At 32.5% G+C, this 49,313-nt stretch carries 48 protein-coding genes (1 of these 48 running past the window's edge); 19 read left to right on the forward strand and 29 right to left on the reverse strand.

Translation table 11 applies throughout. The features are described 5' to 3' along the window. The 4 genes from CHB67_RS04855 to CHB67_RS04870 all read left to right on the forward strand — a co-directional run. Positions 1 to 184, forward strand: partial view of an AMP-dependent synthetase/ligase gene (locus tag CHB67_RS04855; protein ID WP_089380611.1) — the final stretch only. The gene continues 1,616 nt to the left of window position 1, outside the view; the window shows 184 of its 1,800 coding nt (coding positions 1,617–1,800); its start codon lies beyond the left edge, outside the window; the stop codon is at positions 182 to 184. A 29-nt stretch (positions 185 to 213) separates the two neighbouring features. Beyond that, entirely contained in the window at positions 214 to 888 is a 675-nt protein-coding gene (gene rsmI, locus CHB67_RS04860; protein ID WP_262494272.1) for a 16S rRNA (cytidine(1402)-2'-O)-methyltransferase, read from the forward strand. Positions 889 to 1,048: 160 nt separating this feature from the next. Next, the gene (locus CHB67_RS04865) at positions 1,049 to 2,992 is read left to right on the forward strand and encodes a choice-of-anchor tandem repeat GloVer-containing protein (protein ID WP_089380612.1); all 1,944 of its coding nucleotides are present in this window, start codon (positions 1,049 to 1,051) and stop codon (positions 2,990 to 2,992) included. Between the two features lie 23 nt (positions 2,993 to 3,015). Next, the gene (locus tag CHB67_RS04870) at positions 3,016 to 3,675 is read left to right on the forward strand and encodes a choice-of-anchor tandem repeat GloVer-containing protein (protein ID WP_394335352.1); all 660 of its coding nucleotides are present in this window, start codon (positions 3,016 to 3,018) and stop codon (positions 3,673 to 3,675) included. Between the two features lie 57 nt (positions 3,676 to 3,732). Here the strand turns inward: CHB67_RS04870 and CHB67_RS04875 are convergent, their stop codons facing one another. After that, positions 3,733 to 4,062 carry a winged helix-turn-helix transcriptional regulator gene (locus CHB67_RS04875; RefSeq protein ID WP_089380614.1) on the reverse strand — a complete coding sequence of 110 codons (330 nt, stop codon included), beginning with the start codon at positions 4,060 to 4,062 and terminating at the stop codon, positions 3,733 to 3,735. A gap of 134 nt (positions 4,063 to 4,196) precedes the next feature. Here CHB67_RS04875 and CHB67_RS04880 point away from each other — a divergent pair, with 134 nt between their 5' ends. Continuing rightward, positions 4,197 to 5,195 (forward strand): YhdH/YhfP family quinone oxidoreductase, encoded by a 999-nt coding sequence (locus tag CHB67_RS04880; protein ID WP_089380615.1) that lies wholly within the window; start codon positions 4,197 to 4,199, stop codon positions 5,193 to 5,195. A gap of 76 nt (positions 5,196 to 5,271) precedes the next feature. On the opposite strand, the gene CHB67_RS04885 is transcribed toward CHB67_RS04880, so the two are convergent. The 5 genes from CHB67_RS04885 to CHB67_RS04905 are packed head-to-tail and all read right to left on the reverse strand — an operon-like array spanning position 5,272 to position 9,158. Further along, complete coding sequence (locus tag CHB67_RS04885; RefSeq protein ID WP_089380616.1) at positions 5,272 to 6,075, reverse strand: type 1 glutamine amidotransferase domain-containing protein; 804 nt, start codon at positions 6,073 to 6,075, stop codon at positions 5,272 to 5,274. A 6-nt stretch (positions 6,076 to 6,081) separates the two neighbouring features. Then, positions 6,082 to 7,242, reverse strand: coding sequence for an iron-containing alcohol dehydrogenase (locus tag CHB67_RS04890; protein ID WP_089380617.1), 1,161 nt, complete (start codon positions 7,240 to 7,242; stop codon positions 6,082 to 6,084). 20 nt (positions 7,243 to 7,262) lie between these two features. Then, positions 7,263 to 7,895, reverse strand: coding sequence for a nitroreductase family protein (locus CHB67_RS04895; RefSeq protein ID WP_089380618.1), 633 nt, complete (start codon positions 7,893 to 7,895; stop codon positions 7,263 to 7,265). Between the two features lie 21 nt (positions 7,896 to 7,916). After that, complete coding sequence (locus CHB67_RS04900) at positions 7,917 to 8,576, reverse strand: NAD(P)H-binding protein (RefSeq protein ID WP_089380619.1); 660 nt, start codon at positions 8,574 to 8,576, stop codon at positions 7,917 to 7,919. Between the two features lie 3 nt (positions 8,577 to 8,579). After that, positions 8,580 to 9,158, reverse strand: coding sequence for a TetR/AcrR family transcriptional regulator (locus CHB67_RS04905; protein WP_089380620.1), 579 nt, complete (start codon positions 9,156 to 9,158; stop codon positions 8,580 to 8,582). Between the two features lie 126 nt (positions 9,159 to 9,284). On the opposite strand from CHB67_RS04905, the gene rlmF reads away from it, so the two are divergent. After that, positions 9,285 to 10,202: a 23S rRNA (adenine(1618)-N(6))-methyltransferase RlmF gene (rlmF, locus tag CHB67_RS04910; RefSeq protein WP_089380621.1), complete on the forward strand. Its 918-nt coding sequence runs from the start codon at positions 9,285 to 9,287 to the stop codon at positions 10,200 to 10,202. Between the two features lie 3 nt (positions 10,203 to 10,205). Here the strand turns inward: rlmF and CHB67_RS04915 are convergent, their stop codons facing one another. The 9 genes from CHB67_RS04915 to CHB67_RS04955 form a co-directional block, all read right to left on the reverse strand. After that, positions 10,206 to 10,694, reverse strand: coding sequence for a GNAT family N-acetyltransferase (locus tag CHB67_RS04915; protein ID WP_089380622.1), 489 nt, complete (start codon positions 10,692 to 10,694; stop codon positions 10,206 to 10,208). A gap of 9 nt (positions 10,695 to 10,703) precedes the next feature. Continuing rightward, entirely contained in the window at positions 10,704 to 11,942 is a 1,239-nt protein-coding gene (locus tag CHB67_RS04920) for a DEAD/DEAH box helicase (protein WP_089380623.1), read from the reverse strand. A 54-nt stretch (positions 11,943 to 11,996) separates the two neighbouring features. Beyond that, on the reverse strand, positions 11,997 to 14,192 hold the full coding sequence (locus CHB67_RS04925; RefSeq protein WP_089380624.1) for a B12-binding domain-containing radical SAM protein: 2,196 nt from the start codon (positions 14,190 to 14,192) through the stop codon (positions 11,997 to 11,999). Between the two features lie 28 nt (positions 14,193 to 14,220). Continuing rightward, positions 14,221 to 14,460, reverse strand: coding sequence for a VF530 family protein (locus CHB67_RS04930; protein ID WP_089380625.1), 240 nt, complete (start codon positions 14,458 to 14,460; stop codon positions 14,221 to 14,223). Between the two features lie 10 nt (positions 14,461 to 14,470). Next, positions 14,471 to 14,989 carry a TlpA family protein disulfide reductase gene (locus CHB67_RS04935; protein ID WP_089380626.1) on the reverse strand — a complete coding sequence of 173 codons (519 nt, stop codon included), beginning with the start codon at positions 14,987 to 14,989 and terminating at the stop codon, positions 14,471 to 14,473. Between the two features lie 58 nt (positions 14,990 to 15,047). After that, positions 15,048 to 15,422: a VOC family protein gene (locus tag CHB67_RS04940; protein WP_089380627.1), complete on the reverse strand. Its 375-nt coding sequence runs from the start codon at positions 15,420 to 15,422 to the stop codon at positions 15,048 to 15,050. Positions 15,423 to 15,489: 67 nt separating this feature from the next. After that, positions 15,490 to 15,936 (reverse strand): GNAT family N-acetyltransferase, encoded by a 447-nt coding sequence (locus tag CHB67_RS04945; RefSeq protein WP_317045691.1) that lies wholly within the window; start codon positions 15,934 to 15,936, stop codon positions 15,490 to 15,492. A gap of 22 nt (positions 15,937 to 15,958) precedes the next feature. After that, the gene (locus CHB67_RS04950; RefSeq protein ID WP_089380629.1) at positions 15,959 to 16,630 is read right to left on the reverse strand and encodes a hypothetical protein; all 672 of its coding nucleotides are present in this window, start codon (positions 16,628 to 16,630) and stop codon (positions 15,959 to 15,961) included. Further along, on the reverse strand, positions 16,627 to 17,802 hold the full coding sequence (locus tag CHB67_RS04955; protein WP_089380630.1) for an ATP-grasp domain-containing protein: 1,176 nt from the start codon (positions 17,800 to 17,802) through the stop codon (positions 16,627 to 16,629). Before CHB67_RS04955 ends, CHB67_RS04950 begins: the two co-directional genes overlap by 4 nt. A gap of 134 nt (positions 17,803 to 17,936) precedes the next feature. Here CHB67_RS04955 and CHB67_RS04960 point away from each other — a divergent pair, with 134 nt between their 5' ends. Genes CHB67_RS04960 through CHB67_RS04980 form a run of 5 tightly spaced genes read left to right on the forward strand, consistent with a single transcriptional unit; the run spans position 17,937 to position 22,894 of the window. Beyond that, complete coding sequence (locus tag CHB67_RS04960; RefSeq protein WP_089380631.1) at positions 17,937 to 18,674, forward strand: NYN domain-containing protein; 738 nt, start codon at positions 17,937 to 17,939, stop codon at positions 18,672 to 18,674. A gap of 13 nt (positions 18,675 to 18,687) precedes the next feature. Next, positions 18,688 to 20,388, forward strand: coding sequence for a hypothetical protein (locus CHB67_RS04965; RefSeq protein ID WP_089380632.1), 1,701 nt, complete (start codon positions 18,688 to 18,690; stop codon positions 20,386 to 20,388). 11 nt (positions 20,389 to 20,399) lie between these two features. Next, the gene (locus tag CHB67_RS04970; RefSeq protein ID WP_089380633.1) at positions 20,400 to 21,353 is read left to right on the forward strand and encodes a DUF2157 domain-containing protein; all 954 of its coding nucleotides are present in this window, start codon (positions 20,400 to 20,402) and stop codon (positions 21,351 to 21,353) included. Further along, complete coding sequence (locus tag CHB67_RS04975) at positions 21,346 to 22,422, forward strand: DUF4401 domain-containing protein (protein WP_089380634.1); 1,077 nt, start codon at positions 21,346 to 21,348, stop codon at positions 22,420 to 22,422. The genes CHB67_RS04970 and CHB67_RS04975 overlap by 8 nt, the downstream gene beginning before the upstream one ends. Then, the gene (locus tag CHB67_RS04980; protein ID WP_089380635.1) at positions 22,409 to 22,894 is read left to right on the forward strand and encodes a GDYXXLXY domain-containing protein; all 486 of its coding nucleotides are present in this window, start codon (positions 22,409 to 22,411) and stop codon (positions 22,892 to 22,894) included. The genes CHB67_RS04975 and CHB67_RS04980 overlap by 14 nt, the downstream gene beginning before the upstream one ends. A 12-nt stretch (positions 22,895 to 22,906) precedes the next feature. On the opposite strand, the gene CHB67_RS04985 is transcribed toward CHB67_RS04980, so the two are convergent. Beyond that, positions 22,907 to 24,184: a DEAD/DEAH box helicase gene (locus CHB67_RS04985; RefSeq protein WP_089380636.1), complete on the reverse strand. Its 1,278-nt coding sequence runs from the start codon at positions 24,182 to 24,184 to the stop codon at positions 22,907 to 22,909. A gap of 170 nt (positions 24,185 to 24,354) precedes the next feature. Between CHB67_RS04985 and CHB67_RS04990 the strand changes: the two genes are divergently transcribed. Beyond that, positions 24,355 to 25,161, forward strand: coding sequence for a Cof-type HAD-IIB family hydrolase (locus CHB67_RS04990; RefSeq protein WP_089380637.1), 807 nt, complete (start codon positions 24,355 to 24,357; stop codon positions 25,159 to 25,161). A gap of 14 nt (positions 25,162 to 25,175) precedes the next feature. On the opposite strand, the gene CHB67_RS04995 is transcribed toward CHB67_RS04990, so the two are convergent. The 4 genes from CHB67_RS04995 to CHB67_RS05010 form a co-directional block, all read right to left on the reverse strand. Further along, a complete protein-coding gene (locus tag CHB67_RS04995; RefSeq protein WP_089380638.1) occupies positions 25,176 to 26,744 on the reverse strand; it encodes an NAD(P)/FAD-dependent oxidoreductase in 1,569 nt (522 codons plus the stop codon). Positions 26,745 to 26,809: 65 nt separating this feature from the next. Further along, positions 26,810 to 27,709 carry a phospholipase A gene (locus tag CHB67_RS05000; protein ID WP_089380639.1) on the reverse strand — a complete coding sequence of 300 codons (900 nt, stop codon included), beginning with the start codon at positions 27,707 to 27,709 and terminating at the stop codon, positions 26,810 to 26,812. A 4-nt stretch (positions 27,710 to 27,713) separates the two neighbouring features. After that, a complete protein-coding gene (locus tag CHB67_RS05005) occupies positions 27,714 to 31,031 on the reverse strand; it encodes an Ig-like domain-containing protein (RefSeq protein ID WP_089380640.1) in 3,318 nt (1,105 codons plus the stop codon). 158 nt (positions 31,032 to 31,189) lie between these two features. Continuing rightward, positions 31,190 to 31,525: a single-stranded DNA-binding protein gene (locus CHB67_RS05010; RefSeq protein WP_089380641.1), complete on the reverse strand. Its 336-nt coding sequence runs from the start codon at positions 31,523 to 31,525 to the stop codon at positions 31,190 to 31,192. Between the two features lie 180 nt (positions 31,526 to 31,705). On the opposite strand from CHB67_RS05010, the gene CHB67_RS05015 reads away from it, so the two are divergent. From CHB67_RS05015 to CHB67_RS05025, 3 genes are read left to right on the forward strand one after another with little or no spacing between them, the layout of a single operon-like run. Further along, positions 31,706 to 32,257 (forward strand): HNH endonuclease, encoded by a 552-nt coding sequence (locus CHB67_RS05015; protein WP_089380642.1) that lies wholly within the window; start codon positions 31,706 to 31,708, stop codon positions 32,255 to 32,257. 23 nt (positions 32,258 to 32,280) lie between these two features. Continuing rightward, the gene (locus CHB67_RS05020; protein ID WP_089380643.1) at positions 32,281 to 32,628 is read left to right on the forward strand and encodes a hypothetical protein; all 348 of its coding nucleotides are present in this window, start codon (positions 32,281 to 32,283) and stop codon (positions 32,626 to 32,628) included. 10 nt (positions 32,629 to 32,638) lie between these two features. Then, on the forward strand, positions 32,639 to 33,745 hold the full coding sequence (locus CHB67_RS05025; protein ID WP_089380644.1) for a DUF2891 domain-containing protein: 1,107 nt from the start codon (positions 32,639 to 32,641) through the stop codon (positions 33,743 to 33,745). Here CHB67_RS05025 and pyk read toward each other — a convergent pair. The 5 genes from pyk to CHB67_RS05050 all read right to left on the reverse strand — a co-directional run bounded on the left by pyk (position 33,742) and on the right by CHB67_RS05050 (position 37,994). After that, positions 33,742 to 35,178, reverse strand: coding sequence for a pyruvate kinase (pyk, locus tag CHB67_RS05030; protein ID WP_089380687.1), 1,437 nt, complete (start codon positions 35,176 to 35,178; stop codon positions 33,742 to 33,744). The two genes, CHB67_RS05025 and pyk, sit on opposite strands and share 4 nt — an antisense overlap. A gap of 8 nt (positions 35,179 to 35,186) precedes the next feature. Continuing rightward, positions 35,187 to 35,648, reverse strand: coding sequence for an IPExxxVDY family protein (locus CHB67_RS05035; RefSeq protein ID WP_089380645.1), 462 nt, complete (start codon positions 35,646 to 35,648; stop codon positions 35,187 to 35,189). A 97-nt stretch (positions 35,649 to 35,745) separates the two neighbouring features. Continuing rightward, a complete protein-coding gene (gene rnc / locus CHB67_RS05040; RefSeq protein ID WP_089380646.1) occupies positions 35,746 to 36,486 on the reverse strand; it encodes a ribonuclease III in 741 nt (246 codons plus the stop codon). Positions 36,487 to 36,499: 13 nt separating this feature from the next. Further along, positions 36,500 to 37,750: a beta-ketoacyl-ACP synthase II gene (fabF, locus tag CHB67_RS05045; protein WP_089380647.1), complete on the reverse strand. Its 1,251-nt coding sequence runs from the start codon at positions 37,748 to 37,750 to the stop codon at positions 36,500 to 36,502. Positions 37,751 to 37,757: 7 nt separating this feature from the next. Beyond that, positions 37,758 to 37,994, reverse strand: a complete 237-nt coding sequence (locus CHB67_RS05050; protein ID WP_089380648.1) for an acyl carrier protein — start codon at positions 37,992 to 37,994, stop codon at positions 37,758 to 37,760. A gap of 173 nt (positions 37,995 to 38,167) precedes the next feature. Here CHB67_RS05050 and purN point away from each other — a divergent pair, with 173 nt between their 5' ends. Together purN and CHB67_RS05060 are read left to right on the forward strand one after the other, a co-directional pair. After that, a complete protein-coding gene (gene purN, locus CHB67_RS05055) occupies positions 38,168 to 38,737 on the forward strand; it encodes a phosphoribosylglycinamide formyltransferase (protein ID WP_089380649.1) in 570 nt (189 codons plus the stop codon). Next, positions 38,730 to 39,362, forward strand: coding sequence for a ribonuclease H1 domain-containing protein (locus CHB67_RS05060; RefSeq protein WP_089380650.1), 633 nt, complete (start codon positions 38,730 to 38,732; stop codon positions 39,360 to 39,362). Before purN ends, CHB67_RS05060 begins: the two co-directional genes overlap by 8 nt. Positions 39,363 to 39,377: 15 nt before the next feature. Here CHB67_RS05060 and CHB67_RS05065 read toward each other — a convergent pair whose 3' ends face one another. From CHB67_RS05065 to CHB67_RS17010, 4 genes are all read right to left on the reverse strand, one after another. Continuing rightward, positions 39,378 to 39,788 carry a hypothetical protein gene (locus tag CHB67_RS05065; RefSeq protein WP_089380651.1) on the reverse strand — a complete coding sequence of 137 codons (411 nt, stop codon included), beginning with the start codon at positions 39,786 to 39,788 and terminating at the stop codon, positions 39,378 to 39,380. A 67-nt stretch (positions 39,789 to 39,855) separates the two neighbouring features. Continuing rightward, a complete protein-coding gene (locus CHB67_RS05070) occupies positions 39,856 to 40,929 on the reverse strand; it encodes a zinc metalloprotease (protein WP_089380652.1) in 1,074 nt (357 codons plus the stop codon). A 169-nt stretch (positions 40,930 to 41,098) separates the two neighbouring features. Beyond that, complete coding sequence (locus tag CHB67_RS05075) at positions 41,099 to 42,313, reverse strand: aminotransferase class V-fold PLP-dependent enzyme (RefSeq protein WP_089380653.1); 1,215 nt, start codon at positions 42,311 to 42,313, stop codon at positions 41,099 to 41,101. 51 nt (positions 42,314 to 42,364) lie between these two features. Then, positions 42,365 to 42,508 carry a hypothetical protein gene (locus tag CHB67_RS17010; RefSeq protein ID WP_176461215.1) on the reverse strand — a complete coding sequence of 48 codons (144 nt, stop codon included), beginning with the start codon at positions 42,506 to 42,508 and terminating at the stop codon, positions 42,365 to 42,367. Positions 42,509 to 42,687: 179 nt separating this feature from the next. Between CHB67_RS17010 and CHB67_RS05080 the strand changes: the two genes are divergently transcribed. Next, positions 42,688 to 44,100 carry a serine hydrolase domain-containing protein gene (locus CHB67_RS05080; protein ID WP_089380654.1) on the forward strand — a complete coding sequence of 471 codons (1,413 nt, stop codon included), beginning with the start codon at positions 42,688 to 42,690 and terminating at the stop codon, positions 44,098 to 44,100. Positions 44,101 to 44,934: 834 nt separating this feature from the next. Continuing rightward, a partial coding sequence (locus CHB67_RS17165; RefSeq protein ID WP_176461216.1) for a hypothetical protein occupies positions 44,935 to 49,313 on the forward strand: 4,379 nt, incomplete at its 3' end.

The following is a 49,313-nucleotide window of genomic DNA, read 5'->3' on the forward strand; positions in this document are numbered from 1 at the left end:
GTTTGAAAAACGATTTGAAGAATTACAACAAGAATTCTCCATGTTTGAAAAGATTAAAAAATTCACCTTATTACCCAAAGAATTTAGTATTGAAGCGGGTGAAATTACCGCTACATTAAAATTAAAACGAAAGGTAATTCAGAAAAAATACAAAGAGTTGATAGATAAAATGTATGCTGAATAAATTGTATTTTTAGCAAAAAATTGAACACATTGGAATCAAAATTATATTTAGTACCAACACCTATTGGAAATTTAGATGATATGACTTTTAGAGCCGTAAAGGTTTTAAAAGAAGTAGATTTAATTTTAGCTGAAGACACACGTACAAGCGGAAAATTATTAAAACATTTCGAAATTTCTACACATATGCACAGTCACCATATGCATAACGAGCATAAAACAGTGGCAAATATTGTGCAAAGAATCAAAAACGGAGAATCGGTTGCATTAATTTCTGATGCGGGTACACCCGCCATTTCTGATCCAGGTTTTTTATTAAGTAGGGCTTGTTTAGAAAATGGTGTTGAAATTGAATGTTTACCCGGTGCTACAGCTTTTGTACCTGCGCTGGTAAATAGTGGCTTGCCTAATGATAAATTTGTGTTTGAAGGTTTTTTACCTGTTAAAAAAGGGCGCCAAACTAGACTCACATTTTTAGCTGAAGAAACCAGAACTATGATTTTTTACGAATCGCCACATAAACTACTAAAAACTTTAGGTCATTTTGCTGAATATTTTGGCGAAGACCGATCCATTTCCGTTTCGCGCGAGTTAACCAAACTATACGAAGAAACTGTTAGAGGATCCATTGCTGAAGTAATTCAGCATTTTACAACAAAGCCACCAAAAGGAGAGTTTGTTGTGGTTGTAGCAGGAAAAAAGTAGGTTTTTTCAGAATATCATCATAAAAATTTAGACCTAACAGGTTTTCAAAACCTGTTAGGTCTTTGATTTAAAAGTTGTTTCTTCAAAGTGTGTTTTTTGTAAATATTTGTAAATCAGTCTTTTTTTCGATTTTATATTTAAGTAATAAAAATAATGATATATGAAAAACTTTACTTTTACCTTATTAGCAGTTCTTTTACTTTCTGCAACTACTCACAGTCAAAAAATGTTTTGGACTTCTTATTTTGGAGGTGAAAATTCTAATGGAGCAATCATACAATATGATCTCGTTACAGATCAATTGTCTACCAAATTTAGTTTAGAAGGCTCACCTATTAATGGTGCCGATGTCTTTTTAAATACAGATTCTTGGGAACATCCAGGGGCATTAATGAAAGCTCAAGATGGTTTCTATTATGGAGTTACAACCCTTGCTAGTATTGGAACTACTAATTTAGATTTTGCATCTAGTAATTTAGCAGAAAATAATGCAAATGGAGTATTATTTAAGATAGATCCTAGCAATTACAATATTAAGATTCTACATGTTTTTGAAGGTAGGAATGAGTTTATTAGCGGAAATCGAGTAAAAGTAGCCACAGATGCTTATGAAAATAATTTATCCATGCCAGTTTATGCTCCAATAGAAGTTTCTCCAGGAGTGTTTTATGGGTTAACTGAAGAAGGTGGAACATCTGATAGAGGTGGTATTTATAAATTTGAAGTGGCCACAGGAACCTATTCACACATTGCAAGTTTTGATAAAGCTGTTCATGGAGAAGGAGTACACTCTCCATTAGTTGCAGGAGATGGAGATAACTTATATGGTGTGTTGAAAACGTTAAACGGAAATAATAATGGGTATTTATACAAAATAAATAAAGCTACCAATCAACTAAATTTTGTAAAAGATTTAAGTGATGCAACACAAGGTATACTTTGGGTTATTAATAATCCAAGAGGTTCTCTAGTGTATAACTCAAGTCTTAATTTATTAGTAGGCGTTAAAGATCGCTTTGATGAAAATTCTAATTGGGGAGGAGGTTGTTATGCATATAACATAACCACAGATAAAGTAGAAAATAGATTTACCATTACCTTTGGAGATTTAAGTGTTTTAGGTAGTAATGCTGTAGGTATTGTTAGAGGAGCTAATGCAAAATATTATATTATTACAATGTCTAGTGGCGCATTAGATAATGGTACCATTATTGAATATGATTTTACAGCGAACGTACCATTAAAAGTTCATGATTTTCCTGCTCAAGGGGCTAATAATAATAGACCGTCAGGTGAAGGTTTACAGGTAATTGGTTCAAAAATTTATGGCTTTTATCAAACCTCTGGTGATAATGGGAAAAATGCCATGTGGAGTTTTGATTATGTAAACCAGGCCTTTAATTCATTTTTACCATCAAATGAAAATACTTTTGGAACTGGAATTATAACTTCATTTTTGTTTGATAACGGAAGTATTATTGGAAGTTCAATGTTTGGTGGTCTAGGAGATGTAGGAAGTATCTTTGAATACAACACAATTTCTCAAGCAGTTACCATAAAAAAAAGTAATCAAGCTCCAAAAGGTAGAAATTTAGTAGGCGGTGTTTACATTCAAGATAATTCTTTATGGGCAATCACGAATAAAGGTGGTGAAAATGCAACTGAATTTTATGAGACAGGGGGATATGTAAAACTAGATTTAGTTAGTGACCAAAGTGAATTTTTGGGCCAAAAATTTACAGGAAGTTTTAGAAATTTTCAACAAGCATTTCAGTTTTCGGGTGTAGATGTTGCTAACAATAAATTGTATCAAATAGTAGATGTACATCAATCACTTGCTCGTTCTAAAACATTTGTACAACAAGATCTAATTACGAATCAAAAAATAACATTAAAAACAATCGATGACGCATTTAATACTTCGCCTATTTATCTTGCAGGTAAAGTGTATTACGGTTCTGGTACTAATATTGAAGTTTTTAACACAAGTACTGGTCAGTTTGAAACGCCAAGTACTATAGCTGCTGAAACGGCAAATGGTTGGGTGAAAGGAGGTTTAATTAAAGCCTCTAATAATAAATTTTATGGCTATCCTCTAATTTAGCAGAGCCAACTGCAAAATCATCAATTTTCTCATACGACCCAAGTGACGGAACAACCGCAGTTTTAGCAGAATTTGATGCAGCAAACAGAAGTTTAAATGACGCTCCAACTGAGTATAACAATAAGTTATATGGATTTTCTAACTATGGAGGAGCCAATTCAAATGGGTATATTTTCTCAATGGATATGACATCTAACCAAGTAGATATCCTTCATAATATTAATGGCACAACAGATGGTAGAATTTTTGAAGGTTCGTTTACCGTATATAATAATAAACTGTATGCAGTTTCATTCTCAGGAGGTCAAAATAATAATGGTACCTTAGTTAGTTTTGATCCTTCAAATAATACACTAACTACATTAAAACATCTTACAATTGAGAATGGAAAAGCCTTTAAATCTTCACCTGCTTTTTGGGACGATTCAACACTTTCTGTTGATAACTTTACAAATCAAGGGATTAACTTTAAAATTTATCCCAACCCAACAAACGCTTCATTTATTGTAAACTTTGAAGATTATGATAAGGTGATGCTGTATGATTATACAGGGAGAAAAATTAAAACATATTCTAAATCAACTTCATACAATACACAAAATTTAAAAGTTGGTTTATACTATGTGAGTTTACTTAAACAAGGTAAAATAATAGGTCGTCAAAAAATTATAATTAGTAAATAAGAGCAATCTAATTTTAGGTTAAAAAATGCTTTACATTAATTTGTAGAGCATTTTTTTTTAACGCTTTTCTTCAGCATCAATCATTTTTTCAAAAATAATTCCACCTTTAAACATTCCTTTTAAAAAAGGATGAATTTCTTTACCTAAATCGGTTAAACTATATTCAACTCTCGGCGGAACTTCAGGAAAAATTTCTCTATTTATTAAGTTATCAGCTTCCAATTCTTTTAATTGTTTGCTCATCATACGTTCACTAATATCAGGAATCAATCGCACCAATTCACTATATCTTTTATTACCTTGTGAAAGATGTAAAATAATGGTGCTTTTTCGCTTTCCTTTAACCACATTTATAAAGGTATCTATTGGACAGTAACTTTTTTTCATTTTTTTTTAGCTTTAGAGCCTTGTATCTATACAAAACTGCACAAAATGTTCGTATGTGTATAGTTTGTAAGGTCTTGTGTATGACGAATTAATGTTCGAAATTTGTGTAAATTTAACAAAAAACAGTAACAATTATGGTTAATTCTAAATCTACTTATAAAGCCTTCAGAGTTGAAGAAGAAAATGAAAAATTTGTTTCAGCAATAAAAGAAATGCCTTTTGAAACAGTTGAAGAAGGAGAAGTGCTTATTAAAGTTCACTATAGTTCTTTAAATTATAAAGATGCCTTGTCTTCAATAGGAAACAAAGGTGTTACCCGTAATTACCCGCATACACCTGGTATTGATGCAGTTGGAACTATTGTAACATCAACTTCTGAAAAATTTAAAGTTGACGATGAGGTAATTGTAACTAGTTACGATTTAGGAATGAATACCAATGGCGGTTTTGCTGAATATGTAAAAGTTCCTGAAAATTGGGTGGTAAAATTACCCGAAAAGCTTTCTATGAAAGAAGCTATGATTTTTGGCACAGCAGGGTTAACAGCTGGTATGTCGGTTTTAAGATTGGTTGAAACGGTAAAACCTGAAGATGGAACCATTGTAGTTTCTGGAGCTACTGGTGGAGTAGGATCGGTAAGTGTAATGATTTTAAGTAAATTAGGTTATAAAGTTGCTGCTATTACCGGAAAAGATGCTGAAAAACAATATTTAACGGACTTGGGCGCTACTGAAGTTATTCTACGTAAAGATTTTGAAGAACTTCAAAACAGACCTTTGTTAAAACCTGTTTTTGCAGGTGCTATTGATACCGTTGGAGGTGTAATTTTAGAAAATATGATTAAATCTGTCAATCCATTAGGGGTGGTTACTGCTTGTGGAAATGCAGCTTCAATAAAATTAGAGTTAACGGTGTTTCCATTTATTTTAAGAGGCGTTTCATTAATAGGAATAGATTCTCAAAACTACCCAATGAGTTACAGAGAACAAGTTTGGAATAAATTAGCGGATGAGTGGAAATTAGACAATTTAGAAAATAATGCTACAACAATTTCTTTAGATGAATTAAGTGAAAAATTAAGTTTAATGTTAGCGGGAAAATTAAAAGGAAGAACTATTTTAAAAGTAGTTTAATATCTTTAGAAAATAAGCATAAAAAAGCCGAAGAATTTAATTCTTCGGCTTTTTTTATATTAGAGCAATAACGTTCTTATTTCTCTAATTTTTTCAACAATAATTCTGCTACTAATTCTGATGAAGCAGGATTTTGACCTGTAATTAATAAGCCATCTTCTAAAGCATAAGGCGCCCAATCAGTTCCTTTTGAATACGTCCCTCCGTTTTCTTGTAACATATCTTCTAGTAAAAACGGTACAACTTCTGTTAGTTGTACGGCTGCTTCTTCAGAGTTGCTAAAGCCAGTTACTTTTTTCCCTTTTACTAAAGGAGAACCGTCTGCTTTTTTAGGATGTTTTAAGGCTGCTGGTGCGTGACAAACAAAAGCTACAGGTTTGTTGGCATTGTAAAAGCTTTCTATCAATGCAATTGATGTTTTGTCTTCAGCTAAATCCCATAACGGTCCGTGACCACCAGGATAAAAAACTGCATCATAATCTGCTGGGTTTACAGTTGCTAATTTTACCGTGTTTTTAATAAGCGCTTTTGTTGCAGCATCTTTATTATATCTTTCAGTTGCTGGTGTTGAAAAGTCGGCCAATTCACTTTTTGGGTCAATTGGAGGTTGTCCTCCTTTTGGAGATGCAATCGTAATTTTTACGCCTTTATCAGCTAAAAAATAATAAGGACTTGCAAATTCTTCAACCCAAAAACCAGTTTTTTCACCGCTATTTCCTAAATCTTCGTGACTTGTTAATACAAATAATACATTCATAATTTTTTCTTTTTTAGTAGTTTCAGCTGTTTTAATTGCTGATGTTGGTGTTTGTTTTACATTTTTACAACTTGCCGCTGTAATTATGGTAAAAACCACCATTAAATATTTTAATTTCTTCATTAATTTTTAATAACTCATTGCTACTATTTTTTCAACTATAGTAGGTGTAACTTTTCCTTTTTCGCCAATACCTTTCCAACCTCTTTCTTCAAAACGTTTTGAAATAATTTCAGCAGTTCCTTTGTAATCTTTTGTATAATCAGAAAGTTTTGTGTCTATTCCTAATGAATGGAAAAATTGTGTTGTTTTTTCAATTCCAGCCAAGGCTTTTTCGTGTAAAGTTCCTTCAGTAACGTTCCAAACACGTTCAGCATATTGGGCTAATTTTTCTTTCTTATCTTCTAAGTTTACCGTGTAATGACTTTCAGTAATAATTGCCAATGTACGTGCGTGATCTATACCGTATAAAGCAGTTAATTCGTGCCCAATCATATGAATTGCCCAATCGCTAGGTACTCCTTTTTGAATTAAACCATTTAAGGCCATTGTGCAACTCCACATAAAATTTGAAGATGCATTGTAATCAAACTCATCTTTTAACATTGTTGGTGCAATTTCAACCAAAGTTTGCATAATGCTTTCAGCAAAACGATCTTGTAATTTTGCATCAACAGAGTAGGTCATATATTGTTCCATTACGTGTGTAAAAGCATCGGCCAATCCGTTTGAAATTTGACGTTTTGGAATAGATTTCACTACTTGCGGATCTAAAATTGAAAACTTCGGAAATAATCCTGGACCACCCATTGCAAATTTCTCTTTGGTTTCAGCTCTTGTAATTACAGCTCCTGAATTCATTTCTGAACCAGTAGCAGGTAACGTAAGTACGGTTCCAAAAGGCATCCCTTTAAAAGTACGTTCGTTATTTACAAGAATGTTCCAAGGATCCAATCCACTATACAAAGCTGCAGAGGATAAAAATTTAGTTCCATCAATTACAGAACCACCACCAACAGCCAGTAAAAAAGTAATATTTTCTTCTTTAATCACTTTTAGCGCTTCCATTAAAACAGCATACTCTGGATTTGCTGGAATTCCACCAAATTCAAGTACTTCAAAATTAGAAAGTGCCGTTGTTACTTGCTCGTAAATTCCGTTCTTTTTAATACTTCCGCCGCCATAAAGTAGCAATACTTTTGCATTTGCAGGAATTTCTTTAGAAAGCTTCGAAATTTCGTCTTTTCCAAAGATAATTTTTGTCGGATTTTGAAAATCAAAATTATTCATAAGTTGTTGTTTTGAATTAATTACTCAATAACTGTTACTAAATCTTCGGTAGATTTTCTCACTTTTTTAAGGTTTACCAACCAATCTTTATCTGCGTCTCTATAACCAATAGGTAAAAGCACACAACTTCTTAATCCTTTTTCGCGTAAGCCTAAAATTTTATCAACTTCAACAGGATCAAAACCTTCAATTGGCGTACAATCTACACCTTCGTAAGCTGCAGCAATAATGGCTGCTGAAAATGCAATATAAGCTTGTTTTGCAGCGTGGTTAAAGTTTTCTTCAGCATCTTTTTGAGGATATGAACCTAATAACATTTGACGGTAGTTTTCCCAACCTTCATTTTTAAATCCGCGTACTTCATTTGTTAAGTCGAACATTTTATTAATTCTGTCTTCAGTGTACGTATCCCAAGCGGCAAACACCAATAAATGCGAACAATCTGTAATCATAGATTGGTTCCAAGCTACGGGTCTAATAGCTTCTTTTATTGCTTGATTTTTAACCACTAATATTTCAAAAGGTTGTAAACCGCTTGAAGTTGGAGCCAAACGAGCAGCCTCAATAATATTGTCAATTTTTTCTTGAGATACTTTTTCCCCATTCATTGCTTTTGCTGCGTATCTCCAATTTAATTTGTCTAATAATTCCATATTTTTTCTTTTTAGTTTTATTTAGTTTATTGCTATTTCTTTAATTTTTTCTGAAGTTATAATTTGTGTTGTTGAGGTTGAATTTGCCAAGTTGATCATAGCTTGTGCAATATGGTCAGCCTCTGTTAATCTATATTTTTTTAATTTCCCGAAGAATAAAGGTTGAAGTAGTTTAAAAATAACCAAGCCAATTTTTTCTCCAATTCTAGTTTCTTTTCTGTCGCCTCCAATTATTGAAGGTTGTAAAATGTGTGTTTTTTCAATTTTTTCGGCAAGCACCGCTTGTTCCATTTCACCTTTTGTTTTATTGTAAAAAATGCTACTATTTGCATTTGCTCCCAATGCCGAAACCACTAAAAAAGTATTGATACCATTCTTTTTGGAAAGCTTAGCTGCAGCAACAGGAATACCAAAATCAATGGCTTTGTACATTGTTTTATCGGGTGTTTTCTTCGCAGTAGTACCAATACAACAATACACTTCATCACCTGTAAAATCAGCCTTGAAATTCTCTAATTCTAATAAATTTCCTGTAAACTGAATTACTTTTGAAGGCAATCCGTCAATTTTTTTCCGAGAAAATAATTTAATGGATTTATAGCGCTCATCTTTCAATAACTTGTTTAAAAGTATGGAGCCAGTTAAACCAGAAGCTCCTAATATAATTGCTGTTTTTCCCATAACTTATGATTTTATGCCATCCCAAGCAGCTTTAAAAGCCGTGTTGATTATTTCATCGGTTAATTCACAACTGTTTTTATGTTGTTTGTTTGTTAAAAAATTTAACGGGTAAATTGTGAAAGCATACATTAAATAAGGAGAAATTGGTTTTAAAATACCTTCTTGTATGCCTCTTTCCCATAAATCAAGTAATGGTTGTAAATGTTTTAAGCCTTCACGTTTAATTTCTTCATCAATAATTGGTGTGTTATCACATTGTGATAAAAAATTAGAGGCTTCTTCTTGATTTAATTTAAAATGAGCAATATTGTACCAAACTTGCTTAAAACTCTCTTTAACACATTGTTCTTCACTATAGTTTTTAAAAGCAAAAGCGCTAAAGGTTATCTTCATTTCTAAATACAACTGATTGATTAAATCTTGTTTGTTTTCGAAATAAATATAAATTGTTGCAGGAGACATTTCAGCCATTTTTGCAATTTTAGACATGGGTGCAGCATGAAAGCCTTGGTTATTTACCAAGTGAAGCGTTGCATTTAATAAAGCAACACGTTTTTTATCGCATTTTTGTCTTATGGCCATTGTTTTTTATTTTATTTACCGTGGCAAATATATGTAAAATTATTTACAAAATGAATATTCATTCTCTTTGTAAATATAAAGTTATGTTAAAACTTAAAATGTAGTACTTTTACAATCTAGAAAATTATGAAAGCTAAAAATAAAAAATCAGGAAATCTTCACCCAAAAAATATACACCAAAACGGATATAATTTTGAAGAGTTAGTTGCAGTTTACCCTGCATTAGAAGAATTTGTATTTGTAAATCAATATGGAACCAATACCATAGATTTTGCGAACCCTAAAGCAGTGAAGGCTATCAACACAGCGTTGTTGTTTAAGTATTATGACATTGAGTTTTGGGATTTTCCTGATGATAATTTATGTCCACCCATTCCAGGGCGTGTAGATTATGTACATCATTTAGCCGACTTATTACAAGCTTCAGGTATTAAAGAAGATATTTCAGTGATTGATATTGGTGTAGGCGCTAATTGCATTTATCCGTTATTGGGAAATTCCGTTTACAATTGGAGTTTTTTAGGGACTGATATTGATAAAAAATCGATTGATCGTGCTCAAAAAATTATTAAAAAGAACAATCTTACCAATGTTATTGAGTTAAAGCAACAAAAAGATGCAACACAAATATTTCAAGGTATTTTAACTGAAGAAGATAAATTTTCAGCAACCATGTGTAACCCTCCTTTTTTTAGATCACAAGAGGAAGCTATGCTTGCTAATGCCAGAAAACAGGAAGGATTGGGAAGGGAGTCTGATGAATCAAGAAATTTTAGCGGAAAGCAACAAGAGTTGTGGTACAAGGGTGGAGAAAAAGCGTTTATTCATACGTATTTGTATGAAAGTTCTATGTTTAAAAAGCAATGTTTTTGGTATAGTACATTGGTTTCAAAAAAGGAAAATGCAGAAAGTATGTTGAGTTCTTTGAAAAAATTGGGTGCTACCGAAATTAAAACCATTCCAATGCATCAAGGCAATAAAGTAACGCGTGTTGTTGCTTGGACTTTTTTAACTAAAGAGGAGCAAAAAGATTGGATAAAGTAAGCATTAGTTATTTACAATTAATTCCCAAAAACCAACATCAATCCATCTATTGAATTTGTATCCCACTTCGTGGAAGTGGGCAATTTTTTTAAACCCAAGTTTTTCGTGAAATTTTTCACTAGCTTCATTGGGTAGCGATATGCAACCCAAAATTACATGAAAATTCTTACGAGTTAATTGTTTGATTAATTCCTTGTAAAGAAGCGTTCCAACCCCTTTTTTTGACGTTTTATGGTTTAAATAAACAGTACTTTCTACTGTGTGTCTGTATGAGAATCTAGATCTCCACTCGCTTCCATAAGCATAGCCAATAATTTCCCCATCGTCTTCAAAAACAATCCAAGAATATTTAGCCGTAACCGCTAAAATTCTCTTTTTAATTGCTTCAGCATCCACAACTTCTTCTTCAAAAGTAGCTATGGAATGAAGTATGTAATAATTATAAATAGTAGCAATAGCTTGCGCATCTTCTATTTTTACAGGTCTAATCATTTCATTCAATTAATACCAACGCTTTTTGTTCTTTTTTGAAGCTTCCGATTTTCTGCCTGGTCTGTGTTTACTTTTTCCAGGTGTTCTATGCACTTCTTTTTTAGCTTTTGGATCTAACACATACGGATGCTCATCCATTACTGGAATCGTAGTATTTATTAGTTTATGAATGTCGGCAATGTATGGTTTTTCATCAGCAGAACAGAATGAATAGGCAACTCCAGAATTTCCTGCTCTACCTGTTCTTCCAATTCTGTGTACGTAGGTTTCAGAAATATTTGGAATGTCAAAATTAATTACAGCATCAAGGTTGTTAATATCAATTCCACGAGCAGCAACATCAGTTGCAATTAAAATATTTATGCTACCATCTTTAAATTTTTCCAGCGCATCTTCACGGTCATCTTGTGTTTTATCACCGTGAATACTATTCACTTTATAACCATTGCTTTTTAGCATTTTTTCCAATTTAGCAATCCCCATTTTGGTACGTCTAAATATTAAAATATTACCTTCAATAGTATTTCTTAATAAGTATAAACACAATTCCATTTTATGTTGTTTGTGTACATAAAACAATAATTGTTGCACGTTTTGTGCTGTTGAAGATGATGGTGTAGCGTTGACTGTTTCAGGTTCGTTTAAAATAGTATTTGCTAAATTAACAACCTTATTTGGCATAGTTGCAGAAAATAATAGTACTTGTTTTTCTTGCGGACATAAACGCTCTATTTTTCGAACATCATCAATAAAACCCATATCTAGCATTAAATCGGCTTCATCTAATACCAACGTTTCAATATAATCTAAATTAAGGCAGTCTTGTTTATGTAAATCCAATAATCTTCCTGGTGTAGCAACCAAAATATCAACGCCTTTTTTAAGCAAGTCTTTTTGAGGTTCAATTGAAGTTCCACCGTAAACAACCGTCGATTTTAAGTTCGAATATTTTCCGTAAACTTTAAAACTTTCCTGAATTTGTAATGCTAATTCTCGGGTTGGACTTACAATTAAAGCTCTAAGTTTTTTTCCTTTTTTACCAGCGTCTTGTTTGTTAAATAACATTTGTAAAATAGGCAATGCAAAAGCAGCTGTTTTTCCTGTTCCTGTTTGCGCCGTTGTAATTACATCCTTTTTCGCTAATACTAGCGGAATGGTTTGTTGTTGAACAGGCGTTGGAGCGTCGTAATTTTGTTCAGCAATGGCTTTTAAGATTGATTTATTAAGCTGTAAGTCTTTGAATTGCATAGATATTGTTTAAAACAAGTTTTTGCAAAGATACAGTAAAATAGGGAAGTGTGTTTATAAAACCAACAAACCAAAATTCCGTAATTTTTTTAGAGGTTTTGAATACCAAAATAACTCAAAATCGTTAAAGTGAAGTTCAAAATCTTCTTTCAATTGCGAAAAAGTAACAGTGTTTGCTTCTTGAACCGAAACTTTATCTAACGTAGTTAACAACCACTCGCCTTTGTCTTTTTCAAATGAAATTTCTAACAAATCATTTTTTGTATGAAATGCCAAATGAATTAAGTTTAATGTATTTCCTCTTTTTGTTTTTGAAGTATATGAAACTAGTGGTTCAGCACCTAGCCAAACTATTTTTGCAGTTGGCTTTGTAGTTAAATTATCTTCGGAAGCTAAGCAATCTTCAATAAAATACGATTGAATATTTGTTGGAGGAATTTCAAAATCGAACCAATCTTGTAGCGGAATATCAAACCCAATTCCGTGCATAAAATTAAAGATAGATTTTTTTAACCCGTAACTAAACTGACTGTGATCAATTCCAATTTCATCTAAAAATTCAATATCGTTATTCGCAAAAGTAATTTCTTTATAATCCGGAATTACACCATATTTCTCAGGATCTAAACCAATAGGGCTGTGTGTTGTTAATGCAAATTGATGCCAAAAACCAGACTGAATGACACCTTGTTCAAATAATTGGCGTACCATTTCTAAGCTATCAACCGTTTCTTGAACGGTTTGCGTTGGAAAGCCATACATTAAATACGAATGCACTAAAATATCAGCTTCGGTAAAATTTAAGGTTACTTGCGCCACTTGTTTCACTGAAACACCTTTGTCAATCAATGCTAATAAACGGTCTGAGGCAACTTCTAAACCTCCAGAAACAGCAATTAAACCCGATGCTTTTAAAAGAATGCACAAATCTTTAGTAAAGCTTTTTTCAAATCGAATATTTGCCCACCACGTAATGGTTAAATTTCGTTTTAAAATTTCTAAAGCCAATGCACGCATTAATGCTGGTGGTGCTGCTTCATCAACAAAATGAAATCCGCTTTCTCCAGTTGTCGCCATTATTTCTTCCATTCTGTCCACCAACAATTTGGCGGTAATGGGTTCGTAAATTTTAATATAATCTAGTGAAATATCACAAAAAGTACATTTTGCCCAATAGCAACCGTGTGCCATAGTAAGTTTATTCCAACGCCCATCGCTCCATAAACTGTGCATTGGGTTGGCAATTTCAATTACTGAAATGTATTTGTTTAGCAACAAATCGTTGTAATCGGGTGTGCCAAGTTCGCTTTGTTTGTAATCGTTTTTTGTTGTGTTGTTAAGGTACACTACTTTATTGTTTTCAACTAAAAAAGTACGTTTAAAGATTTTGTTTTCTTCGGAAGGATTTAAAACGTATTTCAATAATAATTCAACGGGTAATTCACCATCATCTAGTGTAATAAAATCGAAGAAGTCAAAAACACGAATATCAGAAACTGAGCGTAATTCAGTATTTGGAAAACCACCGCCCATTGCCACGGTAATTTTTGGGTAAGTTGCTTTTATAAATTGCGCACAACGAAAAGCACTGTATAAATTCCCTGGAAAAGGTACCGAAAAACAAATTAGTTTTGGTTGTATTTTTTCAATTTTTTCAGCTAAAATTTCTAAAGTAATATGGTCAATATAGCTATTGTTTTGTTGAAGGCTAGAGTATAAATCATCAAAACTATTAGCACTTTGTCCTAGGCGTTCTGCGTAGCGGCTAAAGCCAAAATTTTCATCAATACATTCTTTAAAAAAATCAGATAAATCTTCTAAATATAACGTAGCTAAATGCTTGGCTTTGTCTTGCATTCCCATAGCGCCAAAGGCATAATCTAACTCATTTAGTTGTTCAAAACGTGATGCTTCAGGAAGAAAAGCATTGGTGCAAATTTGACGAGCCAAGGTATTATTTTCACCCTGAAGAAAGGTAATTATAGGGTCAATAGTTTTTAAGTAATCGTTTTTTAAAGCGTAAATACGTTGCGAATTTTCAGAAGAAATAGTTTCATTTTCAACAGCATACTCAAAAATAGAAGTCAAACTTTTTTTTGAAAACAATTTTAAAATAACTTCAATTCCTAAATCTACTTGAAACGAAGTAATATTTTTGGTATTTAAAAAACCTTTTAAATAAACCGTAGCTGGATAAGGCGTATTTAACTGCGTAAAAGGAGGCGTAATTAATAAAATATCTGTTGCCATAGCGTTTAAATACGGTTAATTTTAAGATTTATTTTTGAATAGTTCTTAAGTACAAGTTCTCAACTTTTGTACGCGCCCAAGGTGTTTGTCGTAAAAATTTTAAGCTCGATTTTATAGTCGGATTACTTTTAAAACAGTTTATTTTTATGCGATCTCCTAATTCTTCCCAACCATATTCTGAAACTAAATATTGTAGTATTTCAGCCAATTTAATTCCATGTAACGGGTTGTTTGGTTGTTCTTGGGGTTGTTTGTTATTTTTCTCCATAAATAATTGCTTATTTTTTCAATTCAGCAGTAATAACTGCAATCATTTCATTGAATTCTTTTTCTTCATACAAACGAGAAAGGAATATAATTTCCCCGTTTTTATCTAACACAATATTTCGGGTAACTCCTGCTTTTGGCAAGGTAAAACTTTCAAATAAAGAACCATCTTCATCAATAGTAAATGGATAGGTAACTTGCATTTGAGCAATAAAACGCTCCACTTTTTCGCGATCTTCTTTCAGGTCAATTCCAACCAACATAAAATCTTCGTTTTTAAACTGCTGCCAAACTTTACTTTCTAAATGCGGCATTTCTTTTCGGCAAACACTACACCAAGAAGCTGTAAATTGAAGCACTACGACTTTCCCCTTTAAACTTTCATTGGTATGTTGCGTACCATCCATTAAGGTGAAATTAAGTTCAGGAGCTTGTTCGCCCACTTTTACTTTATAACCTCTTGTGGCATCTTCTTGTGCGCAACCTATTTGTGTTGTAAAAAATAGGGCAATTAGGAGTAATTTTTTCATGTATTGAAATTGATTTTTGGCAAAGATACTTTAAAATTAAATAGTTATAGAATGGTAGTTAGGAGACATGTTGATCTATAAGAATTACATTTCCGTCAGGATCTAAAACAATCATATTTGCTGGGCCTGTAGTTTTTTCATCGGCTTCAGTAATTGGTTTTATGCCTTTGGTTTTTAAATGCTGTTGTATTTCACGAACATCATTAAAATCAGTCAATTCTTTTGCGTTTTCATCCCAACCCGGATTAAAAGTTATAATGTTATTTTCAAACATTCCTTGAAACAAACCAATAAGAGAATTTTCATTTTTCATTATGAGATAATTTTTCTCAATATTTCCTCCAAAAACAGTGAAACCTAAATTTTCGTAAAATTCTTTTGAAGTGTGAATGTCTTTTACATTTAAACTGATTGAAAATGCGCCTAATTTCATAGTGTTGTAATTTATAGTTAAAGTTAGATTTTTTTATTTTTCCGAATCAACGGTTTTTTGATAAAAATTAGAGCATTTTTTTAAAACAAACGCTGTTTTCAACGTTTTCATAAAACCCAAAATTTTCTGTAATGGCGTAACCACATTTTTTATATAATGCTATTGCCTCGGGTTGTTGTTTGCCAGTTTCAAGAATGCATTTATCAAAATTTAATGCTGTTGCCCATTGTTCTAATTCCGTTAAAATTGTGGAAGCAATTCCTTTTCTTCTACCTTCAACAGTCACATACATTCGTTTTATTTCAACAAAATTTTCTGTATGAATTTTAAATGCTCCGCAACCAACAGCAATATTATTTTTATAAGCAACCACAACGTGTTTTAAGCCATCAATTTTATTAAACTGATCGTAAAAACCATGTTCAACACCATCTCGAATTTTTAAATCGGCATCTAAATTTTTTACCAATTCAATAAAATCAGTGTTGTTTGCGTTGGTTCTAGTTAAATGCATCAACAGCAAAGGTTTTTATAATTTATTGAGGAAAACTTCCTGAAGCAATTAGCATAATTGCTGCAATTAAATTAATTGCTAAAATAATAATCACCGGTTTCCAAATAGCTTTCTTTTTGTAATTTAAATCTGCCGGAACTTCTTTTTTCCAAATAAAATAATACAATAAATAAATTCCTAAAAGATTTGATAAAAGCGAAATTAAAAAGGCGGTAATAAGGTCGGTAAAGGAAGCTAAATTTGTAAGCGATACTTTATCCGTAAGATTTAAAAAGGCGTAAATGTAACTCAAAGAAAAAGAGTAGATAAAGGTGCCAATAATTACATACCATCCACTATTTTTTTTATTCAGTTGGAATAGGTTTAACACCATTAAAACGCTTCCACCGAAAACCGAAAATAAGGCTCCAAAAATAAAAATTGACTGTGTGCTGTACAATGATGGAACTTCTGTTGAAGTAGTATGTTCTGTTTCTAAAGGTGTAATAATTTTAGCAGCTTCAATAGCTTGTGAGGCTTTTGCATCTTGCTTAATTTGAGTTGAATTTTCAACAAAAACACCTCTTTTTTCCAATTCTAACACAGCAGAAAGCACTGCGTATTCTTGAAAATCATCTTTATTATCGGTATAATTTTTCAATTCAGAATCAGACATTTTTGCCATTCTTATTGAAAGTAAACTTTCTTCGCTCATGGTTTTAGTAGTATATATTTTTTCAAGTCCGATTTTAAAATTCTCTGAATTTCTAGTTCATTTTCAGGAGTTGTTTCGGTAAAAACAAATCCAAAAACAGCATATTTTCTAAAATCTACTTTCCGCAAATTTAAGGGTTTTTTAAAATCTTTCAATAAAAGATCGTAATTAAACGATTCAATTGCATTTTCTGAAATTCCAGAATTGTTGTCTAACACTATTAAATTGTACTTTTTGTTGCCAATTTTATCAAAAATTTTTGTCCAGTTGGGTGTTTTGCTTTCTAAAAAATACTGGTACGAATTAAATTCAAAAGCATAAAATGAAATATCTCCCGTTGTACACCAACCACCAAAACGCATTGGATTCACTTCAATAGGAATTACGTTTCCTTCGGCATTTATTCTAACTTCAACATGCATTGGGAAATTTTTTAATTGGGCTTTATTTCCAATAAGTTGAAGAAACTGCTCAATTTCGCTAAAATATGCCGTAATTATTTTTTTTGAAGTGGCATACACGCGGTCGCTTACATCTTTTTCGGAAGAAAAAGTATGATGCATTATATTTAAAATCACCACCTTGCCATTTGCATTAAAATAACAGTCGATTGCATATTCTTCGCCTTTAATAAATTCTTCAATAATAAAATCGGTTACATCCACAACTTCTTTAGGATACATCGCTTTAAATTCGGTAATTTCTTTTGAAATTATTGGTAAAATAGCTTTCCATTCGCTCCAATTATCAATTTTATGAACCGCTAAACTAAAAAAACCAACAGTGGGCTTAATAATTAGAGGAAACTGTAAATCATGGAAAGAAAGCTGTTGTAAATCTTGATATTTTACACCTTTAAAAAAGTAATTAGGATAGGCGTTTTTTATCAATTCTCTAAATTTTATTTTGTTTTTAAAGCGTTTAATTTTACTTGGTAATTCAGAAAAAGTTAGGTTTTTTTCAATCCAATTTATAGCATTTTCAGAGTTGGTATAAATAGGGGAGTTTTGATTTTCTTTATATTGTTGAATGGCATCTTCTTCGGAAACCCAGTGGATTGTTTCATCAGAAATCATTTCTTTAGCTGTTGAAGTAGCAACAACAGGAAAATTAAATTCTTTGATTGTTTTTATCAAAAAATCAGAAACAAAAGGTTTGTCAATAAGTATCATTTTTTAATTCTTTTCTAATTTATTTCACTAAAAATTCGATGGTTAAAAATACAATAAACTTTAAAATAAGGTATTATTTATGTTGAGGTACTTATATCATTCAAAATAAATATAGTTTTTGTAACTTTATCTTTATGATTAAAGATATAAAATTAGCCGTTTTAATTGACGGTGATAACATTCCTTCAAAATATATTAAAGAAATGATGGAGGAAATTACAAAATACGGAACACCAACTATTAAACGTATTTATGGCGATTGGACCAAGCCATATTTATCTAAGTGGAAAAATATTTTATTGGAAAATGCCATAACACCTATTCAACAATATGGATATACTACGGGTAAAAACGCCACAGATTCAGCAATGATTATTGATGCTATGGATATTTTGTATTCAGAAAAAGTAAATGGTTTTTGCTTGGTTTCATCTGACAGTGATTTTACAAAACTAGCCACTCGTTTGCGTGAAGCCGGTTTGGTTGTTTACGGAATTGGAGAAAAAAAGACGCCAAATCCGTTTATAGTTGCCTGTGATAAATTTATTTATTTAGAAATTTTAGACCTAGATGAAGATGAACCTAATGATGGAAAACCAGTTCATAAAAAAGTAACTATTGATAAAATTACACCTAAAGTAATTCGGTTTTTAAGGAATTCAGTAGAAGATGCTTCCGATGATAATGGATGGGCTTTTATGGGTGATGTTGGTTCACTTATTTTAAAAAAGCAACCCAATTTTGACTCAAGAAACTTTGGTTTTGAAAAATTAACCCCTTTATTTAAATCGTTACCTCAGTTTGAAATTGAACAAAAAGAAGGTAGTGGTCGTTTTAAATTAATTTATGTAAGAAATAAGAAAAAAAAATAATTGCTTAAATGTTATGAAAAGCACTGCTAAAAAATGGCGTATTATTTTGGGTGTTATTATTGTGTTAGTTTTTTCAATAAATAGCATTCTAAGTGTGGTTATTTCAAACATAGTGAATACTCAATTAGAAGAAATTAATAACCAAGGAAAGTTACATATAACTGTTGGTAAAATTAATTTAAATGTCTTTGTTGGGAATTTAAATCTTAAGAATGTAAGTGTAAAATCCGATAGTTTATTTTTTGATAATTTTAAACAAGGAAATACTCAGAAAGCCAGTACTTCTGAATTTATGTTGTCTGATTTAAAAATTAGAGGATTTGGTATTTATGATATTTTAGTAAACAAGAAAATTTATGCGCGAAAAATTATTGCAAACGGATTGCAATTGAATTTGTATAAGTCGGATAAACATCTTAATAAAACTATTTCAGATTCAAATGATAAAAAATCAGATTCTCTTTTTATAAAAGGGATTAATGAAATTGATTTTAATAGTATTGTTTTTGATGATTTTGAGTTTCGTATTATAAATGCACAAAGTGCTGATACCATATTTTCATATAAAGAAAAAGAATGTGAAATTACAGGAATAGACTTAATAGCGCATCCTACTATTGAAAACTATTTTATAATAGATAAAGAAAACTTAATAATTAATTTTGATGAACAAGAAATAAACACGAATGATGGAAACTATAAAATTGTTTTAAATAAAATTAAATACGAATATAAAACCAGTTCGTTGCTACTTGCTAACTTCAAAATGAACCCAACTACTGAAAAAGCAAAGTTGGCTTCAACTTATATATATAATTCAGAAGTTTACAACTTTGAGACCGATATTATTCAATTAAAAGGATTTCATTTAGATAGTATTCTTAGAACTGGCATTGTTAAACTTGATACGGTTTTAATTGAAAATCCAACTATTGGTATTTACAAAGATCAAACCAAGCCGTTTAACTTACATAAACGTCCTAAATTTTTAAATCAAACATTAAAAGCATTAAACCAGCCTTTACATATTGAAAAAGTACTTATACAAAACGGACTTTTTAGTTATTGGGAAAAGCATGAAGGTTTTAACGAGTTAATGACGCTAGATATTACAGATTTAAATGCTGAAATAAGTAATGTTACTTCGTTAAAAGAGAACTTAACTTCAGGTAGTAATTTAACAATGAATATTCAAGGTAAATTAAGTAAAGTAGCTCCGTTTAAATTAGATATTTTGATGCACTACAATACTTGGAATAACTCATTTTCATTTAAAGGAAGTGTTGGTGAAGCTAATTTTGTTCATTTCAACCCTGCAATTTTCCCTGCAGCAGGTGTAAAATTTGACGATGGAAAATTGCAAAGTATGAACTTTACTGTTCACGGAACTCCTGCTGGTTCAAACGGAAAAATGACCATGCTTTATCATAATATCAGTGCAAATTTTATAAAGGAACATAAAAAAAAGAAGACTATTTCTTGGATTGGAAATACGTTGATCGTTGAATCTAACCCTTCTAAAAGAGGAAATTTAAGAGTTGCAGAAATAGAATTTGAAAGAGTACCTTATAAAGGTTTTGGTAATTTGTTATGGAAATCGGTAATGTCTGGAATGGTAAATACTATAAACCCATTAGGTAAACATGAAAAACATAAAATTGAAAACGAAAAAGTTTCAAAAGTAAAACACACAAAAAGGAAGCATAAAATATAAAATAGGTTATAATGTCAAAAATTACCAGAGAAGATATTTATACTATAAGTCAAAACAGTAATTGGTCTGAAGTTGGTGTACGTACTGTTTTAAATGAAAAAATTTATAATTCTTCAGCAGATTGGAAACAGTTTTTAAAGCTACTTTTTATTAGTTTGGGTGTTGCTTTTTCAATTGCTGGTATCATTTTCTTTTTTGCATACAATTGGGCTTCATTACACAAATTTGTTAAAATAGGGTTGATTGAAGGCCTTGTAATTGTTGCAACTTTGGTAGCTTTACTTCCAAAAGTAAACAAACTTGTTAAAAATTTAGCGTTAACAAGTGCAGCTATGTTAGTGGGTGTGTTATTTGCTGTTTTTGGACAAATTTACCAAACAGGTGCCAATGCTTACGACTTTTTTTTAGGCTGGACATTGTTTATTACCCTTTGGGTTTTAATTTCAAATTTTGCGCCACTATGGCTCATTTATCTCACACTTATAAATACAACGCTTATTTTATATGCTGAACAAGTAGCTCACGATTGGTCGTTTGTTTATATTACCTTGTTGTTATTTATTTTAAACACATTGTTTTTAGTGTTTTTTGTTTTCTTAGGAAGAAAAATAAGCACTATAACCATTCCTAATTGGTTTACAAATATAATTGCTTTAGCCGCTGTTTTTATCACTACTATTGGCATTTCAGTAGGAATTTTTAGTGCCAATGAAGTTTCATTTTGGGTATTATTACTTCTTACAGCTATTGTATTTGGTTTGGCTGTTTTATACAGTTTAAAAATTAAAAGTATATTTTATATTTCAATAATAGCGTTTAGTTTAATTGTAATAATATCGGCTTTTTTAACCAATTTAACCGATGAATATTTCATGTTTTTATTTGTAACCTTGTTTATTGTGGCTAGTGTTACTTTGGTAATTAAAAACCTAATGGATCTTCAAAAAAAATGGAGTAATGAATAGAGGATTAAACATAAAAGAAATCATTCAATCTGTTCAGTCTTCCGAAGGGGAAAACTTTCAATACAATGAAACTGCTATTTTGGCTGAATATCAAAAAAAAGAAGCCAATACATCTAGTTTGGCTATTAAAATACTTTCCATATTCGGAGGTTTTTTTGCAACACAAACATTCTTGGGGTTTCTTGCTTTAATGCGATTGTTTGAGTCTGAAGTAGCTATTTTAACCACCGGAATTATTTTTATTATAGCTGCTATTTGGTTGAATAAAACACATGATAAATTAATTTTTGACACCTTAAGTATTTCAACGTATGTTACAGGATTTGTGCTGTTAGGTATTGGTTTAAGCGGACTTAATGTTGAAGAAAATCCGCTTATTTTTATAATTTTAGTAGTTAGTTTACTTACTATTTTGGTGAATCAAACCTATATGTTATCCTTTATTGCAGTGATTACTATGGCTGGTTGTTTACTAGCTTTTATCATATTTAATAAATCGTACGAATTTTTTCATTTGTATCACATTTCAATAGCCTATACTTTGGCATATCTTATGTTAAATGAAGCAAAAATTATAACCTTCAATAAAGAACTCTCTAAATTATATGATCCAATGCGTATTGGTCTCATTTTTTCATTACTTTTTGGTTTAATTATTTCGGTAAATAGAGCCGTTTTTGAAATGCCTACTAGTTTTATTTGGTTATCTTCAGTGCTATTGTTGATAGGCGTAATGTACCTTGTTTCTCAAATTATGAAACGAATGAATATTACTGATAAGAAACAGCAAATAATCATTTATATATTAAGTGTTTTAGTATTGTCGTCTACCATTTTTGCACCGTCAATTTTGGGGGCCATTTTAATTATGTTGTTAAGCTTTTTTGTAAATTATAAAACAGGTTTGGTTATTGGAATTACAGCACTTGCTTATTTTGTATCTCAATATTATTACGATTTAAATTTAACCTTGCTGGTGAAATCTATCATTTTGTTTTCTTCAGGAATCCTGTTTATTGTATTCTTTTTATTCACTCATAAAAAACACATAGCAAATGAAAAAGTTTAAGTGGATATTAATTTTAGTAAACCTGATAATTTTAGTAGGTTTATTTACGAATTCAATTATAAAAAAAGAAGCAATTCTCTCGAACGGAAAACTCATTCTTTTAGAGTTAGCACCCGTTGATCCTAGATCTTTAATGCAAGGTGATTATATGCAATTGCGCTATAAAATTTCAGAAGAAAGCATGTTAGATAGTATTTCTAAACGCGGTTTTATTGTGGTGGCGGCTGATGAAAAAGGAATTGCACAAAAAATAAGAATTCAACCTAAAAAAACACCCATCAATACCAACGAATATTTGATTGAATATATCGCTGGTAATATGGATATGAATATTGGTGCCGAAGCTTTCTTTTTTGAAGAAGGACAAGGCGAAAAATTTGAAAAAGCTACCTACGGCGGATTGATGATAGATGACCAGGGAAATAGTATATTAATGGGCCTCTATGATGAAAATTTAAACCGTATTGAGTAGTTTTTTAGCTATTTATCTTGGTTTTCTTCCGTAAAATTTACGTTTAGGTTTTTTAGCTGCTTCACCTTCTTTTGGTTTATTACCAGCAGTACGATTTTTCTTTTTACGTTGATTTTTAGTAGGTTTTGCAGCTAAAGGAATTTCTTCATTTTCATCTAAAGGAAAAGGATGTTCTTTAATTACCGGAATTTGTTGGTTAATTAATTTCTGAATATCTTTTAAATATTCTTTCTCTTCTTGATTACAAAATGAAAGCGCTATTCCGCTAGCTTTTGCTCGTCCAGTACGTCCAATTCTATGTACATAAGTTTCTGGAATATTTGGTAAATCGTAATTAATTACCAGCGATAAATCTGAAATATCAATACCTCTTGCAGCAATATCAGTCGCAATTAAAACATTTAATTCACCATCTTTAAAATGACCCAACGCACGTTGACGCGCTCCTTGTGATTTATTTCCGTGAATAGCAGCCGATTTAATTTGAGATTTTGCCAGCATACGCACCACCTTATCGGCACCGTGTTTGGTTCTTGAAAATACCAATACTGATGCATCTGGATTTTCTTCAATTAAATGAATTAGTAATTTTGCTTTATTGGGTTTACTCACAAAATAAACGGCCTGTGCTACTTTTTCAGCAGTAGCTTGTTTGGGTTTTATAGTTACTTTTTCGTACTTACCTAATATTTTAGAAGATAATTCTACAATAGAAGCAGGCATAGTTGCCGAAAAAAACAACGATTGACGTTTGGCAGGTAACTTTACAATAATTTTTTTAATATCGTGTATAAAGCCCATATCTAACATTTGATCGGCTTCATCTAACACAAAAAACTTAATATCGTTTAGTGAAATATATCCTTGAGAAATTAAATCTAATAATCTACCAGGTGTAGCCACTAAAATATCAACACCTCGTCTTAAAGCATCCGTTTGAGCGTGTTGTTTTACACCACCAAAAATTACCGTGTTTTTTATATTTGTGTATTTACTGTAAGCAGTAATATTGTCGTTAATTTGAATGGCTAATTCACGCGTAGGCGTAACAATTAACGCTTTAATTTTGCGTTTTCCTTTTAACTCTTGAATACCATTGTATAAATGTTGAATAATTGGAATTGTAAAAGCCGCTGTTTTTCCTGTTCCTGTTTGTGCACAACCTAACAAATCTTTTCTGTTTAATAAAATTGGAATAGATTGTTCTTGTACGGGTGTTGGGTTTGTGTATCCTACGTCGTCAAGCGATTTTAAAATAGGCTCAATAATCCCTAATTCTTTGAATGTCATATAATTTAAATAAGTTGGCAAAGGTAAGTGAATAGTTTGGATAATCAGTATTTTAGGTTAAAACGCATAAAACAAGTAGTTTAAATACATCGTTTTAGTAGATATGCTGCTAATTTTAAGGTGCTTACTGCAAGATTTGCTATTTTTGCCAACTTAAAATAAAAAGGGATATGAGTTACCAATTAATTTGTTCAGATATTGACGGTACATTGTTAAATAAAGATAGAGAACTATCTAAAGCAACAATTGAGCAAGTAAAGCGTGTAGCGCCTATTCCTATGGTGTTAATTTCATCGCGTATGCCAAAAGCATTGCGTCATTTACAGCATGATTTTGGAAATGCATCAGCACCTTTAATTGCGTATAACGGTGGTTTGGTGTTAGATCAAGAACGTGTATTGCATTCTACTTTTATTAAAAATGAAGTGTTGGCTGAAATTATCAATCAAAGTGCCAATACAAGTATTCATTTAAGTTTGTTTCATGCTGATGAATGGTATGTTCCTTCAATGGATTATTGGGCAAAACGCGAAGAAAATAATACAAAAGTAACTCCAGAAATAAAATCGTCGGTCGAAGTTTTAAACGCTTGGAGTCAAGAGGGGAAAGGAGCACATAAAATTATGTGTATGGGTGATGCTGAAGAAATTGATGCCTTGTATAAATCTTTGGAAGCAACCTTTTCAGAAGAGATTATGTTGTATCGTTCAAAAGATACCTATATTGAAATTTCTCATAAAGATATTTCTAAAAAAACAGCTATTGAAGTATTATTGAAAAATTATTATACTGATTTTTCTATGGAAAAAGTGATTGCTTTTGGCGATAATTACAACGATATTGAAATGTTGAAAGCTGTTGGTTTGGGTGTTGCTGTAGCAAATGCAAATGAAGAGGTTTTACAAATTGCTGATGCAGTTACAGACACCAACAAAAATGATGGTGTTGCAAAAGCTATTAAAGAGTTTGTAAAGTAGCCTGAAGTTTTATGTTACTTAATATTTCCAATTATTTCTGAAGCAGCCTCAGCGCAACGCTCACCATCCATTGCTGCCGAAACAATTCCGCCGGCATAACCGCCACCTTCACCACAAGGAAACAAACCTTCAATTTCAGGGTGTTCTAATTGTTCGTTTCTTGGAATATTTACAGGTGAAGAGGTTCTAGATTCTACCCCAATAACATTGGCTTCCGCAGTATAATAACCGTGCATTTTTCGTCCAAAAGCTTCAAAACCTTTTCGTAATCTTCCTCCAATTTGCTTTGGTAAAACAGAATGTAATGTTGCCGATTTTAAGCCTGGTTGATAAGAAGTTGGATTTAATGTGTTGGAGTATTTTCCTTCAACAAAATCAGTCAATCGCTGGGCAGGTGCCGTTTGTGTTTTCCCACCAGCAACCCACGCTAATTTTTCTAAATCTTTTTGAAACTCTAAACCTTTCAACACCCCAAATTGTTCGTATTTACGCAAATCTTTGTCGGCATTAATTTCAACCACAATTCCAGAATTTGCGTACAAATTATTTCTTTTTGAAGGCGACATACCGTTCACCACTACTTCGCCATTGGCTGTTGCTGCAGGTACTATAAATCCGCCTGGACACATACAAAATGAGTACACACCTCTGTTTTGTACTTGATGCACTAAACTGTAAGATGCGGCTGGTAATAATTCATCGCGTTTGCCTTTACAATGGTATTGAATGGAGTCAATAATTTCTTGCGGATGCTCTACACGAACGCCCATAGCAAACGATTTAGATTTTAACGAAATATTTTTACGATGCAGTAAATAATAGATATCTCTGGCAGAATGACCTGTTGCTAAAATAACCGCATTCACAGGCATTTCTGAGCCGTTTTTAAGTTGAATAGCCTGTAACTTATTGTCTTTTATCACAAAATCGGTTACACGGCTTTCAAAATGAATTTCGCCACCATATTTTAAAATGGTTTCACGAATATTTTTTACCACTTTTGGCAATTTATTAGTTCCAATATGTGGATGTGCATCTACTAAAATTTGATCGGTAGCTCCGTGATATACCAAGTTTTCAAAAATTCGTCTAACATCTCCTCTTTTTAAACTTCTGGTATATAATTTTCCGTCAGAATATGTTCCTGCGCCACCTTCACCAAAACAGTAATTTGAATCTTCATCAACCAAATGAAACTGGTTTATGGCGCGTAAATCTCTTCTTCTATCCTGAACATTTTTACCGCGTTCAAGCACAATTGGTTTAAAACCTAATTCAATACAACGCAAAGCAGCATACATTCCTGCTGGGCCAAAACCAATAATATGAATTTCTTTTGCGTTTGAAACATCTTTATAATCAAAAATATAATCGGGTGTTTCAGGAATAGCTTCGTTTATGTAAACGGCTAATTTGTAGTTGAAAATAATGTTGGCCTTTCGGGCATCAATTGATTTTCGAAGTACTTTTATGGCAGTAATTTCATTTTTATCAATACTTAAAGTATGCGCAGCTTTTCGTTCTAAAAAACCTGCGAATTTCTCTTCTCTAAGTTGTACTCTAATTTGAATTTCTTTTACCATAGCAGCAAAATTAATCAAATTTAAGCGATAAAACTATTGTTGAGTTGTAAGCTGTTACTTTTTAATTACATCCAATTAACTAGTGATAATCCAATACCAATTGTAGTTTGTTTATGATTGAAATCAATCAAGCTTTCTCCGTAACCGTGAAAAAATTGAGTATAAATTTTCAAATTATTATATAGTTGTGCAGCATAATCAAATTGTACACTTCCACGGTTATTAGCACCGCCATTTAAAGAGTGCCTTCCTTTAAAACTTACTTGATGTTTTTTGTGTTTGTATGCAACTAATAATTCAGCTCGTCCTACATAATTTTCAATATTAGGATTGTCATCTTTCGCCAAATCTTCTGAAATTCGAATCCAAGGTCTAAAAATAACTGACCATTCATTAGCTTCTAAACCTACATGAAAAATTAAACGATTCCAACTTCGGGAAAGAGGGTTTGCCCTACCATTACTTTGATGTGTTAAACCAACTCCTGAATAAACTCCTCGTAAGCCAAATAAGTTGTATTTTGTAGGTAAAATAAATAACACTTCAGGTTCGTAATTGGTTTCCCTAAAAGGGCGAGAATGTACATCGTTATATACTTGCCAGCGCGAAGATTGTGTATAAGCCAACCAAATAGCTCCACCTGTTTTTTCGCCAAATATATTTTGTAAAACTTTCGTTTTAAAACTTAGTTGAAACTTTAATTCTACTTGATTTAACTCTAAAGGAATAGGTACTGTATTGTTTGGGTTTTCACTTGTAGGTTGCTGATTGATATTACTTGTGTAATTTGCAAATAAAATATAAACAGGTTTATAAGGTTCAAATTTAAATAGTTGTTTTTTATTGCTTGGTTTTATTAAATCCCAACGTTCAGAAAGAGAAATTGTTTCTGTGTCAAACTTATTTTGGGAATGTGAAAAAGACACTATTCCGAAAAGAAATAGCAGCGATAGTTTTAATTTCATATCATTATCTTATTAAGCTAAAGTGTCCTTTTTTCACGCGAATATTTCCATCTTCATCAATTAATTGGGCTGTAAACCAATAATCTGTTGCAGGTAATTGCTCGTTATTATACCACCCATTCCATCCTTCGGAAGTAGGTCTTATTTGGGTGATTAATTTTCCGTACCTGTCAAAAATATAAATAAGTGATGTTGGGTAAAAATCGCTGCTTACTCCTAAAATTTGCCAAGTATCGTTAAATCCATCGTTATTTGGTGTAAAGAAATTAGGGAAACCTATTACAGAAACTTCAATAGAAGCAATTCCGCAGTTATTTTTATCTTGAATAAAAATGGTATGAATACCAGGTGCAACCATTTCAAAAATAGGTTCATCTTGGTAAGGACCGTTGCTATTGTCTAATGAAAATTCATACTCGCCAATTCCTAAGTTTACTGTATTTATGGTAATGGTATTGTTTTCAGAATCGTCTGTTACGCTAATGTCGTTTTGAGTAATGGTGGCAATAATTGACTCTGTTACAGTTACCGTTTTAGGAAATGAAGCGCAACCTGAACTTGAAGTTGCAATTACAGTGTAAATACCTCCTTCAGTAACCGAAGCGGTTGGCTGACTACTTATAAGTGTACCAGCTTCATTAAACCATTCGTAGGTATAAATTCCTTGTGCATTTGATGGAGCCAACGTAATAGGAGGTAGGTTTAAACAAACAATTTCTGCTGGATTTACTTCAAATTCAGGACGAGTATATACCGTTAAAGTTACATGTGCACCAACTCCAAAACAATCGCCATTATCTTCACTTTGTACCCGAACATATAAAACTTGTAAGAAAGGAGTTTCATTTATATAGCTATCCTGCGGAAGAATTTCATTCTTTTTTAGTTGAGCATCATTCAAATTTCTAAAATAATGCACACTCAAATTTTGTCCCGTTGGAAACTGATTAATGATGTCTGCGGAAGCTTGTGTTAAATCAAATATTTCAAAGCCGTCAATACTATCATCAGCATCGCATTGCTCTAAATTATTCATATAACCGGTAGGGAAACTTGTTGTAGATACTTCAAGTGTTATGGTTGCAACTCTATGGCATCCATTTAAATTTTCAGCTCTAGCGTAAACTGTGTTTGCTGTTGCATTGTTAAATGGCGAAGGATTAATGGCGTTGTTTCCTGAATCTGCATCCGCAAAATTCAAATAATAAGTAACCGTTAAAGTGGTGTCTCCATTTGTAATAAACGGATCAGCTTCGGTTAAATTAAAATCAGTAAAACCATCGGGTGTTCCATCTTCATCACAGTTTTTTAGCGTTACATTATATTGAATTACAGGTAGCGAATTTACTTGAATTTCAAAAGAAGTTTCAGTTGTACAAGAGTTGTCTATATTATTGGCAATTCTAACATATATTGTTTGTCCGTTTACAACAGTATTTTCAAAGTTTGTTGGATTGGTAATTTCACTACTAATAACATACGTTGGGTCGGTAAAATAACTAAAGGTAAAATCTGAAGCGTTTTTTCCGTTTAATAAAACAGCCTCATTATCTGTTAAATTAAATAGTGTAAATCCGTTAGTATCGTCTCCATCTATACTATTATCGCATTCTTCTAGTATTGGAATATTTGCTGAAGGTAATTCAACAACAGTTTCAAAAACCGAAACGTTTATAGCTAATCTTGTTGGACTCTCGCAACCGTTTATAGTTTGCGTAGCGTAATAGGTGGTATTGTTAACTAATAATTCCGAAGGATTTATAGCAGTTCCTCCTGTTGCATTGGCATACCATAAGATGGTTGTTCCGGTAATTGTTAAATCGGCCAAGGTTGCATTTTCTATATCGCAAAAAGTTTGCGGTGAAGTCGCTAAAGGTTCGGTAGTATACTGAACCGTTATAGTGGCCGGAGTTCTGGTTAAAGTTGTGCAACTATTTTCAGTAGCATCTGCATAATAGGTAGTTGTTGAGAAAATTACTGGAGCGGTAAAACTAGTTCCTGTGCCCATTAAAATTCCTCCAGTTGGCATATCATACCAATTAATTGTTCCTGCGGAAGCAGTTGCTGTTAACGTACCTGTTCCTGCACCACAAATGGTTGTATTTGTTGTTGAAGTAATTGTTGGTATGGTATTAACTACAACGGTTATTGGTGTTCTTTCTCCTGTTTCGCAAATTCCATCAGAAGAAGCTAAAGCGTAGTATGTAGTAGTTGTTGAAATTGGGGAAGGAATTGTATAAGTATCTCCACTTCTCAAGTTGGTTCCGCCAGTTAAAGCATCATACCAAATCACAAAACTGGTGTTAGATGTAGCAGTAAGCGTTGCAGTTCCTGCACCACAAATAGGTGTTGGTGTAGTGGTTGCTGTTATTCTAGGGATATAAATTTTTGTACTTGTCGAAATATTCAAGGGTGGATCCCCGGGCGCTCCATACTCAACTATATAGCCTTTAGGTTGATAATCTCCAGAACTTTCTCCCGTATTAGATAAGTCGTTCCAAGACCCTGGATCTCCAATTCCAGGAGCTGTTACGTGTGCAAAATCTTCATCACCTAAATTGTTAGGTTCGTTGTTTGAAGTGTTCCAATAGGCAAACGGAATATCTGTTCCAACAGTGGTTCCATTTCCATCACCGAACCAAAAAGATTTACCAGTTTCAGGACCTGTTACCCATCTCCAAGTGCCTTCAACGGCTTCATCACTACCGCCAATCCAACCAGCACCAGCAGCTTGATCTCCAGAGAGGATTGCTTCTTCAATTGAGGTTATAGTCGCTAAATAACCTTGTCGGTCATAATAAGTTCTTGCTTCTGCTGCTATTTTTGCATTTTTCCAAGTAATTCCAATATCTGAAACATATTCATAATAATGATCAGTTGAAGGTAAATAATTGGCTTCTCCGGCAGTAATTGAAAATGCTTTATCACTTGAAGGATTCACGGTATTATTTCTAAATTGAACATCTTTAACGGCTGCAATTAGTTCACTGTCATTTGGAGTACCTGAGCCTGTCCATTCTAATTTTAGTTTTCCTTCAGTATTATTAAACACTCCTTCAGTAATATTAGGATGACTTCCGGTAAGTATTAAACTGTCTTCTCCACGCTCATATCCTTCTGAAATTTGTATATAAATATTATTTATGGGTACATTATCAGGGTTGGTAATATTAAAATCGGTTACTATTGGAATATCCCTTAAAGGACAGTAGGCTTGATTACCTGTGGCAGTTAGTTCAGGTGGTTGTTGTGACCAACAGTTTATTGCAATTAGTAGCAATAATATTAGTGAAATATGGGCGTTGTTTGGTTTAGATTTCATCAAGGGTAAATGTACAAACAAATTGTCATTTCACATAAAATATTTAATTTTGAAAGCTGAATTTTTTGTAGTACAATTTAATTTATAAGGTGTTTTAGAAATAAAAAAGACTGTCTTTTCAAACAGCCTTTTCCTCTTCTTCATAACAAATTTCCACCCTATTTATTGCCTAGCAAAAGCAATTCACTTACAATAACTTCGGTAACATAACGTTTATTTCCATCTTTATCTTCATAACTTCTTGAAGTTAGTTTTCCTTCAATAGCAATTTCTCTTCCTTTTTCAACATATTTTTCAATTAATTCAGCGGTTTTATTCCAAGCTACTAAATTGTGCCATTGTGTTTCTGTTTGTTTTTCGCCTTGTGCGTTTTTGTAATTTTCATTGGTTGCCAGTGAAAATTTTGCCAATTTTTTACCAGATTCTAAATTAATAATTTCAGGAGCATTTCCTAAGTTTCCAATTAGCTGTACTTTGTTTCTTAACGTACTCATAAGATAAGTTTTTAAATTATGTTGAATGTCATTCGTTCAATTCAACAGTGCAAATATTGGATGCTTTTGAAATTATATTCGGTTAAAATATGGTTACTTTCGGATGTAATTGTTTGTAGTCGATTGTAAACGGATAAGATTGTTGTATATTTGTAAAACTACAAACTAATAATTAAGAGTATGATACGAGATTTTAGAAATGAGATTTGGAAGCCTTATGCTAACGAGGCTTGGAGTGATGAGGATCAATATTTGATTTCAAATTATGGTAGGGTAAAGCGAAAAAAGATTTATAACGATAACTGGGAATTATCAAGAACATCATTAATTGGTGGTTATACCTCATTTTGGATTCGAAAAAAAGGAAAAAAAATAACATCATCATATTATGTGCACAGATTAGTTGCACTGTTGTTTTTGGAACAAAAAGAAGATGAAAAATATGTAATTCATTTAGATTTTGATAAAGAAAATAACAAAGCTTCAAATTTAAAATGGGCAACTAAGTCGGCGATGTATTTACATCATAAAAAGAATCCAAAAAAAATAGCCAGAATAGGGAAAATAACCTACTCAAAATTAACAGAAGGAAGGGTAAGACTTATAAAGAAAAAAATATTTGATCCCAACAGGAAAACCAGAATGCGTATAATAGCCAAGCAATTTGGCATTTCAGAAATGCAATTATATCGTATCAAGTCTGGTGAAAATTGGGGGCATGTAAAAATTTAAAACAATAATCAGTAAAATTTACTATGAAAAAAAAATGCTTAGAATGTGAAGAACCAATTAAAGGTAGAATAGATAAAAAATTCTGTTCAGACTATTGTAGAAATACTTACAACAACAAAGTAAATAAAGATAGTAAAAATTTAATACGAAACATTAACAATCGCCTACGAAAAAATTATCGACTATTATCTGAAATAAATACAACAGGAAAAACAAAAGTTACGCGAACTAGATTATTAGATGGGAATTTTGATTTTAATTATTTTACATCCATTTATAAAACAAAAACAGGGAATACTTATTTTTATATTTACGATCAAGGGTATTTGGTTTTAGAAAACGATTATTATTTGTTAATTAAAAAAGAGTAACTTTTAAAAGATGAAAAAAATCATAATTACTATAACTGTATTTAGTTTTATTTTGGCCTGTAAAAAATCGACTAAAAGCAGCCAAAATGTAGTTATTATTGAAGAAGTAATTTACCCAAAACCAGTTTTAAATACTAAGAGCGCCGATTATTTATATCACTTTGCTTTTGATTGTATAGATCAGGAATATCCTAACAAGTTAGGGCAGGTTTTAGGTGATGCAAGTTATTTAAAAGAACCTTCTGAATTGCATCCGGCATTTTATGGTTGTTTTGATTGGCATTCTTCGGTACACGGACATTGGGCTTTGTTGAATATTATGAAAGAAATTCCTAGTTTTGAGGGGAATGATGCTATTTTAAAGAAGCTTCAAACAACAATCACCAAAGAAAATATTTTGAAGGAAGTTGCTTATTTTGATGACGTGCATAATAAAACCTTTGAACGAACTTACGGCTGGGCTTGGTTGTTAAAAGTAGCTGAAACATTGCGAGATTGGAATACAGTTGAGGCTAATCAAATGTCTCAAAACTTAGAACCGTTGGTACAATTAGTTGAATTGAAGTATTTGGAGTTTTTACCCAAATTACCTTATCCTATTCGGGTTGGTGAACATACAAACACTGCTTTTGGAATGTCGTTTGCCTTAGATTATGCTAAAAAATATGCGCCTGAATTAGCGGAAACAATTCGATTAAAAGCGAAAGAGTATTACTTTAATGATAAAGGTTGCCCAATTTCTTGGGAGCCGAGCGGATTTGATTTCTTATCACCTTGTTTACAAGAAGCTTCTTTAATGTTAAAAGTGCTTCCTGAAGAAGAATTTATACCTTGGTTAGATGCATTTTTACCCGATTTTAGAAGCAATCCTGCTGCTTATTTACAAGTTGCTCAAGTTACAGATCGTTCAGACGGAAAATTAGCCCATTTAGATGGCTTGAATTTTAGCAGGGCTTGGTGTTTATATGAAATAGGAATTGCGCTAAAAAATGATGAAATGATAAATTTAGCCAATAAACATTTTGACTATAGTTATAAAAAAATGGACTCCGGCGAATATGCTGGAGCCCATTGGTTAGCGTCTTTTGCGCTATATGCTATTTTAAAAAGCGATTAGTTTTTTCCGTACTCTGTAATACGTATTGTATTAGCCATACCTCTAGCTTTTACTGGTGTTGAAGTAATGTTAATAGCGTAATCACCTTCTTTTAAATATCCGCGCTCAGCAGCAAGGCCATTAATATCTTCAATAGTTTCATCAGTACTTACAAACTTATCGTAATAAACACCTTTAACTCCCCACAGTAGGTTTAGCATTGCTAAAATTCTTTTGTTTGACGAGAATACTAAAATATTAGCTTCTGGTCTCCAAGATGAAATATGGAAAGCTGTAAATCCTGTAGCTGTTAATGTAGTAATAACTTCAGCATTAATAGACTCAGCCATAATAGCAGCTTGATGACATATTTTCTTTGAAATAAAACGCTCATTAATACATTGTGCGTGAACTTCAGGAGTTGCAATTATTGGAGAGTTTTCAACATTCTCAATAATTCTACGCATTTGTTGAATTACTCCAACAGGGAATTTACCCATTGCAGTTTCTCCTGATAACATTACAGCATCAGCACCATCAATAATTGAGTTTGCAACATCATTTACTTCAGCTCTTGTTGGAACTTGATTTTCAATCATAGTTTCCATCATTTGTGTAGCAATAATTACAGGGATGTGTGCTTTTTTAGCTTTAGCAACCAATCTTTTTTGAATTAAAGGTACTTGTTCCATAGGAATTTCAACACCTAAATCTCCACGAGCAACCATTAAAGCATCACAATATGCAGTAATTTTATCAATATTAGCAACCGCTTCTGGTTTTTCAATTTTAGCTATAATTGGAATTTTATATTCAGAATTGTCAGCAATTAATTTTTGTAATTGCATTAAATCTTCTGGAGTTCTTACAAATGATAAAGCAATCCAGTCTACTTTAATTTCTTTAATTGCAAATAAAGCATCTTGAATATCTTTTTCAGTTAAAGCTGGAACTGAAATATTTGTGTTAGGTAAATTAACTCCTTTTTTAGAATTTAATGGACCACCTCTTAATACTTTTGTAGTAACTTTTGTATCTCTATCAGTTGCAGTAACTTCAAACATTAGTTTTCCATCGTCAACTAAAATACGCTCACCAACTTCCACATCTTTTGGGAAATTTTGGTAGGTCATAAAGGCCTGTTCTTTAGTTCCTTCACATTGTTCAGTAGTAAATGTAAATACATCCCCAATGTTTAGTACAACACCTTCTTGCATAACACCTACTCTTAATTTAGGTCCTTGTAAATCAGCTAAAAGGGCTACGTGATATCCTTTTCTTTCGTTGATTTCTCTAATAATATTTACACGTTTTTCAACTTCAGAATAGTCTGCATGTGAAAAATTAATACGGAAAACATTTACTCCGCTTTCCATCATTTCTTCAATGATCTCTTTTGTATCAGTAGCAGGGCCTAGCGTGGCTACAATTTTTGTTCTTTTTTTATTAATAATTGCCATAGTTAAAAAATTAGGTGATCTTTTGATTTAAGTGTTGTGGTATCTATTGCGTATGAGGTTATTATTTGGTTGAGAGCATTTAGTTTATCTATTAAATTTTTTATAAAGCTTTCACGGTAACATCCTTCAATTTTTAAAAAGAAATCAATGTTCTTTTTTTCAGGAATTAAATAGTAAATAGTACTATAATTACCGCCAAATAGGCCTGGGTTTTCTTGGTTTTGAACAAACTGTTTATGTTTGTTATTTATTAAATAATAATTTATGTAACTGTTTTCATCTTTAAATTCGAATAATGGAAACTCAGCATCTAAGTTTTTAAAATCCAAATTATTTTTATACCTCGTTAGCTTTGTGTTTAAATGTTGGTTCAAAAGAAAAGCTAACCTATAATCTTCTTCAGTGGAATGAATTCCAACCAATGAATAATCATCTTCTTCTAAATCAAATGTTAATAGCTGCATATAAAATGAAAACTAATTGTGCAAAAATACTATTGTTTATTAACAGTTGTAGCCAGTTACTAACAATTTCTACGAAAACGTATTCGATTTTTAGGGCTTAATTGTTAGTTATTTCATTCTGAAAAGCAAAATAGGCTCTCTTTGATGCTGTTTCTTCGGCTTTCTTTTTTGAAGTGGCTCTACCCTTTGAAATAATCTTGCCATCTAAAAATAATTTAACGCTAAAATGTTTCACGGTATCTTTACCTGTATCTTCGTATACTTCGTACTGAAAATCCTTTTTTTGTTTCTGACACCACTCTATAAATAAACTTTTATAGCTTGTAATTTTACCTTCTAACTTGGGTACGTCTACGTAAGGAATAATAACTCTTTTTTGAATGAATTTTTCACAAAAATTATACCCTCTGTCTAAATAAATAGCTCCAATTAATGCCTCAAATACATTGCCATGAATGTTTTCACCAAATTTAGATTTAGCTACCGTACTTTTCACAAATTTTAGTAGATCTAAATCTCTGCCAAGCTCATTTAAATGTTCTCGGCTTACTATTTTAGAACGCATTTGCGTTAAGTAACCTTCGTCTCCTGATGGAACCTCTTCAAAAAGATAAGCTGCTATTACAGCGCTTAACATGGCATCGCCTAAAAACTCTAAGCGTTCATAATTTTGAGGTAAACCACTTTCTTTATCTACCTCCTGAATAGATCGGTGGATAAATGCTTTTTTATAATAATGTAAATTTTTAGGAATAAACCCAATTATTTTTTTTAATTCAACAAAAAAGTACTCGTCACGAGCGGTTCGAGGTTTAATAATTTTACGAATTAAACTCATTCATTATTGTCTATTAATCTAGTTTTTTAAAGAGTACACAAGCATTGTGTCCTCCAAAGCCAAATGTGTTGCTCATAGCAACTTTTACATTACGTTTTTGTGCTTTGTTAAACGTAAAATTTAATTTACTGTCAATTTGATCATCATCCGTAGTATGATTAATTGTAGGAGGTACCATTCCGTGTTTAATTGCTAAAACAGAAGCAATTGCTTCAACAGCTCCGGCAGCACCTAATAAATGACCAGTCATTGACTTGGTTGAATTTAAGTTTAAGTTATAAGCATGTTCACCAAAAACTTCTAAAATTGCTTTAGATTCAGCAATATCTCCAAGAGGAGTAGAGGTTCCGTGCATATTTATAGCATCAACATCTTCTGGTTTTAAACCAGCATCTCTTAAGCAGTTTAGCATCACATTTTTAGCGCCTAATCCTTCAGGATGTGGTGCCGTAATGTGGTGTGCATCAGCAGATAATCCGCCTCCGCCTACTTCTGCGTAGATTTTTGCGCCTCTAGCAATGGCGTGTTCGTATTCTTCTAAAATAAGTGTCCCAGCTCCTTCTCCAGAAACAAAACCATCTCTGTTTTTGTCAAACGGTCTTGATGCTGTTGCTGGATCTTCATTTCTTGTAGAAAGTGCTTGTAAGGCATTAAAACCTCCAATACCTGCAATTGCCACAGTAGCTTCAGAACCTCCTGAAACCATTACATCTGCATATCCTAAACGAATGTAGTTTAATGCGTCGATAATTGCATTTGAAGATGATGCACAAGCTGATACTGTTGCAAAGTTAGGTCCTCTAAATCCGTATTTAATAGAGATTTGACCTGGTGCGATATCAGCAATCATTTTAGGAATAAAGAAAGGGTTAAATCTTGGAGTACCATCACCAGCAGCATAGCTAATCATTTCATTTTGAAATGTTTCTAAACCACCAATACCTGCTCCCCAAATAACACCAACTCTGTCTTTATCAATGTTTTCTAGATCTAATTGAGAATCAATAATGGCTTCATCAGTAGACACCATAGCGTACTGTGTGAATTTGTCCATTTTTCGAGCCTCTTTTCGATCTATAAATTGCTTAACGTCAAAATCCTTGACTTCACAAGCAAAACGAGTCTTGAACTTGGACGCATCAAAATGCGTAATTGGAGCTGCCCCGCTAACGCCGTTAACAAGTCCGTTCCAATATTGTTCAACATTATTACCAATAGGTGTCAATGCACCAAGTCCAGTTACTACAACTCGTTTTAATTCCATATAAAAATTACTTTTTCGCGTCTTCTATATAGCTAATTGCTTGACCTACAGTTCCAATGTTCTCTGCTTGATCGTCTGGAATTTGAATATCGAATTCTTTTTCGAATTCCATGATTAATTCTACAGTGTCAAGTGAATCAGCTCCTAAATCGTTTGTGAAGCTTGCTTCTGTTGTCACTTCATTTTCGTCAACGCCTAATTTATCTACGATAATGGCCTTTACTCTTGATGCAATGTCTGACATAATTTTTTATTTTAAATTTAATTACGCGGCAAAAATATGAAACTTTATTTAAATCAAAATCATTTCTTTGATAAAAGATGCTATTGAATCTGTAAATTTCTATTTTTTCACGTTTTATAGCATAATTGTTACTAATTATTTAGTTAATTTGTTGTTCAACTTAAATTTTATTAATGAAAAGAGTCGTAATTCTAGCTTCTGGGTCGGGTTCAAATGCCGAAAACATCGTTAAACACTTTGAAAAAAGTCAATTAGTGACTGTTACTAAGATTTTATCAAATAAAAAGGATGCAATGGTTTTGGAAAGAGCTAATCGTTTAAATATTAGTAGTATGAGTTTTAATAGGGCTGATTTTTATGAATCGGAGGCTGTTTTAGATGTGCTTAAACAAAATGCTGATTATATTATACTAGCCGGATTTTTATGGAAGATTCCACAAAATGTATTGGATGCCTTTCCTAATAAAATTATTAATATTCACCCTGCATTATTGCCTAAATACGGTGGTAAGGGTATGTATGGAATGCATGTGCACGAAGCTGTTGTGGCTAATAAAGAAAAGGAATCGGGTATTACCATTCATTATGTAAATGAGAATTATGATGAAGGCGCTATTATTTTTCAAAATAGTTTTGAAGTATTGCCATCAGATACAGTGAATGATGTAGCTGCTAAAATACATGAGTTGGAATATGCTCATTTTCCTGAAGTTATTGAAAAAGTGATCTTACAAAATGGCTAAAAAAAAATATTATGTGGTTTGGAATGGGCATAAAACCGGTGTTTTTACATCGTGGAATGTTTGTAAAAAGCACATAACAGATTTTAAAGGTGCGCAATATAAGTCGTTTGCTTCAAAAGAAGCGGCCGAAAAGGCTTTTAAAGGTAAGTACGAAGATTATGTTGGAAAAGACACTAAAAAAATTAGTTTAAGTCCTGCGGAATTAAAACGTATAGGTAAACCTATTATGAACTCAATTTCGGTAGACGCTGCTTGTTCAGGAAATCCTGGGAAAATGGAATATCGAGGAGTAGACACACAAACAAAGAAACAATATTTTATTCAAGGTCCTTTTGAAAAAGGAACTAATAATATAGGTGAGTTTTTAGCATTGGTGCACGGATTAGGTTTTTTAAAACAAAAAAAGAGCAACTTACCAATTTATTCAGATTCTAAAATTGCAATGAGTTGGGTTAAAAACGGACAATGTAGAACTAATCTTCAAATTACTCCTGAAAATAAAAAATTATTCGATTTAATAAAACGTGCTGAAAAGTGGTTGAAAGAAAATACTTATACCACAAAAATATTAAAGTGGGAAACCAAAGCTTGGGGTGAAATTCCTGCTGATTTTGGTAGGAAGTAAATATATCTGGGTTGTTTACTGTGTGAACTTTTCTAAAAGAACAATAAGTTCTTGAATATTTTCAGGAAGCTTATTGTGGTTAAAATCAAAATGATACTGTTTCGATTCAAAATTTAAGTCAAAGGTTCCTTTTATGGCTTTGTCTACAGCTAAATCTTCATTATGAATATTATTTGTTAGTTGCTTAAAATTAATTTTAAGGAGTTGTTGTTCAAGTTCTTTTTTTTGATCTATTGAGAGTGTTGTTATTTTAATATTTGTGTTATTGTTTAATTCAAGTTTGTTATTGTTTAGTTGAATGGTGTATATGTAGCCGCGAGTTTGTGCTATATAATTTAATGAAGTGTTGTTTGTTATCTCTTGGCTATTGCAAGAAGAGAATGTTAAACAGCAAATTACAATACTTAACTGAAGTAAATTTTTCATAGTTTAAATATAATAAAAAAGGAGCTAATTAATTAGCTCCTTGATATTGTTTGTATTGACTTTTAAATTAATTTACAAAACTTTCTTTAGCTCCTCCTGGTATAAATAAAGCTCTCATTCTATCGTTTTGACCAGCAGTGAACATATACATGCAATCATCATAAACATAATCCATATAGTTCATAGTCATGTCTGCTGATTTACAATTGATAGTTGGATATGTTGGGCAACCGTAATTTGCACCGTCTGAACTTGGTGTGTCTGTAACAAAATCATCTTGGCGACATCTTCCATCTCCCCAAATGTGACGTAAATTTAACCAGTGGCCAACTTCGTGTGTAGCAGTTCTTCCGTCTCCGTATACTCCTCCAGCTGTGTTTTCACCTAAGAAGTCTGATCCAATAACAACACCATCTGTTGCGTTAGTTCCTCCAGGGAATTGTGCATAGCCTAAAATACCACCTCCAATTTCACAAACCCAAAGGTTTAAGTAGGTAGATGGTGATGTAGCGTCTATACCTCCTTGACTAGCATATTTCATAGCGTCATTAGTTCCCCAAGTTGTTTTTGTAGAAGCTTTTCTGTTAACACTAGCTAATGTAAAAGTAATATTAACATCTGCAACCAAACTTGAAAACTCAGCGGGGGCACCACTGGTGTTTGGGTTTGCATTGTTATAATCTTCATTTAAAATTTCAATTTGAGAGTCGATATGTGCTTGTGTTACTGGGTGAGCTGGGTCTTCTAAAATATTTACAATTACAGGAATTGTTATTGCTTCAGTATATGTTGGATCTGTACCAGGGTCTGTACCAGGATCTGTGCCTCCGCCTCCTCCAGGAGTTCCAGTAGGTTTTTTGGCTGCGATAAATTGTCTGGTATGTTTTTCAACATTGTACATTTTTTGGTACAATCCAGGGTTTTCTTTTAGTTGACGATTTAAAACATGCATTGAATGACATTTTTCACCACTTTGAGTAGATTTTCCCGCTGTTCCATTGTCTTCTTTGTCAGTGTAAAGATAGAAATCGCTCATGTCTACTTCTGCAATTTCTTGATTTGGAATCGTTTCGTTTGAGTCGTTGTTACAGGCAACAACAACTAAAGCCATAAAGGCTAAAAAAAGAATTAATTTTTTCATTTTTAATTTTAAAATTTGATTAATATTTTTTTCGTCTTTTTAAATTTAAGATGAACGAATATATTAAAAAAAAGTTAAAAAAGAATCATAAATAAGTTGAAATTGTTAAAATGGTGGTTTTTATTCAATACAAAGTATGTTTTAATAAATATTTGTCAATAATTAAAAATTAGCTTAGCATCATTTTTGCTCTTACCAAGGCATCATACAAAGCATCAATTTCTTCAAAAGTGTTGTAGAATGAAAATGAAGCACGAACTGTGCCTGGAATATTATAAAAAGCCATAATCGGTTGTGCGCAATGGTGACCTGTTCTAACAGCAATTCCTAATTTATCTATTATTGAGCCAATATCAAACGGATGAATATCGCCTATATTAAATGAAATTACAGAAGTTTTGTTTTTAGCTGTTCCGTAAATTTTTAAACCTTCAATTTGCAATAATTTTTTTGTGGCGTATGCTAACAATTCGTTTTCATAAGCTGCAATATTATCAAAACCAATTTCATTCATATAATCAATAGCGACTCCAAAAGCAATGCCGCCAGCAATATTTGGTGTACCAGCTTCAAATTTATGTGGTAAATCGGCATACGTAGTTTTTTCAAAAGTAACTTGTTTAATCATTTCTCCACCACCTTGGTAAGGAGGTAATTTATTTAGCCATTCCTCTTTTCCATATAAAATACCAACACCTGTTGGTCCACATAATTTATGGGCAGAAGCCACGTAAAAATCTACATTTAATGCTTGAACATCAGGTTTTAAATGTGGGCAACTTTGTGCGCCATCAATTAAAACCGCAGCTCCAACAGCATGCGCTTTATCAATAATTTCTTGAATAGGATTTATGGTTCCTAAGGCATTAGAAACGTGGTTTAGAAATACTAATTTTGTTTTTTCTGAAAGTAATTCATCATAAGCATCCATTAATAATTCCCCTTCATAATTCATAGGAATTACTTTTAAAATAGCACCTGTGCGTTCGCACAACATTTGCCAAGGAACAATGTTAGAGTGATGCTCCATAGTTGAAACAATAATTTCATCACCTTTATTTAATAATGAAGTAAAGCCAGTAGCTACAATATTTATACTATGCGTGGTTCCTGCAGTTAGTATAATTTCGTAACTTTTTTTAGCGTTGAAATGCTGTTGCAGCTTAAGACGTGCTTCTTCATAAGCATCAGTTGCTACCTGGCTTAGTGTATGAACACCTCTGTGAATGTTTGAGTTTATGGTTGTGTAGTAGTTTACGATACTATCAATTACTACTTGTGGTTTTTGGCTAGTTGCTGCATTGTCTAAATAAACTAGCGGTTTTCCGTTTACTTTTTCTTTTAGTATTGGAAAGTCGGCTCTAATTTTATCTATATCTATCATACGCTCTTTTTAGAATGATTCTAAATACAAAATTACAAAATTGAGTTTGTTTTAAGTAGTTTTTTTGTAGCTAATTACAGCTAAACCATTCATAAGAATAGCATATAAAAAGGTTTTGATTAATTGAGGAGAGATATCGGTTAAACCAGCACCTTTTAACATGGCCATAGACATGGCTTCAACAAAATTTCGCAATGACTTCTACTATTTAATATTTTACTTCTAAATATAATAATGTCTTCCAACTTCTGTAAACACTTTTTTTAAACTAATAAAATATTTGGTACTTTTGGTTAGTATTATTAGTTTACAGTATTCAGTAGCAGTGCAGTTTAAACCAGAAACCAACAACCAACAACCAAAACCCAAACAAAATGAAAAAAGCGCTAAAAATTTCACTTTCAATCTTAGTATTAGTAGTTATTTACGTTGGCTTTACAAACTTTCAAAAATTGGTGTTAATATCAGGTTATTCAGCTAAAAGTATGGCTTCGGGTGTTTTTGTTGCGGGTATGTCTCAAGAATTGGTTGAAGCAGTCGATAATGGTTTTTCTCCAGTTTCATTAGCAACAAACAAAGTAGATTTTGAAAATAAAATGGTTGCAACTAACGTTTTTGGTTTTAAAAGCAGAACTTCAGTTTATAGAGAAGGGTTGGGTGCTGTTGTGATTAATGAAGATTATGATGAAAACGCTCCTTATTTGGTGCCTAAAAGAAATAAAACACCTCAAAATTCACCTTTTCCGTATGGAAATTCACCTCAAAAAGACACCGTTTTTTCAAATATTGATTATCAAAAATTAACAAAAGTAGTAGATAACTATTTTAATGAAAATACTTCTGAAAATACTACTCGTGCACTACTTGTAATTTATAAAAATCAAATAATTGCTGAAAAATATGCTGAAGGTTTTAATGAAAATTCAAGATTGATTGGGTGGTCTATGGGGAAGAGTTTAATGAGTGCCGTTTGTGGTGTATTGAATTTTCAAGGGAAATTAACAGTTGAAGAGCCTGCGCCTATTGATGCTTGGAAAAACGATGAACGTGCAAAAATCACCATCAATAATTTGTTGCAAATGAACAGTGGTTTGGAGTGGGAAGAGGATTATACTAAAATATCTGATGTAACTAAAATGTTGTATTTGGATACCGATATGACCAAATCTCAAATTAATAAACCGTTGGTTGGAACACCTAATGAAACTTGGAATTATTCATCTGGAACTTCTAATTTGTTGAGCGGAATTATAAGAACTAAATTTAAAACACATCAAGCATATCTCGATTTTTGGTACACGGATTTATTCGATAAAATTGGGATGCATTCTATGATTTTTGAAACCGATCTAGCTGGAAATTACGTGGCATCATCTTACGGGTGGTCAACCGCAAGAGATTGGGCTAAATTTGGTTTATTGTATTTAAACAAAGGAAATTGGAATGGCGAACAAGTTTTTAGCGAAGATTGGGTAAATTATACTAAAACTCCAACAAACGAATCTGAGGGTGTTTACGGCGCTCAGTTTTGGTTAAATGCAGGAGGTCATTTACCAGATGTTCCAAAAGATTTATTTTTTGCTGATGGTTACCAAGGACAACGTGTTTTTATCATTCCTTCAAAAGAATTGGTTGTCGTACGCTTAGGCGTTACCTACAGTAAATTAGATGATCAATTAAAAACAAGAGAAATTCAACCAGAAGAAAATAAAGACGTGGTAGAATTTGAGTTGAATAATCAATCATCAAATGAATTATTAAAGGATATTTTATCTGTTTTTAAATAACTAAAGTGGTTGTTTTTTGTTATTAGCACTAAAGTGAATTAATTCTTTTATTATTTCTTTTTTATGTCGCAATTAAAAAAAAGTGGAATCTAATTTTTTGAAAATTATGAAATATTCAACTTTAGTGTCGTTGTTTAATTTTGTTTGCGAAAAAGGGAAACTAATTAAAAAAAACAATTAAAACTATGGAAGCTTTTACTTCATAAAAATATTTTACTAAACTGTTAGTGATTCTTTAAATTTAGGTAACGGAAAACTAATAGTTTTTATTATAAAAATAGCTTTTAGAACATTTTAACGCAGTTATAGAACATTGGCTTATTAGCAAATAGTTAAAAGATATAAAGGTGCTGTTTTTCGTGAAAAATCAATAAAATGATGAAAATTGTATTATTTACAACCTAAGTTGTGGTTTTAGAAATAAAGAATAACGATTTTAACATCCATTTGTTATGCTAAATAGGTATTTTATTGAAATTTTTTAGCAGTATGTTTATTGTGTGATTTATGGGGTGTTAGAGCCTTAATTTTTTTATTTTTGAGAATAAATTATTTTCAAGATTTTATTGAAAACTCCTTCAAATATAACAAGTTTGCCCTTAATTCAAACATACAATTTAAAACGAATTATAGTTACTTCTGAAGTTTATTCAGTTTTGAAGAATAACCGAAAATTTAGTTTAAATTTTAAGGTTATTAATAATCACAATTTTTTATCTACATGAATATATCTTTTACACATTGGAGTGAAAATAATTTATTATTTATCTCGAAATCAAAAGTATATTTTAAGTTGAAATATGCTCAAATAACGAATGTCAAATTAAAATATATATGAAAAAAAATTACCCAATTCAAACTACTATCAAGTATTCATTATATAGAAAAAGAATCCTTAGTTTTCTTTTCATTTTATGTTTTACAAACCTTTTATTTTCACAAACAAAGGGATTGATTTTTGAGCCAGCAACAGGAGGTGGTACAGCGGTATTAGACCCGAATGGTGATGGTTATATTTCTGCTACTACAGCTGGATTTATTAATAACGATAGAGCTGAAAGTGAAATTCAATATATTCCTTTTATTTTTCCAGGAACGGAGCCAACGAGTGATATAAATAACGGGCCTAATGGTGGATTTACAGATTTTGTTGATTCAGGTATAGAGGATCCTGCAATGAATTATGTTGATGCTAGTAATAATTGGTTGTTTAGATTAAGAATGGGATCTGTTAGACCGAATGCAAAGAGTTATAGTATTCTTGTTGATACTGATGGTAAGTTTGGTTATTCTGGAGTAAACGCTGATCCAAATGCCACTTCAACCAATCCTGGTTTTGAGATTGAAATTGTGCTAGCTACAAAATTTGGAGTGTATGTTTATGATATAGATGGACCAGCGAATTGTAGTCCGGTTATTTCTTATAATGGAACCACTAATTATCAAAAATCTATTGCTCATTCTGAAATATACAATCCACAAAATTATTTTTTAGATTTCTTTGTCCCTTTTGGAGATTTAACATCTCAATTTGGAATTACTCCAAGTACGCCTATTAGGATGGCCATTATAGATAATATGGCAGCATTGAAGTCAACAATATGTAATTCTTCTTCAGCTTCAGATATTGCTGGTGTTGACGGCTCCTGTGGTTCTTTGGCAGATTGTTTTGAAACTATTATTGAGAATCAAGGACCTTGTTCATTGGCAGATATTAATGCTGGGCTTTGCTTAGAAAAATCAACTTGTCCTTCAATCTCTGGATCAATTGGTGTTGGAGATACAAGTGTTTCAGGAAATACAACAGAAGCAGACGGTACAATAATAAGGGTTTATAAAAATGCGGTATTAATAGGAACAGAAACTGTAAGCGGTGGGACTTGGACATTGACTGGGATTTCACCAGCATTGACTTCAAATGATGTTATCCATGCGACTGCACAAGCAACGAATAAATCTGTTTCTGATAGTGATTGTAATACAATAACAGTTGATGTAGTTTGTTCTGCACCACCAACATCAGCTAGATATTGTGGGAAAAGCATTGTTGGAACAGCTACTTCAGGAGCTGTAATTAAAGTATATCAAGGAAATAGTTTGATAGCATCTATTCCTTCTGCGGGAACAGATTTTTCAGGCGGTCAAATAACTGCCAATGATTTGGCACTTGGAACATTAGATAGTGCAGCTGATAATTTTTTATGGAAATGTGTTGGAACTGGATCAAGCATCAATTGTAACGCATCAGGAGGAGCTTGTTTAACAGATGGAACTTATAGAGTAACAGCGACAGAATCAGGAAAATGTGAATCTGATCCTGTCTATATTAGTGTTGGGATAACTTGTAATACTGCAAACACAACAAAAACACCATCAATTAGCCCCGTGCCAACAGTAAGTTCAACAACTATTACAGGGACAGTTCCATCTCCTGATAATGTTATAGATGTAAACGTGGTGTTATTTATAAATGGTATTCAGGTTGGCACTGATAAGACGGATTCATCAGGGAATTGGTCAATAGAATCTTTAAGTTTGTCGGAGTGTGATGTTATTACAGCTCAAGCTATTGTTGATGGAAAATGTATTTCATCTATTTCACCGGACATTAATATTGGAGGTGGTTTAACAGCTCCTCCTGTAATTACTGGATCCTATTGTCCGTCCTTGTCTAATGTGTTAATTAAAGGAACATCTTCGGAGGCAGTGGGAACCATTATTAGTGTATATGAAAATGGAGCCTTACAAGGAACAACTACTGTTTCATCAGGAGGGTTTTGGCAATTTACTGACTCGGCTATTTCTGGAGGAAGTATATTAACAGCAACAGCAACTCCTTTGGTAAGTTGTAAAACAGTAAGCCAATCCTCTAGTGGAGTTGTTGTTGGAACAAGTCCAAGCAATGCTGGTCTTACAATTTCTACAGATCCAATTATTGAACAATCAACTTCTATTTCTGGTACAGGGACAGGAGGAAGTACTATTACTCTGTATGTTGATGGATTTCAAGTTGAAGGAGTATTTGCTATAGTTAGCGGAACTACTTGGACAATTACTGGAATTCCAGATTATGAATTATATACAGGAGGTATTGTAACGGTAAAGGCTTCCAATGGCGGGTGTGAATCACTTCCATCTGCAAGTAAAATAATTCAATGTATTACCCCATTAGACAATAAGACTGTAAATCCAGAAAATGAAATAATTTGCTCAGGATCTTTTGTTGCTAATGTTGATATTTTAAGTTCAGAAAATTTGGTTGTTTATCAGTTATATCTTGCAGATACTACAACCCCAACAGGAGTTTCTGTTTTAGGAAATGGATCAGATATTGTTTTAACAAGTGGAACTTTAACATCAGACACAACTTTAAATGTTAAAGCATTTAAAATTCCATCAGGTTCCTGCGAGACATTTCTTACAGAGCAAGTTGATGTAACCGTAAATGCTGTCCCTGATTTAGGGTTAACAGTTGCAGCTACAAGCCCAATTTGTGCAGGGACTTCTACGAATATTACGGTTGAATTATCAGAAGTAGGCTTTTCTTATCAGCTTAGAGATGATTCCGATGATTCCAATATTGGATTACCAGTATCAGGAACAGGAGGAACTATTAATTTACCAACAGGTAATTTAGTAGCAGATACTACATTTAATATAGTAGCAACGGGCGTTGCGCCTTCAAGTTGTAGTGGTGAATTAACTTCAAAGGGGATAGTGACAATGATAAGTTCCCCTACTATTTCATTAACTTCAAGTAATAATCCAACAACTTGTGGTGGGACAGATGGTAGTATTGTTTTGTCTTTAACAAATGTTTCAGATGGGAATTACTCAATTAATTACGAAGATGCTTCCTCAACCTCACAAATTTTTACAAATATTTCAGTTTCAGGAGGAAGTACAACTATTAATGGTTTAAGTGAAGGAACCTATAATAATATTGCTATTACAGTTTCAGGTTGTACTTCTTTGGATGATGTTGATATTGTATTAGTATCTCCAGGCGCTCCACCACAACCATCAGTAGTAAACTGTTGGGATAATTTTGTATTCAACACAACAACTTGTTCTTGGGAAAACACAGGAGTTCAAGATGTTCAACCAGCGGTCGTAAACTGTTGGGATAATTTTGTATTCAACACAACGACTTGTTCTTGGGAAAACACAGGAGTTCAAGATACTCAACCAGCGGTAGTGAATTGTTGGGATAATTTTGTATTCAATACAACGACTTGTTCTTGGGAGAACACAGGAGTTCAAGATGTTCAACCAGCGGTAGTGAATTGTTGGGATAATTTTGTATTCAACACAACAACTTGTTCTTGGGAGAACACAGGAGTTCAAGATGTTCAACCAGCGGTATTAAACTGTTGGGATAATTTTGTATTCAACACAACAACTTGTTCTTGGGAAAACACAGGAGTTCAAGATGTTCAACCATCAGTAGTAAACTGTTGGGATAACTTTGTATTCAACACAACGACTTGTTCTTGGGAAAACACAGGAGTTCAAGATGTTCAACCAGCGGTAGTAAACTGTTGGGATAATTTTGTATTCAACACAACAACTTGTTCTTGGGAAAACACAGGAGTTCAAGATGTTCAACCAGCGGTAGTAAACTGTTGGGATAACTTTGTATTCAACACAACGACTTGTTCTTGGGAAAACACAGGAGTTCTAGATGTTCAACCAGCGGTAGTGAATTGTTGGGATAACTTTGTATTCAACACAACGACTTGTTCTTGGGAAAACACAGGAGTTCAAGATGTTCAACCAGCGGTAGTAAACTGTTGGGATAATTTTGTATTCAACACAACAACTTGTTCTTGGGAAAACACAGGAGTTCAAGATGTTCAACCAGCGGTAGTGAATTGTTGGGATAACTTTGTATTCAACACAACGACTTGTTCTTGGGAAAACACAGGAGTTCAAGATACTCAACCAGCGGTAGTAAACTGTTGGGATAACTTTGTATTCAACACAACGACTTGTTCTTGGGAAAACACAGGAGTTCTAGATGTTCAACCAGCGGTAGTGAATTGTTGGGATAACTTTGTATTCAACACAACAACTTGTTCTTGGGAAAACACAGGAGTTCAAGATGTTCAACCAGCGGTAGTAAACTGTTGGGATAATTTTGTATTCAACACAACGACTTGTTCTTGGGAAAACACAGGAGTTCAAGATACTCAACCAGCGGTAGTAAATTG

The sequence above is a fragment of the Lutibacter agarilyticus genome, from assembly GCF_900188235.1.
GTDB classification, from domain to species: domain Bacteria; phylum Bacteroidota; class Bacteroidia; order Flavobacteriales; family Flavobacteriaceae; genus Lutibacter; species Lutibacter agarilyticus.

Excerpts from the sequence above, each read along its gene's own strand:
- CHB67_RS04865 (WP_089380612.1), top strand. The coding sequence starts at position 1,049 with ATGAAAAACTTTACTTTTACCTTATTAGCAGTTCTTTTACTTTCTGCA.
- CHB67_RS04875 (WP_089380614.1), bottom strand. The coding sequence starts at position 4,062 with ATGAAAAAAAGTTACTGTCCAATAGATACCTTTATAAATGTGGTTAAA.
- CHB67_RS04880 (WP_089380615.1), top strand. The coding sequence starts at position 4,197 with ATGGTTAATTCTAAATCTACTTATAAAGCCTTCAGAGTTGAAGAAGAA.
- CHB67_RS04885 (WP_089380616.1), bottom strand. The coding sequence starts at position 6,075 with ATGAAGAAATTAAAATATTTAATGGTGGTTTTTACCATAATTACAGCG.
- CHB67_RS04890 (WP_089380617.1), bottom strand. The coding sequence starts at position 7,242 with ATGAATAATTTTGATTTTCAAAATCCGACAAAAATTATCTTTGGAAAA.
- CHB67_RS04895 (WP_089380618.1), bottom strand. The coding sequence starts at position 7,895 with ATGGAATTATTAGACAAATTAAATTGGAGATACGCAGCAAAAGCAATG.
- CHB67_RS04900 (WP_089380619.1), bottom strand. The coding sequence starts at position 8,576 with ATGGGAAAAACAGCAATTATATTAGGAGCTTCTGGTTTAACTGGCTCC.
- CHB67_RS04905 (WP_089380620.1), bottom strand. The coding sequence starts at position 9,158 with ATGGCCATAAGACAAAAATGCGATAAAAAACGTGTTGCTTTATTAAAT.
- rlmF (WP_089380621.1), top strand. The coding sequence starts at position 9,285 with ATGAAAGCTAAAAATAAAAAATCAGGAAATCTTCACCCAAAAAATATA.
- CHB67_RS04915 (WP_089380622.1), bottom strand. The coding sequence starts at position 10,694 with ATGATTAGACCTGTAAAAATAGAAGATGCGCAAGCTATTGCTACTATT.
- CHB67_RS04920 (WP_089380623.1), bottom strand. The coding sequence starts at position 11,942 with ATGCAATTCAAAGACTTACAGCTTAATAAATCAATCTTAAAAGCCATT.
- CHB67_RS04925 (WP_089380624.1), bottom strand. The coding sequence starts at position 14,192 with ATGGCAACAGATATTTTATTAATTACGCCTCCTTTTACGCAGTTAAAT.
- CHB67_RS04930 (WP_089380625.1), bottom strand. The coding sequence starts at position 14,460 with ATGGAGAAAAATAACAAACAACCCCAAGAACAACCAAACAACCCGTTA.
- CHB67_RS04935 (WP_089380626.1), bottom strand. The coding sequence starts at position 14,989 with ATGAAAAAATTACTCCTAATTGCCCTATTTTTTACAACACAAATAGGT.
- CHB67_RS04940 (WP_089380627.1), bottom strand. The coding sequence starts at position 15,422 with ATGAAATTAGGCGCATTTTCAATCAGTTTAAATGTAAAAGACATTCAC.
- CHB67_RS04945 (WP_317045691.1), bottom strand. The coding sequence starts at position 15,936 with ATGCATTTAACTAGAACCAACGCAAACAACACTGATTTTATTGAATTG.
- CHB67_RS04950 (WP_089380629.1), bottom strand. The coding sequence starts at position 16,630 with ATGAGCGAAGAAAGTTTACTTTCAATAAGAATGGCAAAAATGTCTGAT.
- CHB67_RS04955 (WP_089380630.1), bottom strand. The coding sequence starts at position 17,802 with ATGATACTTATTGACAAACCTTTTGTTTCTGATTTTTTGATAAAAACA.
- CHB67_RS04960 (WP_089380631.1), top strand. The coding sequence starts at position 17,937 with ATGATTAAAGATATAAAATTAGCCGTTTTAATTGACGGTGATAACATT.
- CHB67_RS04965 (WP_089380632.1), top strand. The coding sequence starts at position 18,688 with ATGAAAAGCACTGCTAAAAAATGGCGTATTATTTTGGGTGTTATTATT.
- CHB67_RS04970 (WP_089380633.1), top strand. The coding sequence starts at position 20,400 with ATGTCAAAAATTACCAGAGAAGATATTTATACTATAAGTCAAAACAGT.
- CHB67_RS04975 (WP_089380634.1), top strand. The coding sequence starts at position 21,346 with ATGAATAGAGGATTAAACATAAAAGAAATCATTCAATCTGTTCAGTCT.
- CHB67_RS04980 (WP_089380635.1), top strand. The coding sequence starts at position 22,409 with ATGAAAAAGTTTAAGTGGATATTAATTTTAGTAAACCTGATAATTTTA.
- CHB67_RS04985 (WP_089380636.1), bottom strand. The coding sequence starts at position 24,184 with ATGACATTCAAAGAATTAGGGATTATTGAGCCTATTTTAAAATCGCTT.
- CHB67_RS04990 (WP_089380637.1), top strand. The coding sequence starts at position 24,355 with ATGAGTTACCAATTAATTTGTTCAGATATTGACGGTACATTGTTAAAT.
- CHB67_RS04995 (WP_089380638.1), bottom strand. The coding sequence starts at position 26,744 with ATGGTAAAAGAAATTCAAATTAGAGTACAACTTAGAGAAGAGAAATTC.
- CHB67_RS05000 (WP_089380639.1), bottom strand. The coding sequence starts at position 27,709 with ATGAAATTAAAACTATCGCTGCTATTTCTTTTCGGAATAGTGTCTTTT.
- CHB67_RS05005 (WP_089380640.1), bottom strand. The coding sequence starts at position 31,031 with ATGAAATCTAAACCAAACAACGCCCATATTTCACTAATATTATTGCTA.
- CHB67_RS05010 (WP_089380641.1), bottom strand. The coding sequence starts at position 31,525 with ATGAGTACGTTAAGAAACAAAGTACAGCTAATTGGAAACTTAGGAAAT.
- CHB67_RS05015 (WP_089380642.1), top strand. The coding sequence starts at position 31,706 with ATGATACGAGATTTTAGAAATGAGATTTGGAAGCCTTATGCTAACGAG.
- CHB67_RS05020 (WP_089380643.1), top strand. The coding sequence starts at position 32,281 with ATGAAAAAAAAATGCTTAGAATGTGAAGAACCAATTAAAGGTAGAATA.
- CHB67_RS05025 (WP_089380644.1), top strand. The coding sequence starts at position 32,639 with ATGAAAAAAATCATAATTACTATAACTGTATTTAGTTTTATTTTGGCC.
- CHB67_RS05035 (WP_089380645.1), bottom strand. The coding sequence starts at position 35,648 with ATGCAGCTATTAACATTTGATTTAGAAGAAGATGATTATTCATTGGTT.
- rnc (WP_089380646.1), bottom strand. The coding sequence starts at position 36,486 with ATGAGTTTAATTCGTAAAATTATTAAACCTCGAACCGCTCGTGACGAG.
- fabF (WP_089380647.1), bottom strand. The coding sequence starts at position 37,750 with ATGGAATTAAAACGAGTTGTAGTAACTGGACTTGGTGCATTGACACCT.
- CHB67_RS05050 (WP_089380648.1), bottom strand. The coding sequence starts at position 37,994 with ATGTCAGACATTGCATCAAGAGTAAAGGCCATTATCGTAGATAAATTA.
- purN (WP_089380649.1), top strand. The coding sequence starts at position 38,168 with ATGAAAAGAGTCGTAATTCTAGCTTCTGGGTCGGGTTCAAATGCCGAA.
- CHB67_RS05060 (WP_089380650.1), top strand. The coding sequence starts at position 38,730 with ATGGCTAAAAAAAAATATTATGTGGTTTGGAATGGGCATAAAACCGGT.
- CHB67_RS05065 (WP_089380651.1), bottom strand. The coding sequence starts at position 39,788 with ATGAAAAATTTACTTCAGTTAAGTATTGTAATTTGCTGTTTAACATTC.
- CHB67_RS05070 (WP_089380652.1), bottom strand. The coding sequence starts at position 40,929 with ATGAAAAAATTAATTCTTTTTTTAGCCTTTATGGCTTTAGTTGTTGTT.
- CHB67_RS05075 (WP_089380653.1), bottom strand. The coding sequence starts at position 42,313 with ATGATAGATATAGATAAAATTAGAGCCGACTTTCCAATACTAAAAGAA.
- CHB67_RS05080 (WP_089380654.1), top strand. The coding sequence starts at position 42,688 with ATGAAAAAAGCGCTAAAAATTTCACTTTCAATCTTAGTATTAGTAGTT.